The 57,671-nt window shown below is 35.9% G+C and carries 49 protein-coding genes and 4 pseudogenes (1 of these 53 running past the window's edge); 25 read left to right on the top strand and 28 right to left on the bottom strand.

Features of this window, described 5'->3' with window-relative positions:
- From BLS89_RS05280 to kdsA, 7 genes and pseudogenes are all read right to left on the bottom strand, one after another.
- Nucleotides 1-1,934, bottom strand: a pseudogene (locus BLS89_RS05280) (SusC/RagA family TonB-linked outer membrane protein); its annotated part reaches 772 nt to the left of the window's first position; the annotation flags it as partial.
- 15 nt (nucleotides 1,935-1,949) lie between these two features.
- The gene (locus BLS89_RS05275) at nucleotides 1,950-2,159 is read right to left on the bottom strand and encodes a hypothetical protein (protein ID WP_092736444.1); all 210 of its coding nucleotides are present in this window, start codon (nucleotides 2,157-2,159) and stop codon (nucleotides 1,950-1,952) included.
- A 179-nt stretch (nucleotides 2,160-2,338) separates the two neighbouring features.
- A complete protein-coding gene (locus tag BLS89_RS05270; RefSeq protein ID WP_092736443.1) occupies nucleotides 2,339-3,724 on the bottom strand; it encodes a RagB/SusD family nutrient uptake outer membrane protein in 1,386 nt (461 codons plus the stop codon).
- A 14-nt stretch (nucleotides 3,725-3,738) separates the two neighbouring features.
- Entirely contained in the window at nucleotides 3,739-6,537 is a 2,799-nt protein-coding gene (locus BLS89_RS05265; RefSeq protein WP_092736442.1) for a SusC/RagA family TonB-linked outer membrane protein, read from the bottom strand.
- A gap of 266 nt (nucleotides 6,538-6,803) precedes the next feature.
- Nucleotides 6,804-8,873, bottom strand: a complete 2,070-nt coding sequence (locus BLS89_RS05260; RefSeq protein WP_092736441.1) for an alpha-ketoacid dehydrogenase subunit alpha/beta — start codon at nucleotides 8,871-8,873, stop codon at nucleotides 6,804-6,806.
- 13 nt (nucleotides 8,874-8,886) lie between these two features.
- Nucleotides 8,887-11,064: a TonB-dependent receptor plug domain-containing protein gene (locus tag BLS89_RS05255; RefSeq protein WP_092736440.1), complete on the bottom strand. Its 2,178-nt coding sequence runs from the start codon at nucleotides 11,062-11,064 to the stop codon at nucleotides 8,887-8,889.
- Between the two features lie 21 nt (nucleotides 11,065-11,085).
- Nucleotides 11,086-11,895, bottom strand: a complete 810-nt coding sequence (kdsA, locus tag BLS89_RS05250) for a 3-deoxy-8-phosphooctulonate synthase (RefSeq protein ID WP_092736481.1) — start codon at nucleotides 11,893-11,895, stop codon at nucleotides 11,086-11,088.
- 178 nt (nucleotides 11,896-12,073) lie between these two features.
- On the opposite strand from kdsA, the gene BLS89_RS05245 reads away from it, so the two are divergent.
- Nucleotides 12,074-14,209: a S9 family peptidase gene (locus BLS89_RS05245; RefSeq protein ID WP_092736439.1), complete on the top strand. Its 2,136-nt coding sequence runs from the start codon at nucleotides 12,074-12,076 to the stop codon at nucleotides 14,207-14,209.
- A gap of 334 nt (nucleotides 14,210-14,543) precedes the next feature.
- Here the strand turns inward: BLS89_RS05245 and ftsY are convergent, their stop codons facing one another.
- From ftsY to greA, 7 genes are all read right to left on the bottom strand, one after another.
- Nucleotides 14,544-15,500, bottom strand: a complete 957-nt coding sequence (gene ftsY, locus BLS89_RS05235; RefSeq protein ID WP_092736438.1) for a signal recognition particle-docking protein FtsY — start codon at nucleotides 15,498-15,500, stop codon at nucleotides 14,544-14,546.
- Between the two features lie 112 nt (nucleotides 15,501-15,612).
- Nucleotides 15,613-15,762 (bottom strand): DUF4295 family protein, encoded by a 150-nt coding sequence (locus BLS89_RS05230; RefSeq protein ID WP_092736437.1) that lies wholly within the window; start codon nucleotides 15,760-15,762, stop codon nucleotides 15,613-15,615.
- 18 nt (nucleotides 15,763-15,780) lie between these two features.
- Nucleotides 15,781-15,963 (bottom strand): 50S ribosomal protein L33, encoded by a 183-nt coding sequence (gene rpmG / locus BLS89_RS05225; protein WP_092736436.1) that lies wholly within the window; start codon nucleotides 15,961-15,963, stop codon nucleotides 15,781-15,783.
- Between the two features lie 8 nt (nucleotides 15,964-15,971).
- The gene (gene rpmB / locus BLS89_RS05220; RefSeq protein ID WP_092736435.1) at nucleotides 15,972-16,208 is read right to left on the bottom strand and encodes a 50S ribosomal protein L28; all 237 of its coding nucleotides are present in this window, start codon (nucleotides 16,206-16,208) and stop codon (nucleotides 15,972-15,974) included.
- Nucleotides 16,209-16,362: 154 nt separating this feature from the next.
- Nucleotides 16,363-17,553: an ATP-dependent Clp protease ATP-binding subunit ClpX gene (gene clpX, locus BLS89_RS05215; protein ID WP_092736434.1), complete on the bottom strand. Its 1,191-nt coding sequence runs from the start codon at nucleotides 17,551-17,553 to the stop codon at nucleotides 16,363-16,365.
- A gap of 42 nt (nucleotides 17,554-17,595) precedes the next feature.
- Nucleotides 17,596-17,991, bottom strand: coding sequence for an HIT family protein (locus BLS89_RS05210; RefSeq protein ID WP_092736433.1), 396 nt, complete (start codon nucleotides 17,989-17,991; stop codon nucleotides 17,596-17,598).
- Between the two features lie 46 nt (nucleotides 17,992-18,037).
- Nucleotides 18,038-18,505: a transcription elongation factor GreA gene (gene greA / locus BLS89_RS05205; RefSeq protein ID WP_092736432.1), complete on the bottom strand. Its 468-nt coding sequence runs from the start codon at nucleotides 18,503-18,505 to the stop codon at nucleotides 18,038-18,040.
- Nucleotides 18,506-18,604: 99 nt separating this feature from the next.
- On the opposite strand from greA, the gene BLS89_RS05200 reads away from it, so the two are divergent.
- From BLS89_RS05200 to rnpA, 4 genes are read left to right on the top strand one after another with little or no spacing between them, the layout of a single operon-like run.
- Nucleotides 18,605-19,063 carry a Rieske (2Fe-2S) protein gene (locus BLS89_RS05200; RefSeq protein ID WP_245688881.1) on the top strand — a complete coding sequence of 153 codons (459 nt, stop codon included), beginning with the start codon at nucleotides 18,605-18,607 and terminating at the stop codon, nucleotides 19,061-19,063.
- Nucleotides 19,064-19,078: 15 nt separating this feature from the next.
- The gene (locus BLS89_RS05195; protein WP_092736431.1) at nucleotides 19,079-19,705 is read left to right on the top strand and encodes a TatD family hydrolase; all 627 of its coding nucleotides are present in this window, start codon (nucleotides 19,079-19,081) and stop codon (nucleotides 19,703-19,705) included.
- Entirely contained in the window at nucleotides 19,702-20,430 is a 729-nt protein-coding gene (locus BLS89_RS05190) for a tRNA threonylcarbamoyladenosine dehydratase (protein WP_092736430.1), read from the top strand. The genes BLS89_RS05195 and BLS89_RS05190 overlap by 4 nt, the downstream gene beginning before the upstream one ends.
- Nucleotides 20,427-20,783: a ribonuclease P protein component gene (gene rnpA / locus BLS89_RS05185; protein WP_092736429.1), complete on the top strand. Its 357-nt coding sequence runs from the start codon at nucleotides 20,427-20,429 to the stop codon at nucleotides 20,781-20,783. Before BLS89_RS05190 ends, rnpA begins: the two co-directional genes overlap by 4 nt.
- A gap of 27 nt (nucleotides 20,784-20,810) precedes the next feature.
- Here the strand turns inward: rnpA and BLS89_RS05180 are convergent, their stop codons facing one another.
- Both BLS89_RS05180 and BLS89_RS05175 read right to left on the bottom strand, forming a co-directional pair.
- Complete coding sequence (locus BLS89_RS05180) at nucleotides 20,811-21,284, bottom strand: hypothetical protein (protein ID WP_143017728.1); 474 nt, start codon at nucleotides 21,282-21,284, stop codon at nucleotides 20,811-20,813.
- 82 nt (nucleotides 21,285-21,366) lie between these two features.
- Entirely contained in the window at nucleotides 21,367-23,673 is a 2,307-nt protein-coding gene (locus tag BLS89_RS05175) for a TonB-dependent receptor plug domain-containing protein (RefSeq protein WP_092736427.1), read from the bottom strand.
- 340 nt (nucleotides 23,674-24,013) lie between these two features.
- On the opposite strand from BLS89_RS05175, the gene BLS89_RS05170 reads away from it, so the two are divergent.
- Nucleotides 24,014-25,789: an AMP-dependent synthetase/ligase gene (locus tag BLS89_RS05170; RefSeq protein ID WP_092736426.1), complete on the top strand. Its 1,776-nt coding sequence runs from the start codon at nucleotides 24,014-24,016 to the stop codon at nucleotides 25,787-25,789.
- A gap of 68 nt (nucleotides 25,790-25,857) precedes the next feature.
- Here BLS89_RS05170 and BLS89_RS05165 read toward each other — a convergent pair whose 3' ends face one another.
- The 4 genes from BLS89_RS05165 to BLS89_RS05150 all read right to left on the bottom strand — a co-directional run bounded on the left by BLS89_RS05165 (nucleotide 25,858) and on the right by BLS89_RS05150 (nucleotide 32,131).
- A complete protein-coding gene (locus BLS89_RS05165; RefSeq protein WP_092736425.1) occupies nucleotides 25,858-28,149 on the bottom strand; it encodes an NADP-dependent malic enzyme in 2,292 nt (763 codons plus the stop codon).
- A gap of 18 nt (nucleotides 28,150-28,167) precedes the next feature.
- Nucleotides 28,168-29,019 (bottom strand): BadF/BadG/BcrA/BcrD ATPase family protein, encoded by an 852-nt coding sequence (locus tag BLS89_RS05160; protein ID WP_092736424.1) that lies wholly within the window; start codon nucleotides 29,017-29,019, stop codon nucleotides 28,168-28,170.
- 220 nt (nucleotides 29,020-29,239) lie between these two features.
- A complete protein-coding gene (locus tag BLS89_RS05155; protein WP_092736423.1) occupies nucleotides 29,240-30,922 on the bottom strand; it encodes a DUF6909 family protein in 1,683 nt (560 codons plus the stop codon).
- Between the two features lie 399 nt (nucleotides 30,923-31,321).
- The gene (locus BLS89_RS05150; protein WP_176763252.1) at nucleotides 31,322-32,131 is read right to left on the bottom strand and encodes a hypothetical protein; all 810 of its coding nucleotides are present in this window, start codon (nucleotides 32,129-32,131) and stop codon (nucleotides 31,322-31,324) included.
- A gap of 1,067 nt (nucleotides 32,132-33,198) precedes the next feature.
- Here BLS89_RS05150 and BLS89_RS05145 point away from each other — a divergent pair.
- The gene (locus tag BLS89_RS05145) at nucleotides 33,199-33,912 is read left to right on the top strand and encodes a GLPGLI family protein (RefSeq protein WP_092736421.1); all 714 of its coding nucleotides are present in this window, start codon (nucleotides 33,199-33,201) and stop codon (nucleotides 33,910-33,912) included.
- 223 nt (nucleotides 33,913-34,135) lie between these two features.
- Here the strand turns inward: BLS89_RS05145 and BLS89_RS05140 are convergent, their stop codons facing one another.
- Nucleotides 34,136-34,678, bottom strand: a complete 543-nt coding sequence (locus BLS89_RS05140) for a DUF6759 domain-containing protein (protein WP_092736420.1) — start codon at nucleotides 34,676-34,678, stop codon at nucleotides 34,136-34,138.
- Between the two features lie 156 nt (nucleotides 34,679-34,834).
- Here BLS89_RS05140 and tsf point away from each other — a divergent pair, with 156 nt between their 5' ends.
- The 3 genes from tsf to BLS89_RS05125 all read left to right on the top strand — a co-directional run bounded on the left by tsf (nucleotide 34,835) and on the right by BLS89_RS05125 (nucleotide 38,673).
- Nucleotides 34,835-35,803 carry a translation elongation factor Ts gene (tsf, locus tag BLS89_RS05135; protein WP_092736419.1) on the top strand — a complete coding sequence of 323 codons (969 nt, stop codon included), beginning with the start codon at nucleotides 34,835-34,837 and terminating at the stop codon, nucleotides 35,801-35,803.
- Nucleotides 35,804-35,951: 148 nt separating this feature from the next.
- Nucleotides 35,952-37,457 carry an FMN-binding glutamate synthase family protein gene (locus tag BLS89_RS05130; protein ID WP_092736480.1) on the top strand — a complete coding sequence of 502 codons (1,506 nt, stop codon included), beginning with the start codon at nucleotides 35,952-35,954 and terminating at the stop codon, nucleotides 37,455-37,457.
- 196 nt (nucleotides 37,458-37,653) lie between these two features.
- Nucleotides 37,654-38,673 carry a hypothetical protein gene (locus BLS89_RS05125; RefSeq protein WP_143017727.1) on the top strand — a complete coding sequence of 340 codons (1,020 nt, stop codon included), beginning with the start codon at nucleotides 37,654-37,656 and terminating at the stop codon, nucleotides 38,671-38,673.
- Nucleotides 38,674-38,682: 9 nt separating this feature from the next.
- On the opposite strand, the gene rpsO is transcribed toward BLS89_RS05125, so the two are convergent.
- The 4 genes from rpsO to BLS89_RS10630 all read right to left on the bottom strand — a co-directional run bounded on the left by rpsO (nucleotide 38,683) and on the right by BLS89_RS10630 (nucleotide 41,477).
- Nucleotides 38,683-38,952, bottom strand: a complete 270-nt coding sequence (gene rpsO, locus BLS89_RS05120) for a 30S ribosomal protein S15 (protein WP_092736417.1) — start codon at nucleotides 38,950-38,952, stop codon at nucleotides 38,683-38,685.
- Nucleotides 38,953-40,275: 1,323 nt separating this feature from the next.
- A complete protein-coding gene (locus BLS89_RS05110; RefSeq protein ID WP_092736415.1) occupies nucleotides 40,276-40,542 on the bottom strand; it encodes a hypothetical protein in 267 nt (88 codons plus the stop codon).
- 121 nt (nucleotides 40,543-40,663) lie between these two features.
- Nucleotides 40,664-41,290, bottom strand: a complete 627-nt coding sequence (locus BLS89_RS05105) for a GLPGLI family protein (RefSeq protein ID WP_092736414.1) — start codon at nucleotides 41,288-41,290, stop codon at nucleotides 40,664-40,666.
- 16 nt (nucleotides 41,291-41,306) lie between these two features.
- Nucleotides 41,307-41,477, bottom strand: coding sequence for a hypothetical protein (locus tag BLS89_RS10630; RefSeq protein ID WP_176763251.1), 171 nt, complete (start codon nucleotides 41,475-41,477; stop codon nucleotides 41,307-41,309).
- Between the two features lie 187 nt (nucleotides 41,478-41,664).
- On the opposite strand from BLS89_RS10630, the pseudogene BLS89_RS10405 reads away from it, so the two are divergent.
- The 13 genes and pseudogenes from BLS89_RS10405 to sucC form a co-directional block, all read left to right on the top strand.
- Nucleotides 41,665-41,745, top strand: a pseudogene (locus tag BLS89_RS10405) (30S ribosomal protein S10); the annotation flags it as partial.
- A 373-nt stretch (nucleotides 41,746-42,118) separates the two neighbouring features.
- A complete protein-coding gene (locus BLS89_RS05100; RefSeq protein ID WP_092736413.1) occupies nucleotides 42,119-42,802 on the top strand; it encodes a transporter in 684 nt (227 codons plus the stop codon).
- Between the two features lie 14 nt (nucleotides 42,803-42,816).
- Complete coding sequence (locus BLS89_RS05095) at nucleotides 42,817-43,125, top strand: hypothetical protein (protein WP_092736412.1); 309 nt, start codon at nucleotides 42,817-42,819, stop codon at nucleotides 43,123-43,125.
- 82 nt (nucleotides 43,126-43,207) lie between these two features.
- Nucleotides 43,208-44,215, top strand: coding sequence for a hypothetical protein (locus tag BLS89_RS05090; RefSeq protein WP_092736411.1), 1,008 nt, complete (start codon nucleotides 43,208-43,210; stop codon nucleotides 44,213-44,215).
- A gap of 5 nt (nucleotides 44,216-44,220) precedes the next feature.
- The gene (locus BLS89_RS05085) at nucleotides 44,221-44,904 is read left to right on the top strand and encodes a hypothetical protein (protein WP_092736410.1); all 684 of its coding nucleotides are present in this window, start codon (nucleotides 44,221-44,223) and stop codon (nucleotides 44,902-44,904) included.
- A gap of 279 nt (nucleotides 44,905-45,183) precedes the next feature.
- Nucleotides 45,184-45,324 carry a hypothetical protein gene (locus BLS89_RS11335; RefSeq protein ID WP_394330514.1) on the top strand — a complete coding sequence of 47 codons (141 nt, stop codon included), beginning with the start codon at nucleotides 45,184-45,186 and terminating at the stop codon, nucleotides 45,322-45,324.
- Between the two features lie 35 nt (nucleotides 45,325-45,359).
- A pseudogene (locus BLS89_RS11330) lies at nucleotides 45,360-45,425 on the top strand (hypothetical protein); the annotation flags it as partial.
- Between the two features lie 60 nt (nucleotides 45,426-45,485).
- Nucleotides 45,486-45,629, top strand: a pseudogene (locus BLS89_RS11325) (transposase); the annotation flags it as partial.
- Nucleotides 45,630-46,121: 492 nt separating this feature from the next.
- Nucleotides 46,122-46,673: an RNA polymerase sigma factor gene (locus BLS89_RS05075; RefSeq protein WP_092736409.1), complete on the top strand. Its 552-nt coding sequence runs from the start codon at nucleotides 46,122-46,124 to the stop codon at nucleotides 46,671-46,673.
- Nucleotides 46,670-46,951, top strand: coding sequence for a hypothetical protein (locus BLS89_RS05070; RefSeq protein WP_092736408.1), 282 nt, complete (start codon nucleotides 46,670-46,672; stop codon nucleotides 46,949-46,951). The genes BLS89_RS05075 and BLS89_RS05070 overlap by 4 nt, the downstream gene beginning before the upstream one ends.
- A gap of 66 nt (nucleotides 46,952-47,017) precedes the next feature.
- Nucleotides 47,018-48,241, top strand: a complete 1,224-nt coding sequence (locus BLS89_RS05065) for a spondin domain-containing protein (RefSeq protein WP_092736479.1) — start codon at nucleotides 47,018-47,020, stop codon at nucleotides 48,239-48,241.
- A gap of 313 nt (nucleotides 48,242-48,554) precedes the next feature.
- Nucleotides 48,555-51,455, top strand: a complete 2,901-nt coding sequence (secD, locus tag BLS89_RS05060; RefSeq protein ID WP_092736407.1) for a protein translocase subunit SecD — start codon at nucleotides 48,555-48,557, stop codon at nucleotides 51,453-51,455.
- A 546-nt stretch (nucleotides 51,456-52,001) separates the two neighbouring features.
- Entirely contained in the window at nucleotides 52,002-53,192 is a 1,191-nt protein-coding gene (gene sucC / locus BLS89_RS05055) for an ADP-forming succinate--CoA ligase subunit beta (RefSeq protein WP_092736406.1), read from the top strand.
- 275 nt (nucleotides 53,193-53,467) lie between these two features.
- Here the strand turns inward: sucC and BLS89_RS05050 are convergent, their stop codons facing one another.
- Genes BLS89_RS05050 through BLS89_RS05040 form a run of 3 tightly spaced genes read right to left on the bottom strand, consistent with a single transcriptional unit; the run spans nucleotide 53,468 to nucleotide 55,545 of the window.
- Nucleotides 53,468-53,803: a GNAT family N-acetyltransferase gene (locus tag BLS89_RS05050; protein ID WP_092736405.1), complete on the bottom strand. Its 336-nt coding sequence runs from the start codon at nucleotides 53,801-53,803 to the stop codon at nucleotides 53,468-53,470.
- Between the two features lie 32 nt (nucleotides 53,804-53,835).
- On the bottom strand, nucleotides 53,836-55,026 hold the full coding sequence (locus tag BLS89_RS05045; RefSeq protein ID WP_092736404.1) for a pyridoxal phosphate-dependent aminotransferase: 1,191 nt from the start codon (nucleotides 55,024-55,026) through the stop codon (nucleotides 53,836-53,838).
- 45 nt (nucleotides 55,027-55,071) lie between these two features.
- Entirely contained in the window at nucleotides 55,072-55,545 is a 474-nt protein-coding gene (locus BLS89_RS05040; protein ID WP_092736403.1) for a 23S rRNA (pseudouridine(1915)-N(3))-methyltransferase RlmH, read from the bottom strand.
- 57 nt (nucleotides 55,546-55,602) lie between these two features.
- Between BLS89_RS05040 and BLS89_RS05035 the strand changes: the two genes are divergently transcribed.
- Complete coding sequence (locus BLS89_RS05035; RefSeq protein WP_092736402.1) at nucleotides 55,603-56,517, top strand: YihY/virulence factor BrkB family protein; 915 nt, start codon at nucleotides 55,603-55,605, stop codon at nucleotides 56,515-56,517.
- A gap of 723 nt (nucleotides 56,518-57,240) precedes the next feature.
- Complete coding sequence (locus tag BLS89_RS05020) at nucleotides 57,241-57,624, top strand: HU family DNA-binding protein (protein ID WP_092736399.1); 384 nt, start codon at nucleotides 57,241-57,243, stop codon at nucleotides 57,622-57,624.
- The last annotated feature ends 47 nt before the right edge of the window (nucleotides 57,625-57,671 follow it).

Here is a 57,671-nt window from a genome sequence, read left to right as displayed (position 1 = left end):
ATGTTCTTAGTATTTACAGTAAACTCTACACCATAGTTTTTGATGCTTCCTACATTAGTTGTAATAGAAGTATTCCCCGTAGATCCTGGTAATGGTTTGGAGTAAATTAGATCTACAGATTTTTTTACAAAATAATCTATATTTCCAGAAATACGATTATTGAAAAATCCAAAATCTAATCCAATATTAGAAGAAGCTGTTTTCTCCCATGTCAATAAATAATCAGATATCGAACCTAATAGAACTCCTGTATTATCTAACTGATTCCAACCAGTATCAAACAAACTCAAATAAGGGAAATAGCCGATACCCGAGTTATTCCCTAACTCCCCATAAGAAGCTCTTAATTTCAACTGGTTAAGAACTTTACTGCCTTTCAAAAAGTTTTCATTAGATATCATCCAAGAACCTCCGAAAGAATAAAAATTACCCCATCTGGTTTCCGGAGAAAATTTGGAAGACCCGTCCCTTCTAAATGAGCCTTCTATAAAATATTTATTATTATAATCATATGCTAAACGAGCAAGATATGAAACCATCCTTTCTCTATTGACATATCCTGCTACAGATTCTGGTTTTGTCGAACCATTAAGCTCATATACATTAGGAAGGAATCCTGTTCCTTGTGCACCTAGATAATCATATGTAAACTGATACACTTCAAATATTCCTTGTGCTGTCAATCCATGGTTTCCAAATTTAGCATTGTAATTTGCACTATTTGTAAAGTTAACTGTCTTTCCTAAATTTCTATACTGTGATACTCTTCCACTAACGCTAGACGCAGCACCAACTAAATAATTCGTATAACCATAATCATCTCTAGCATACTGTTCGTATCCCAATTGTGATTTTAGCGAAAAATCTTTTGTAATATGAGCTTCTGCATAACCATTAGCAAGGAAACTATAACGACGAATTCTAGATTGATTGTTATATAAAGCTCCTACTGCATTTTCATTTTCATAAAGAGGTCTACCTTGGTTAATCTTAATCCCATTATTTCCATAGTCGTATATTTTTCCACCAAAAGCATCATATACAAAGTTACCATTCTCATCTCTCCTATAAAGCGGATATATATTTGCAACGCTATTTATCCATTGTATGGCACTCGCATAAGTAGCTCCCGACTGTGTTGGATAAATTTGCTCTGAACTAGTATACGCAGATTTAAGCCCTACATCCAACCAATTATTAGCTTTAGAATCTAAATTCATCCTAACCCCTACTCTTTCAAAGTTAGATGTCTTTACCGAACCATTCATATTCAAATAATCTGCAGAGATAAAATATCTAGTATCAGAGCTACCTCCGCTAACATCAAATCTATGTTCTTGTTTGAAAGCTGCTTTATTTAAAATTGCTTTTTCCCAATCTGTATCCCATAATAATTTAGTTCCCGGCACCAGCTTTCCATCAATGCCCACTGGCATATCTTTATCCGTTGGGTTATATTTTAAATTATCAATTAATTCATTTGTTGCCTTTTGCCTAGCTTCTGCCTCTGTATTGTTATCTGTATATTGATACTTATTTTTTAACCCTTGCCAAGCATACTCTAAATATTCGGCGGCTCCTAGTTTTTTATAAAGTTCTACCGCAGGTGCAGAAACTCCTACCAGCGAAGTCATATTAACAGTTGGTTTAGAATTTCTCTTACCACTTTTCGTAGTTATTACAATAACCCCATTAGCCGCTCTCGATCCATATAAAGCCGTAGATGAAGCATCTTTTAACAAAGTCATCGATTCTACTTGATCCTGAGTAATATTATTGATATTACCACTATAAGGTACTCCGTCCAGAACTATCAACGGCTGGGTACTTGCATTAATCGAGCCTATCCCTCTAATATAGATTGAAGGATTATCTCCCGGCTGACCTCCGGAAGAAATAACACTAACCCCCGCAGCAGATCCTTGCAAGGAAGATAATACACTCGGAGCTTATTGATTTTTTAAGACTTTGGAATCTACTACAGAAATCGAACCTACGACAGCTTCTTTTTTTTGCTTTCCAAAAGCTACCATTACCACTTCATCAATCTGTTTTGTCTTGATAGAAGAAGAGTCTTTCTTTGTTTTCTGGGCCATCACCCCCTGAGTCCCTAAAAAGAAGAGTGCTCCGGCTGTAAACACGTATGATTTAACATTCATAAAAAAAAAATTAAAAAAAAAAAAAAAAAAAAAACACTACAATTCTTCCTAAAAGCCTAATAATAGTACAAATTAGACTAAATATACCTTATTAAACAAAATTTATTATTCTATACATAAAAAAAGGAATCTGTTTATAAACAGATTCCTTTAAAATTAGAAATTATTTAAACTAAATACTAGTTATCATATCCTGGATTAGCTACCATCGGAGTTCCTGCAATATCAGTCTCCGATCTTGGAATAGGGAACGCTAATAATCTTTTATCAATACCATTAGGTACAAAACTAGTATTTCCCCATCTTAGTAAATCCCATTCTCTGAAACCTTCTCCTAACAACTCTTTAGCTCTCTCCAATTTAAGTTGTTCCAATGTGACAGATGTAGCAGCAGATAAACCTCTATTTGTCAAAATATCATTATAATATTTCAAAGCTAATGCAGCATCTCCTCCTTGTAATTCTGCTTCTACTCCATCTAGAAGAATCTCTTCGTAACGAATAAATTTAATATTATCAGCTCCTGACGGATCTGTATATTTACCCGTTAAATAGTATTCATCTATATTATCATCATTTACATCTGCTGAGTTTATTACTTTTAATCTTACATCTTTAGGCTCATACTTAGAAACGAAACCATCTGCCAATATTGTATTAGCATATCCATTTGGAGAATATAAATTTTGTATTCCGGTGTATCCATAAGCCCCTTGAGTCCCTACAGCAAATTCAAAAATAGAGTTAGGACTTGAATTATTTTGAGTCCATGATCTCACATAATCATCTGCAGAAATTACAGAATATTTTCCATACAAGCTTTTTACTATATCTCTTACTTTGGCATAATCGCCTTTGTATAGAAAATATCTTGCCATTAGACCTTTTGCAGCATCTATAGATAACTCTTGTTTCCCTTCTTCATTATTGTATTCACCAATATTGGCTTCCATTAATGCTAATCCCTCAGTAAAATCTTTTTCTATCTGAACTTTATTTTCTTCTATAGTTCCTCTTGCTTGGAGAGCCTTAGGATCATTCACCAACGGAGTTACTACCCCAAGTGTACCTCCTGTATAGGTTTGTCCATAAAGTCTTAATAAATCAAAGAACATATAGCCTCTTAATACTTTAGCCTGTCCTTGTATATATTTTACCTGGGACTGTTGAGCAGCAGGTATAGCATTAACATCTGTATTTATAATGATATTAGTCTTATAAACACCGGCGTATATTTGGTTATAGGTTCCTCCAGCATAAGAATCACTAGAGAGCATATTTTTATATTGTGCAACAGTAGTGAATCTTCCTGTTCGACCCGTACCAGCCATTTCATCAGATCTAATCTCTGCATAAACTTCGTAATTTCTACCAAGGTAACTAGTATTTTCCATAGAAAAATACACCCCTCTTATGGCAGATCTAACTGCACTCAAATCTGTTAAAGGTCCTTGTTGTATATTTTGATAAAATTTTGTTTCGACAAAATCATTACTGCAAGATGTACCCACCAATGCCAGCCCAAAGACCAACGCTCCTATTTTTATATTTTTTATTTTTAACATTTTATTTTTTTTTATTAAAATCCTATATTAACACCTAATGAATAAGTTTTCATAATTGGAAGATCCAAATCAGCCGTACCTGCTAGACCAATCTCTGGATCCAGCTTCAATTTCTTATCAAATCTATAAGTCAGAATATTAGTTCCTGATAGATAAATCTGAAGAGATGACAATCCTGATTTTTCTATTAAAGAACGATCAAAAGTATAAGCTAATTTAGCCGTACTTAATCTAATATAATCAGACTTGAATAAGTAACGAGTAGAATGTTCATTAGACAATGATTCATTTCGATATACAGGTTTTGGATTTTGAGCATTTCGATTTTCAGGAGTCCAATAATCCATAGCATCTGAATATCCTGAATAAGGTGCATGTAAGAACGCACCATCACTCAAGAAATAACGTCCCCAAGCCCCATTATATATCTTACCTCCAAATCCATAAGTAGCCTGTGCATCTATAGAAAACCCTTTATAAGACAAAGTTGTATTGACCCCTCCAAAATATTTATTGAATCTAGCTCCTTGTACAGCTTGTTGTGCTTCTCCATAGTTTGAGGTAGTTTCTCCGTCTACACCATTTTTATACCAAAGAGGATTTCCATTATCTGGATCTACACCTGCCCATTTTCTAAGATAATAAGTTCCAACCGACTCTCCTTCTTTCAAGATGGTACTCGAGCCTCTAACAGCTCCTCCATAAAGCTGGGTTACTTTATTATCCAATGTATTGAAGTTACCTCCTATGCTCCAGTTAAATCCATCTCTACCATTCTTGAAAATATCCGCATTAAATGATATTTCAAAACCTTTATTAACTAAAGAGCCAATATTATTAAAATAACTTGTCAAACCTTGAGATGGTGATAATGGAATATTGTAGATTAAATTATCTGTTTTTTTATGATAATATTCTGCAGACAATGTAAATCTATTATCAAAGAAACCAAAATCCAGTCCTATATTGAATGGAGAAACTGTTTCCCATGTCAAGTTTGGATTGTATACCCCTGAATAAGTAATAGCCGGCTTACTATTATAACTATTCGTAAAACCATACAATGCATAAGGCAATGTACTCACCTCATTTCCTACCCTACCATAAGAAGAACGGAATTTAAGCATAGATACAGATCTGATATTCTTAAAGTACGGTAGCCTTGCCAAATCAATTCCCAATCCTGCAGACCAAAAGTTTCCGCCTTTCTTACCTGGTACAAAATTAGACAAGATATCTCTTCTATAAGATAAATCTAACAATACCAATCTATCATAATCATAATGTCCAGTCAGAGCGTACCCATTTCTTGAAGAAGTACTCTTAGTATTATCAATAGAAACCGGCTTTACAAAATTCGAAAGAGTTTCTAAACCTAAAGCTCCTACATTTTGAGCGAAACCTGATAAGTAATAATACTGCGACTGATACGCTTCCTGGATAGCTGTGATATCAAAATTATTAAGCCCAGCATTAGCACTATAACTCAAGATATTTTGAACATTATAATTAAAATATCTAGTGTATGCTGCTCTTGCTTGCCCTCTATTTGCAAAGCCATCACCATGTAATGGACTAGCATAATTATTTTCTTCTATATTAATATATTCCGGTGCAAAAACCAATTTATATCTCAAATTTTTAAGTATAGAATACTCTGCTGAAAAATTTGCAAAAACCTTTGCTGTACCCGTTTTGATACTATTATACTCCAATAATGCTGCTGGGTTATACAATCCATTACTTACCTGATTATCTTCCAAACCAAAGTAAGTACCATCCGGATTTCTCACAGGGTCTGTAGGTAATAGGAAATACTGTTGCAATATAGGATTCGAAAATGCAGCACCTCCAGCCAAAGAAGATTGCTTGCTGTAAGCCATCTGTGTAGAGGATGATAATTTTAATTTATCTGTAGCTTGATAATCTACTTTAGAATTAAAAGAAAATCTGCTGAAGCTAGAATTTTTAACTACTCCATCTTGATCAAAATAATTACCCGAAACATAATATTGAAGCCTATCAGTACCTCCAGAAGCACTTAAGTTTATATTGCTTACAGATGCTCCGGATGTACGCTCTGTTACAGCTCTCCAATCTGTGTTATAGGTATCATCAAATCTATTATTTATATAGTTGGTTGCTGTTGCTTCATTATATCCATTTTTAATAGCATCAAAAAGATATTGCTTATATTGCGGAGTAGTTAATGCTCTATAACCGTCTACAGCTCTAAAACTAACCCCACGGCTCATACCTAAGTTAAATTTAGCTTTACCTTTTTTACCCTGTTTTGTTGTAATTACGATAACACCAGCACCGGCATCAGCACCATACACGGCAGTAGAAACTGCATCTTTAAGTATAGTAATACTTTCAATAGAATCTGGATCTAATGACGACAAAATATTTGCTGTTGCTGTGTTAGATGTCAAATCTCCAGAAGAAACTCTAACTCCATCTACTACATATACAGGGGAAACTCTACCATTAATTGATGATAACCCTCTAACCCGTACAATAGTAGAGCTACCTGGCTGACCAGATGCAGATCCTACTTGCACACCACTCACTCTACCTTGCAACATTTTATCCACAGACGTTACCGGTACATCCTGAATAGATTTTGCTTTCATCACACTCGTTGCACCTGTAATTTCTTGGACAGCCTTTTTACGGCCAAACCCGACCATCACCACTTCATCAAGATCTTTTGTCTTGACAGAATCCTTTTTTGTTTTTTGTGCTAAAACGCTTTGAGCTCCCAGAAAGAATACTGTACCCACTGCTAGCACTCGCAATTTTACATTCATATAATAAATTTTAAGATTATTTTAAGATGCAAAAGTGTTAATAAAACTTAACACTACCAAACATTATTACATTTTTTTACAAAAAAATTTGTTTTTAACAAATATTATACAAAAACAAATTATAACAAAAAATATCAATACCAATAAAACACTAATACAAAAAATAATTTAAAACAAAACTTTTTTTTAACACAAAAAACTCTATTTATAAACGATATAAATAATAAAAGACTATAAAAAAATGCTAATAAAAAGCTCCTTTTAGACTAAAAAATTAAAATTTCTGCTATCTTATCTCTCACTTTAACCGCAGTAGGAAGCATTGCTTTTTCTAAATCAGAGTTCACCGGTATCGCAGGCAAATCCAACGCCCCCATAGTTTCCACCGGTGCATCTAACCAACGAAAACAAGCCTTAGATATCCTTGATGCAAAAGCTTCCGCAAAAGAATTATTAAGCTGCTCCTCTGTAAGAACAAGACATCTACCATGGCACTTCACGCTGTTGTAAACCAAATCTTCATCCAGAGGATTAAGAGTCCTTAAATCTATTACTTCTACCCTACCTTTATAATCTTTTACCGCTTCTTTAGCCCAATAAACACCCATTCCATAGGTAACAATTACCATCGTCCGTCCTTTTTTAATCTCTTCCTCGTCAGCTCTTATCATTATTCTTCCTTTTCCAAATGGTAAGATATAATCTTCTGCCGGTTCTATGGTTTTTGCATCTTCGGTGCCGGGAACTTTTGACCAATAAAGGCCTTTGTGCTCAAGCATCACACAAGGATTAGGGTCATAATACGCCGCTTTCAGAAGCCCCTTAAAATCAGCGGCATTACTTGGATAAGCCACCTTTATGCCTTTAACATTACAGAGTAAGCTTTCTACACTCCCACTATGATAAGGTCCACCACCGCCGTAAGCACCTATCGGTACACGGATGATATTACTCACAGGATATTTGCCGTGGCTGAGATAGCAAGATTTAGAAATCTCCGTGATCAGTTGATTAATCCCCGGATAAATATAGTCCGCAAACTGGACTTCCACAATCGGCTTTAACCCCACAGCACTCATCCCCACAGTAGAACCTATAATATAAGCCTCCTGAATAGCGGTATTGAAAACCCTTTTATTTCCGAATTTGTTTCCCAAAGTAACCGCCTCTCTAAACACGCCGCCTATTCTTGCGCCCACATCTTGACCATAGAGTACAGCCTCGGGGTGTTTGTTCATCAGTTCTTGTATGGCGTGTATGGCAGCATCTACCATTACGATTTTATCTTTTACCCCCTCGGGCTCGCGTGTTCCACTCTCCTCTGTTATCGGACAAGGTGCATAGACATAAGTGGCTACATCGTCCACAGACGGCTCCTTAGCATTCTTAGCCCTTTCAAAATCTGCTTCTACCTCTCGGCGTGCTTCCTTCTCTATCTCATTGAGGTCCTCCTCTGCCCAACCGCTTTCTATTAATTTTGCTCTAAGGATATTACCGGGGTCTTTTGCTCTATGTTTTTTCAAATCCGCCTCATCTCTGTAAAACTCTCGGCGCACCCCCGAAGTGTGATGCCCTATCAAAACTGTTTTAGCACAAACCAACAACGGCTGCCTTTCTCTCCGCACAAAGTCCACCGCCTCTTTCATCGCTTGGTAGCTTTGGATAAAATCCGTACCATCTACATGCATACGGTTCATCCCCTTAAAACCTTCTACAAACTCGTAAGCATCAGCGGTACGTGCTTCTTCTTTCGTTACGGAAATCCCCCATTCATTATCTTGAACCAAAAATATAATGGGCAATTCATGAAGTGCCGCAAACTGAAACGCCTCGCTTACCTCCCCCTCCGTCACAGAGTTATCCCCCAAACTACACAGTACTACGGGGTTATTCTTAAATTTCTTTAATCCAAAAGTTTCTATATAGCGGATACCTTGTGCCACACCGGTAGTCGGAATTGCCTGCATCCCCGTAGCAGAACTCTGATGGATGATCTTGGGTTTATCCTCTGCTCTGCTCGATGGATGAGAATAATACGAACGCCCTCCGGAAAAGGGATCGTCTGCTTTTGCTAAAAGTTGCAACATAAGCTCGTAAGGCGTGAATCCCATACCCAAAAGCATACTGTCATCTCGATAATACGGCGATATCCAATCTTCCGACTCCATCTGATAGGCAGCTGCTAGCTGTATGGCTTCGTGGCCGCGCGAAGTACTATGCACATATTTGCAAATACTCCTATTTTCTTCGTAAATGTCCGCCATTGCCTTAGCAAGCATCATTTGACGATATGCTTTTCTTAAAACTTCATTGCTTATATGATGAGTATTTGCCATTTTGATTATTTTTTTATAATTTGAAATTCAACTTAACATTGAAAAAACGCCCCGTAAGCCTTACCGGAACTGGATAAACATAGCCGGTATTAATATCGTTAATCCACTGATTGGAAATCGTATTGTTAATATTAAATGCGTTGAACACCTGTACCCCCAAAGACAACTCTCTGAAATGCCTCCAAAAATTTCCATAAGCCTTATTTTCATTTTGGTCTATAAAAATTTTGGAAAGCCCTATATCCACTCTGCGATAAGCCGGCAGCCTCTTCTGATATTGATATGGGTCAGCAAAAACTACCGCCCCGTTTGGCAACCCGGAAGCATACACTAAGGTAAGATTAACCCTCATACTTGGAAACTTCGGCATATAATCCTGATAAAACATTGCAAACCTAAATCTTTGGTCCGTAGGTCTTGGGATATACCCCCGCCCGTCTATGTTCTCAAAAGATCGGGCATAGCTCGCAGATATCCACGAATCCACACCGGGAACAAACTGCCCGTAGAGCCTTGTATCTACGCCGTACGCATAGCCCTTAGCACTATTATTGCCGGAATACCTCACCCTCACATTGTCTATATAGTAAGGGATAAGGTGGTTCATTCCCTTATAGTAAATTTCTGTCGTAAGTTTAAACGGTCTGCCTGCCATTTGGAATTCATAATCGTTACCGACGATAACCTGCATCGATTTCTGTGCCTTTATATTAGGGTCAAACTGCCCATCCAAATTCTTTATTTCTTTGTAATAAGGTGATTGATAATATATCCCTCCAGAAATTCTAAAGAGCATATCCTGCTCCCAATCTGGCTTTAGTGCAAACTGCAATCTCGGTGAGATCAAACTCTGCTTATTGTAACTCCAGTTTTGTGCCCTTACTCCCGCATTTATATAGGCTTTTGCTTCTCCTATATAGAATTTTTTGGACAATTGCGCATAACCGGATAATCTCACAGAACGAATTTCATTAACCCCATGAATATGATACCTAAGTTTCAAAGGGGCGGTATCCAATTGCCCCGGTGGCAAGAAAGCTCTCGGCTTGCTATACCCTAAAGAATCCACCAGCTGCCATTCATTGGTATTATCTTTTAGAAATTCTTTTTCGTATTTTAGCCCAACTTCTATATCGGAGTTTGCATTAGGAGAATAGCGTGCTTTCAGCTGGCTTCCTACGGTTTTTACCAGAAGGTCATTTCTTGCATGATCTATCTGTCCGCCCAAATCATAAGACGGCAAAGGCGCTCCCGTCTGAGGATCAAAAGACAGAATCTGATACGCAGAACCTATACTGAAATACTCTCGTTCTCTATTCTGATAAGCAAAATTATCTAATATAAACTGCCATTTTTTATTAGGCTTAAAGTTGAGAGACACCGTCCCCATCATATTTTTATAAGAATCCGCTTCTTGCCCTCCATAAAAAACATTAAGCGTAATAGGCTGCTGCAATGTTCCAAAGTTCACTGTTTTTTTCTTTGGAACCATACGGTAATCGTTTTTAGAATAATAGCCTAAAAAAGAAAGCGTCCATTTTGGGCTAAAATGATAATTGATATAAGACTGTACATCTAAGTACTGAGGATTGAAATCCGTATCTTCGTTAAGGGTATTGAGAACTAAATTGGTGTTTCTGTAACGCCCGGAAACCAATGCCGCCAGTTTTCTATCCTTTGATACAACACCCACCGAAAGCCTGCTACCGATAAGGCTACCCGCCCCGGAAAGCTCATTGCGTCTTGGCTCCCGATAATAGATATTCAGTGCCGAAGACATCTTATCGCCATACCTCGCTTCAAAACCGCCCGGCGAGAAACTAATGGCAGAAACCATATCAGGATTGATGACGCTCATTCCCTCCTGCTGAGCATTACGAATAAGAAAAGGACGATAGAGCTCTATATCATTAACATAGATAAGATTCTCATCGTAATTTCCGCCCCTTACCATATATTGCGAAGAGAGCTCGGTATTAGAATTTACAGAGGGCAGCGTTTTGATAATCCCCTCTATGCCGCCCGAAACCGTTGCTACTTGTCGAGCATCTTTAGTAGAGATAGCTGTATTGGTAAGGTCTGTAGATTTCTTTTTCTTTTGGAATACAATCCCCTTTATATCCTTGCTTTTTTCTACTTGCGAGAATGCAAAGAATGGTAACAGAGGTAGTATTAAATATAATTTTTTCAAAATAAAATGATTTAAATGGAATTATAAAATAGCTTCTCTTATTCTGACAAGTTTTGCCAAAAGCCCATCCAACTGATCAAGCGGCAGCATATTAGCACCATCTGATTTCGCAGACTTAGGCTCCGGATGGGTTTCTATAAAAAGTCCATCTGCTCCCGTAGCAATACCGGCTTTCGCAATGGTTTCTATCAGCTGTGGCTTACCACCTGTAACGCCGCTGTCTTGGTTGGGCTGCTGCAAAGAGTGCGTAACATCTAATATCACCGGCGAAAACTGCTGCATCATGGGAACCCCTCTGAAATCCACTACCAAATCCGTATAACCAAAGGTATTCCCGCGTTCTATAACCGCCACCTTATCATTACCGGAATCTAACACCTTTTGCACCGCAAACTTCATAGCCCCAGGTGAAAGAAATTGTCCTTTTTTCAGCGTAACGCACTTCCCTGTTTTTGCCGCCGCAACAACCAAATCCGTCTGCCTTACCAAAAATGCAGGAATCTGCAAAACATCTACAAACTGTGCCGCCAAAGCCGCATGTGCATTTTCGTGAATATCCGTAGTAGTAGGTACTCCAAACTTCTCACTTACTTTCCAAATAATTTCAAGAGCCTTTTCATCTCCTATCCCCGTAAAAGAATCTATCCGAGAACGATTGGCCTTCTTGAAACTCCCTTTGAATATGTACGGAATTTGGTACTTATCCGTTATCTCAATGATTTTTTCTGCAATATCCATTGCCATTTTTTCATTTTCTATGGCACAAGGGCCCGCTATCAGAAAAAAGTTTTTGGAATTTTTATGTTTAATGTTTTCTAAATGCTCTATCATAAGGGTAATTTTTGCAAACTTAACTATTTTTTTCAACCCCTAAATTTAATATTTTTTGAGAGAATAAAGAAAATTTTATCCAATAAATTATTATCTCTCCTCTATGCCCCCTGCTTCTTAACAATTCTTTTTTTCAATTCCTTAGAAATGTTTATATTTGATAAAATTTTATCTTGATATGAAAAAATCAATCATAGCAGCAATAGGAATCATGCTGATAGGTGTTAACGGTTTCACCGCACAAGAAGTTACTTTAGACAAAATCTACTCGGGAAAGTATTATCCGAAAGGCATCGAGGGGATTGCTTCCCTTAGAAACGGTGAAGAATATGCCGTAATAGACCAAAACGGTATCGCAAAATATTCTTACAAGGACCAAAAAAACGAAGGCTACATCGTACAAGGCTCTTTTGAGGACTATACTCTATCCGATGATGAAACCAAAATACTATTACTAACAGACAAACAACCCATTTACAGGTACTCCTTCTACGGCAAATTTGAGGTGAAAGATCTGAAAACGGGAAAAACCACAGCCCTAAACAACGGCAACTATGTACAGGAACCAGCTTTCTCTCCGGACGGCTCCAAAGTGGCTTTTATCGCGGATAACAATATTTTTTACCAAAACCTATCCGACGGCTCTATCGTACAAATCACAAACGACGGTGCTAAAAACAAAATCCTAAACGGACTTGCCGACTGGGTCTATGAAGAAGAATTTGGACACGCAAGACAATACGAATGGGATAAATCCGGAAATGAAATTGTTTTTGTAAAATCTGATGAATCTAATGTCCCGGAAATGACTATCCCTTCCTACAAAAATTATCTTTATCCAAAAGAATTTAAGTACAAATACCCAAAAGCTGGCGAGAACAACTCTGTGGTAAGCTTATTCGTCTACCATTTAGACTCTAAAAGCATTCAGCCCATAGACCTCTCTTCCTACGAAAACTATTATATCCCTAAAATTTTCAGAACAAATAAGGCTAATAATATCGTAGTGGCAACCTCTAACCGCCATCAAAACAAAGTAGATCTCATCAGTATCAATACCAATAATGCTTCATCAAAAAAACTGTTTAGCGAAACAGATAAGGCTTGGATAGAAACCGACAACTTGACTCTGGAATTCCTAAACGACAATTCTATGCTCTGGACTTCCGAACGAGACGGATATAGACATCTCTATTGGTATATGCCCGACGGCAAGCTGAAAAAGCAAGTAACAAAAGGAAAATGGGAAATTACAGACTACTACGGATACAACCCTAACACCAACAATGTCTATGTACAAACGACTCAAAATGGAAGCATAAACAGAGTAATTGCCAAAATCAATATCAAAAATGGAAAATCCGAAATCATTTCGGAGTCCAAAGGAATCAACAATGCTTCTTTCAGCCAAAATTTCAAATATTTTATAAATACTCATTCTAACGCCAATACTCCCCCCGTATATGAACTGAAAACCGATAACGGCAAGACCATTAAAGTATTGGAAAACAACGAAAGACTTCTCGAGAGAACAAAAGAAGACCTCTTCGTAACGAAAGAATTTTTTACCATTAAGAATAATGCCGGAGAAGATATGAATGCGTGGATACTTAAACCTAAAAACTTTGACCCGCATAAGAAATATCCGTTGTTTATATATCAATATTCGGGTCCAGGGTCTCAGCAAGTTAATAATTCGTGGGACAGCTGGAACGGACCTTGGTTCAATCTTTTGGTACAAAAAGGCTATATCGTAGCCTGTGTAGATGGCAGAGGAACAGGCTTCAAAGGGGCTAAATACAAAAAAGCAACCTACCTCAACCTTGGCAAATATGAAATAGAAGACCAAATTGCTGCTGCAAAATGGTTCGGACAACAGCCTTATATTGATGACAATAGGATTGGAATTTTCGGCTGGAGCTTTGGCGGATATATGAGCTGTCTCGCAATGACAAAAGGTGCCGATGTATTCAAAATGGGTATTGCCGTAGCACCCGTAACCAACTGGCGTTTCTATGACTCTATATACACGGAGCGTTTTCTAAGAACTCCACAAGAAAACCCCCAAGGCTATGACACTAACTCGCCTACTTCCTATGCAAATCTTATGAAAGGAAAATTCCTGCTTATACACGGTACTGCCGACGACAACGTCCATTTCGAGAACTCTATGGTTTTTGAAGAAGCTTTAATCCAAAATAAAAAGCAATTCCAATTTATGGCTTATCCCGACAAAAACCACGGAATATACGGCGGATATACCAGACACCACCTCTATGAGAAAATGACGGACTTTATCCTAAATAATTTATAAAAAGTCTAAGCCATTAACAAACAAAGCCATTTCGATTTTTGAAACGGCTTTACTTTTTATTGTAAATATCACTACTCCCTTCTAATAAAACTATATAGAGTTAAAAGCAATACGCCCCCTCCAATAGTCACTACAAAATTTTTGATATCAAACCCTGTAACATCTATTCTAAAAAGTCAAGTACCCATCCAGCCTCCTAACAAACTTCTTAAAACACCAATAACTATCATTACTATCTAGCCGTCCGAATCTTGTCCTGGATGTATAGCCTTAGTAATAGCTCCTACAATTAAACCAAAAATAATCCATGATAAAATTCCCCTAATAATTAATGCTAACCTCTTTTTCTAAAAAAAGAATCCACAAATTCGGTGCCGTTAAACAATTGCAAGTCTTCCATTCGTTCTCCTACTCCAATATACTTCACCGGAATCTGAAACTGATCCGAAATTCCTATCACAACTCCTCCCTTGGCCGTACCATCCAATTTAGTTATCGCTAAAGCGTTCACCTCCGTAGCCGCTGTAAATTGCTTGGCTTGTTCAAAAGCATTCTGCCCCGTAGAACCATCTAATACCAATAGAACCTCGTGCGGTGCATCGGGAATGACTTTCTGCATTACCCTTTTTATCTTTGACAGCTCATTCATTAGATTGACCTTATTGTGCAAACGCCCCGCTGTATCTATCAATACCACATCAGCCTGCTGGGCTACTGCACTCTGCACCGTATCAAATGCTACAGATGCGGGGTCGGAACCCATATTTTGCTTAACGATAGGAACTCCTACTCTCTCACTCCAAATGACCAATTGATCTACTGCTGCAGCACGGAAAGTATCTGCCGCCCCCAGTACGACTTTCTTCCCTTGGGACTTAAACTGATGTGCCAATTTCCCTATAGTCGTAGTTTTACCTACTCCGTTTACTCCGACCACCATAATGACATAAGGTTTTTTAGACGCATCTATATTTCCGGTAGCAGCGTGCGGATTTTCCAGCAGTAGTGCAGTAATCTCTTCTCGAAGGATATTATTGAGTTCCTCCACATTAAGATACTTATCTCGAGCAACTCTTTCCTCTATTCTTTCTATTATTTTTATAGTCGTCTGAACGCCCACATCTGATGCAATAAGCACCTCTTCCAAGTCATCAAGCACCTCATCATCTACCTTACTTTTCCCTACGACAACTTTAGAAATTTTCTCAAAAAAACCTCTGCTTGATTTTTCCAAGCCTTTATTGAGGGTTTCTTTTTCCTCTTTTTTGAATATTTTTTTAAACCAAGACATAATTATTTATACATTTTTCCAAAGATAATGATTTTCAATTATACTAAAATAATAAAAAAATAAAACTACCCCAATTTAGGATAGTTTTAAAATATTTCAATGATGATTTAGATTATTTTTTAAGATATGCATCTACTTCATCTGCATTCATTACTTTTTCTTCGAAAATGTAAGCACCTGTCTTAGGAGACTTTACCATTTTCACCACTTTAGTCATCTTTTTAGACGCTGTTTGCAGAGTTGCTACTACTTTCTTTGCCATTGTAAAATATCTTTATTATTACTTGATTTCTTTGTGAACGGTATATTTTTTAAGAACTGGATTGTACTTTTTAAGCTCCAATCTTTCTGTTGTATTCTTTTTATTTTTAGTAGTGATATATCTGCTCATTCCCGACATACCACTTTCTTTATGCTCCGTACACTCTAAGATAACTTGAACTCTATTTCCTTTCTTTGCCATAATTTCTATTATTTAATAAATCCATTATGAATAGCTCTTTCTACAGCTTCTTCAATTCCAATCTTGTTAATCACTCTCAATCCATGAGCAGAAACTTTCAGCGTAATGTATTTTTCTTGCTCAGGAAGGTAAAATTTCTTCTCCAATAAGTTAATTTCAAAGCGTCTCTTTGTTTTATTATTAGCATGAGAAACATTATTTCCCACCATCGCACGCTTTCCTGTTATTTGGCAAATTTTTGACATATCTCGATGTTCTTTTTACTAAAATTATTTGAGAGTGCAAAATAAAGAATATTTTTTGATATAGACAAATTTTATCAAATTTATTTTTTAGTTCTTGGTCAATCCTTTTTCTAAACATAATAACCACCCTTTTATACCTCTCCTATATTTTAATTTATAGTTTTTTTATATCTTTTTCATCAATGCTTAAATCTCCGCCCAGCTCATCAATATCAAACATATAATGCTCAAGAACTTTCTCGGTAGTACCTCTAAGCCCTCTCGCTCCCAAACCTTTTTCCATTGTTTCATCTACTATTTTCTCCAATGCTTTGTCGGTAAATTTCAAATCTATGCCATCCATTTTGAAAAGCTCCGTAAATTGATTGACAATAGAATTTTTAGGTTCTTTCATTATACGTATCATCGTTTCTTTAGTCAATTTATCCAGATAAGTAATCACCGGAAAACGACCAAGCAACTCCGGTATCAGTCCAAATTTCCTTAAGTCTATGGCATTAAGCTGATGTAGGATATACTCTTCATCTTCTTCTTTTTTTAGTTTATCTTTGCTAAATCCTATCGCTTGTTTATTAAGACGACTGGCAATAATATCCTTGATCCCATCAAAAGCACCTCCCGCAATAAACAATATATTCTGTGTATTTACCTGAATATATTTTTGGTCAGGATGCTTTCGTCCACCTTGTGGAGGTACATTTACGATACTTCCTTCAAGCAACTTCAGAAGCCCTTGCTGCACGCCCTCTCCGGATACATCTCTGGTAATACTCGGATTATCGGATTTTCGAGCTATTTTATCTATTTCATCAATGAAGACGATACCTTTTTCCGCTTTTTCTACATCGTAATCAGCAACCATCAATAACCTCGACAAAATACTCTCCACATCTTCTCCCACATAGCCTGCTTCAGTAAGTATGGTCGCATCTACAATACAAAACGGTACATTAAGCTCCTTAGCAATGGTTTTCGCCAAAAGCGTTTTACCCGTTCCCGTCTCGCCTATCATAATGATATTGGACTTTTCTATTTCCACCTCTCGGCTTTCATCTTGGGCATGGAGTAATCTTTTATAATGATTATAAACCGCTATGGAAAGTTGTTTTTTAGCTTGATCTTGACCAATTACATACTCGTCAAGCATTTTTTTTATTTCGCGTGGTTTTTTCAGCTCGGCTATACTTTCTGCCGGCTGAAAACCTCCGCTATGCGAAATTTTATCTTTTATGATGGCGTGTGCCTGCTCTATACAATTTTCGCAGATAAAGCCTTTCTGTCCAGAAACAAGCATTTGCACTTCGTTGCGGTGTCTCCCGCAAAAGGAACATTGGTTAGAATTCATTTAATATAATAGATAATTTGTATAAAATAATATTTGTAAAGTCTATACTTCCGCTTGGATAATGCGTTTCTGTATATCCTGATACTGCTCTGCAGACAATTTCAGCCTCTCATTCTGAAAATTAAGATCAGACATTTTACAGATAGGCACCAGATGGATATGAGCATGAGGCACTTCCAGCCCCACTACTGCCACAGCTACTCTCTCGCAAGGCATTGCTGCACCTACTTTTTTTGCTATCTGCTGGGCAAACGCCCAAAGATCTTTGAATGCCTCGGAATCCAAATCAAAAATCAGATCTACTTCTTTTTTAGGAATAACCAATGTATGCCCTTCTACCAAGGGCATTACATCTAAAAAAGCCAAATGATTTTCGTCCTCTGCTATTTTGTAAGCAGGAATCTCCCCGTTAATAATTTTTGTGAAAACAGAAGCCATTTTGTATTTATTTCAATAAACAAAGTTAATACTTTTTTAATTAGCCCTACAAGCTGATTTCTAAAACTTCAAACGAGAGCTTGTTCCCATTCGGGAGCGTAATATCCGCAAGTTCTCCTACTTTTTTACCCAAAAGTCCTTTTGCTATAGGGGTATTCACAGAGATTTTTCCGGCTTTAAGATCACTTTCGTTATCCGGTACTAAGGTAAATACCTGTTCTTTTTTTGTTGCCTTGTTCATTAGCCTCACTGTAGTAAGGATAGAAACTTTGGAGATATCCAGCTGGCTTTCATCAATCACTTTGGAGGTTGCTATAAGATCTTTAAGTTTAGAAATTTTCATTTCTAAAAGCCCTTGTGCTTCTTTTGCTGCATCGTATTCTGCGTTTTCAGAAAGATCACCTTTGTCTCTCGCATCTGCAATCTGCTGCGTTACTTTTGGGCGCTCTACAGTTTCTAATTGCTCTAGTTCAGCTTTCATTTTTTCTAAACCTTCTTTTGTTACATATGCCATAATTTACTTAATTTAGCGTTAGTATAAAAAAATAATCCGACATTTGCCGGACAGGATTTTATATGTTCATTATCATGCAAAGATATAAACTTATTTATTATGTTGTATAATATTATCCAAAAAATATCAAAATTTCTATTGGCAATCAGTCTACTGACAATGCTTACCCAGTGTAGCACAGAAAGACAGGAGACGGTAAGCTGCTTCCCTCAATCTCTGATTAATGTTCAAATCAACATCAATCTTCCGGCGTATAGAAACCTATGGTATGCCAATGGGTGGATATATCTCGACCAACAAGGTGCCGGCACACGGGGACTTATCATCGTAAGGATAGATGATACGCATTTCAAAGCTTATGATAGAAATGCTCCACACCTCTGCCCAGACACAGACACCACACTGGAAGTAAAAGACGGCATAAAAATAATATGTCCCAAAGATGGTGCCGAATGGATTTTAAGGACAGGCGAACCCTCCAAAGTCGCAAAAGTACCTCCAAAAACTTACTATACGATATACGAGGCGTCATCCGGCACTTTGATTATTAAAAATTAGGCTTAAGATAATATCATGATTTTCAATTTCCATCATCACAACAAAAGCGTAGGCAGGCAGGGCATCTACAACTTAGCCCTTCACGAAAAGCCTATGTCATTTTACTTTTCTGCAGGACTTCACCCTATGGATATTGATGAAAATGCCGGTTCAAATTTTCTGAACATCGTAGAACTTTGTAAGGACAAAAACTGTTTGGTCATAGGCGAATGCGGGCTGGATAGACTGGTGGATGCAGAAATGAAACGCCAAGAGGAAGTCTTCCGCTGGCATATAAAATTGGCAGAGGAAATAGGCAAGCCCCTCATTATTCATTCCGTAAAAACGCATTACGAGGTAGCAAAACTTTGTGGGGAAACGAATATCCCCGTTGTTTTTCACGGGTTTAATAAGAAAAAAGACATTGCAGAGATGCTCATTGGCAAAGGTTTTTATCTTTCATTTGGAGCGGCACTGCTTAATCAGCTATCTTTGCAGAAAACTTTTCGGGAAATGCCATTATCTCATTGTTTTTTAGAAACCGATGTCGCAGATGAGGCGATTGACAAAATCTATGCTAAGGCTTCTGAAATAAAGGGAAAACCTTTATCCGAAATAGAAAAAGAAATAGACCATAATCTTAATACCATTTTCAACAAATGACCGATTGGCTGGAACGCGCAGAATTGTTAGTAAAAAAAGAAGGATTGGAAAAACTGCTAAATGCCAAAATCCTCGTAGTGGGATTGGGCGGTGTAGGCTCCTTTGCCGCGGAATTTTTGGTGCGTGCAGGCGTAGGGGCAATGACCATTATAGACGGTGATACCGTAGATATTACCAATATCAATAGACAGCTGCCCGCCACATGGTCCTCTATCGGAAAAGATAAAGTGGAAGTAATGAAACAAAGACTTCTGGATATCAACCCGAGTCTAAAACTTACGCCCATCAATGAATTTCTGAATCCCGATAGAATGGCAGACATCATTGCCTTAGAAAAATTTGATTACATATTAGACTGTATCGACAGCCTTTCGCCCAAAATATCCCTCATCAAAACAGCTAAAAGAAACAAAGCAAAAATCATCTCTGCAATGGGCGCCGGAGGCAAAACAGACCCCAAACAGGTAACAGTAGCCGATATCAGCAAAACCAGAAATTGTTTTCTGGCAAAGCATATCCGTAAAAGACTCCGCAAAGACGGTATAAACAAAGGCTTTAAGTGTGTATTTTCCACAGAAATCCAAAAAGAAGACAGCCTGAAAATGACAGACGGCACCCACTACAAAAGGTCTTTCTATGGTACCATTAGCTATATGCCGGCGTTATTTGGGCTGTATGCCGCGGCAGAAGTGGTTAATTATATCGTTAATAAAAAAAAAGAATGACTGATTACACTCTTCCAAAGACTGAAAAACTAAAACGAAAATCAGAAATTTCTCTGCTATTCGAGAAAGGCAAGTGGCATTCTTATGGCAGTGTGAAAATTATCGTACTGCAAAACGATGGCGGCACCCAGGTGGGGGTATCTGTCTCCAAGCGTTTTTTCAAAAGAGCCGTCCACCGAAACCGCACCAAACGGCTGATGAGAGAGGTTTACCGTCTTAATAAAGATATGTTTCATAGTACTTTTGGCAAAGATACTCTTATGATGCTTTTTTGGGTTTCTCCGCAGCTGCCCCAAAGCTACCGAGAAGTAGAAAAGCATTTTGTAAGCCTCTGCCGAAAATATCAAAAATAGGAGACTTTTACTACATACCGAAAAATATTATTTTTCATTCTCTTGACGGAGCAAGACTTCCACCATTTCCATAATAGATTTATTGGGTAACAATCCGAAATAGTGATAAATAAAGTTGTAGTTTTTATCAAATACAAACCAAAGAGGATAGCCTATTTCGCCTTTTACCTCCTGTAAATACACATCGATAAACTTTTCACCGGGATAGCGTCCGGCACTTTTATTTTTACTGAAAAGCCTTCCTCCAAAACTAAAATCAGGCTGAGCCTCTAATTCCCATTCTACAAAATAGACATTTTCATTCAACTGTCTCATAAGGTCTTTATCCTTATTCAAGCGTTTCATCTGCATAAGACAATAGACACAGTTCTTACTCCGGATATTCATCAGAATATATCTCGGCTCTCTTTTCATTATTCCGTCTAAAGAATCCAAAGGCACTTGCGTACAGCACCATTGAAACATTAAGAGTGTAAAAAGTATCGTTCCGTATTTTAGCATCCTTATCAATTCAACCTTATTAAAAGAGAAGCGGCAGCATTGGAATATCCGCCGCTTCAAACTGAAAAAAAACTATTTAATTCTAAAACTTAAATCTAAATCCAATATAGGCTGTACGCCCCTGCTGAGCGGTATAGTTGTACTCTGTATCAAACTGTAGGCCTCCTACACCACCTGAATCAGAGTTATGAACATCTCCAAAAGGGTCGTTTGTAGCTACCAACAAATGTTTTGGTACATAGTTAAATAAATTCTGAACACCGCCATACAGCTCCAGCCCGTCACTAAATCTTTTCGTAAGCTGTAAATTTACTTTAGTAAATAATGGCGAACGCTCCGGACGGAGATCGGTCTCTTTCCCTATTTTATTACCTTGCCCATCGAGTATATCTACTGTTCCCTGGGTAGGCAAGAGCATAGATTCCCTCCAATTTCCGGTGAGATCTAAGGTTAAGTTTTTTATAAAGTCGTAGCTTGCAGAGTAGGTACCCATCCATCTTGGTGAAAATTCAAAGTCTTGAGCTTCTACTTTATCCCCCACCTTATTACCATCATCATCTCGCTCAAATTCAAACAATTGCGCTTGATTGTAAGACACACCTACCGTTATTCTTAGGGGGAAAGAAAAATTCAGAGCCAAATCTAATGACGCTCCAATGTTTCTTGCGTATTCATCGCCATCTACATTGTAATAAACGAGAGTTCTTTTCGCATCATTTCTTACAGGATATATTTTATTGGAAAATCTGGTATAGTAAGCTCCGAAATCATACGTAAGCCCAAAATCTTCGGTAGCCCACCGTCCTTCGTAATCTAAATTTCCGCTAACGGATTTTTCCGGTTTTAATTTTTCTCCAAACTCAGATTTGTACTGTCCGCTCAAAGCCCGATGGTCTTCACTGAATATATTGACGATTCTATATCCTGTCCCGAGACTTGCTCTGAAATTGGCATTCCACGGCGTACGATACTTAAAAGCTATACGAGGCGAACTTACGACATTCGAGTGGCTGCTGTTCGCTGATTTTGTATCGTCAAAATCCAAACGGTAGCCTAACAGTAATGAAGCATTATCGTTTAAATGCCAAAGATCTTGGAGGAATATACCCGGCATTTTCGTTACAAAAGGAATTTTGCCATTATCGGAAGCAATGGTATTATCACTAAACCAAACATAGCGGTAGGTAGTCCCTAAGATTAAGTCATGATTACCCAAAGTTTTATTCCAATAAGCTTGTCCGAAAAATGTTTTTTGGTGAGCCATAAACAATTCTACACCGTAGGCAGAGTTTTGATCGTGCTGATTATAGGAACCTTGCAGGGTGATATTTTCCTCTATCGGAAGCTTATATTTCCCTACGATTTCCAGTCTTTTAGTAAAGATAGATTCTTGGTATTTCATATCATCGGCAAACTTGGCTCCGGAGTTCACACGCCTTACCATAGCTTTCCATTCTTCTATTTCTTTAGGGGTAAGCCCTCTCGGTACACGAAAACCTTTGGCATACTTTTCATTATAAATGGTATAGCCGTTAGGCAAAACAGCATCTGCATTGTAATCTGCAGAATTTTTATCGTCATTATAATCTTGAAAATCCACAAAAAGCCTGTCGTTAGGATTCCAGTTTAGCTCTCCTCCGTGGCGGTTTTCCAAATAATACCGTGCATAGATGCTGGAATGCCTGTCATATTTTTGTTTAAAATCCCATTTGTTGAACAAAGACATCCTTTTCTGTAAAGTTTTGTCCATAAAACCGTCGTGGTCTTGATCTTTCTCCGTATTGAAATAATACCCGTCTCCGGTAAACAGAGTAGAGATATTGTCATTTATTTTTCTGGTAAAGCCTATGCTTCCGGTAAATTCTCCCCAAGTAGAGTTTCTAACATCGGCAAAAAACTTTGGTGCTTTATCTGCATTTTTTGTAATAATGTTAATGACCCCTCCTATTGCCTCCGAACCATAAAGAGAAGATGCTGGACCTTTCACCAACTCTATGCGGTCTATAATAGTGTTGGGAATACCACTAAACCCATACACTGTAGAGAGCGAGCTTACAATAGGCATTCCGTCTATCAATACCATTGTATAAGGACCGGGCATACCATTCACGCCAATGTCCGAAGTATTGCACATATTACAGTTTACCTGCGGATTGATGCCGTTTACCTGGTATAGGGCGTCAAGAACATTGGAGGTCGAATTTTTTTGTAAAACCTGAGCAGGTATGATGGTTACAGGCACAGGGCTTTGAGATTTTTTTACAGACTTAAGCGTACCGGTCATTACAATTTCATCAATACTACTTCCCTTAATACTCGTAGAATCTTTTTTCTGGGCGGCTGCCACTGCAGTACACAACACGGCTGCCAATAGTAACTTTTGCTTCATTATAATGTTATTTTCTTAGACAAATAAAAAACTTAGGCAAATCTAACAATTTATTTTTAATTATAAAACTAAAAGAGAAAAAGTTTAATAACTTAGAAACATAAAACCAAAACACAATTATAAAAACCTGATTTATAGACACTAAAAACAAAATAAGAATTTCATTATTTTAGTTATTTTATTTTAATTCGGCTAGCTTTATTCAGGTCAAATGATTGTTTACCCACGATAAAAAAACTTTACGCCTATGCCTTAATCCACAAAATTTATTTATCAAAAGTTCTGAATTAAAAAATAAATATTATTTTTACAGAGTTTAATATATTATATCGTTTACAATATGTCTATATCAAGATTATTCGACTTTTTAGATCAGGCGCTTATAAAGTATCCTAAAAACGATATTTTAGCGACTAAATACGATGGGGATTGGAAGAAAACTTCTACGCTGGAGATGGTAAACATGGCTAATAAAATATCCAGAGGTTTACTCAAAATGGGAATAAAACCCGGAGATAAAATAGGTTTAATCTCTACAAACAACCGTACCGAATGGGGAATAATGGATATAGGAATGCAGCAGCTAGGCGTAATAGATGTACCCGTCTACCCTACCATATCTATAGAGGATTTTATCTATATATTCAATAATGCTGAAATCAAATATTGTTTTGTTTCGGATGAAAAACTCTACAAAAAAATCGTAAAAGTAAAAGAAAGCGTGCCGTCTCTCGTAGGCATTTTCACCTTTGACAAGGTAAATGGTGCAGGAAATTGGAACGAAATTTTAGACCTTGGCGAAGATGATACAACACAATCCGAAGTAGATGACATAAAAAAAGGCATTAAAGAAGATGACATTGCCACTATCATATACACTTCCGGAACCACAGGAAAACCTAAAGGTGTAATGCTTTCCCACAAAAACATCGTTTCTAATGTGATAGAATGTAATGACAGGATACCTCATAAAAAAGGATTGGATTATAAAGAAATCCGAAGCCTCAGTTTTCTCCCGATATGCCATGTTTTTGAGAGAATGCTTTTTTACTTTTATATTCATAACGGAATATCCATTTACTTCGCAGAGAGCATTGATAAAATGGGAGACAATATGAAAGAGGTAAAACCTCACTATATGACAGTAGTCCCGAGACTTATAGAAAAAGTATATGCTAAAATCTATGAAAAAGGCATAAACTCGGGAGGACTAAAATCCAAAATTTTTCTGTGGGCACTAAGTGTAGCCGAATCAAAGGAAAACATTAACAATCCTAACAGTATAAAAGAATTTATCGCTGACAGACTTGTTTTCAAAAAATGGAGAGAAGCTATGGGAGGGAATATAACCACTCTAATATCCGGTGCGGCAGCCCTCTCTCCTCGGCTTAACAAGATATTCCAGAATGCAGGCATCAGAATAATAGAAGGGTACGGATTGACAGAAACCTCTCCAGTAATTGCCGTTAATAGCTTCAAAAAAATGAAAATAGGAAGTGTAGGAACTCCCATAAACAACCTTAGTGTTAAAATTCAAGAAGATGGAGAAATCACAGTAAAAGGACCATCCATCACACAAGGGTATTATAATGACGAAGAGAAGACCAAAGAAGCCTTTACAGAAGATGGCTATTTCAAAACAGGAGACATAGGATACATAGACGAAGACGGCTTTTTGCATATCACTGATAGAAAAAAAGAAATGTTCAAAACTTCCGGCGGCAAATACATAGCTCCTCAAATTATAGAAAACCAAGCCAAAACATCTAAGTTTATCGAACAAATAATGGTCGTAGGAGAAGGAGAAAAAATGCCTTGTGCCTTAGTCCAGCCGGATTTTGATTTTGTCAAGAGATGGGCGGAGATCCACCACATCAATATAGGAAGTACCCCACAAGAAATGGCTGGCAGTGTAGAGCTGAAAACAAGGATAGAAAAAGAAATCAGTAAACTCAATGAAAACTTGGGTAATTGGGAAAAAATAAAAAAAATAGAACTCACTCCTTGTATTTGGAGCATAGAAAACGGCCTGCTTACACCTACATTAAAATTAAAAAGAAAAAAAATAAAAGAAAAATTTATAGACCTATACGACAAGCTCTATATAGATAAATAACTAAGATTCAAAATATAAAAAAGGGAACTTATAAATTAAGCTCCCTTTTATCATTAAATATATTACCTTTATTCTTTTCTTGTGTCCTTACGCTGAGCATCAAGGACGGCTATAGTTGCAAGGTTTACAATCTCATCTACGCTGGAACGCATTTGTAGTACATGTACCGGCTGTTTTAGTCCCATAAGGATAGGTCCTATGGTCTGTGCCACCCTCATTCCTCTGATAATCTTATAAGAGATATTCGCAGATTCCAAATTAGGGAAAATAAACACATTGGCAGGTGTTGTACCTAATTTAGAAAATGGATAGTCGGATAAACTCTCGGCACTCATAGCAAAATCCGGCTGTATCTCGCCGTCAACAATCATATTAGGATATTTTTTATGAAGTATGCCTACGGCATCTGCTACCTTTTTAGAAGTCTCTGAGTACGAAGAGAAATTTTCATAAGAAAGCATTGCAATCCGTGGTTCTATCGCAAAAGATTTTACCGTAAATTCAGACATTTTAGCTATCTCTACCAAATCTTGTGGCGAAGGGTCTTTGTTAATAGAAGTATCCGCAAAGAACAACGGCTTTTTGTCTGACATTACCATCATCATAGAGGCTACTTTATTAACACCGTTTTCCTTTTCTATAATTTCCAAAACAGGTTTCAGCACAGATGAATAATTTTTTGAAAATCCAACAATCAGAGCATCTACATCACCATGCTTCAGCATAAGTGGACCGAAGTAATCTCTGTGTCTTACGAATCGTTTTGCTTTATACTCGTTGATACCTTTTCTATTGCGAAGTTTCCATAGTGTTTCACGGTATTTTCTTCTGTTTTCCTCTTGTTCATCACTATTAGGGTCCACGATTTCCACATCTATTTCGATGCCGAATTTTTTCATCTGTTCCTTAATGTACTTTTTCTCTCCAAGAAGAATAGGAATAGCAATTCCTTCTTCATACAGAATCTGTGCTGCTTTCAGTACATTGTACTCCTCTGCATTTCCTAGTGCTACTTTTTTAGGATTGGATCTTGCACGGTTCTGCATCATACGGATGAGCTTTTCATCTCGTCCCATTCTATCCAAAAGATGAGTTTCGTATTCCTCAAAATTGTCTATCGTTTTACCGGCAATTCCGCTCTCCATAGCAGCTTTTGCCACTGCGATAGACACGCGGGTAATCAGTCTGTTGTCAAAAGGTTTTGGGATAAAATAATCTTTGCCAAAACTAAGCCCCTTCAAATTATAGGCTAATATAACAGCTTCAGGAACAGGCTCTTTTGCCAAATCTGCGATAGCACGAACGGCAGCCTTTTTCATCTCTTCGTTTATTCCCTTCGCCTGAACATCCAAAGCACCTCGGAAGATATACGGAAACCCGAGTACATTATTTACCTGATTAGGAAAATCGCTTCTCCCCGTTGCCATTATCACATCATCGCGAGTACTCATTGCCAGATTGTAGTCAATCTCCGGAATAGGATTAGCCAGCCCGAATACCACCGGATTTTCAGCCATTGTTTTTAGCATCTCTGCTGTCATCACATTTCCTTTGGATAAGCCCACAAATACATCGGCACCTTTAAGTGCGTCGGCTAAGGTTTCTAAATCTGTATGAGCTACAAATTCTAATTTCTCTGGTGTAAGATTTTCTCTTTTATGGTTAATGACCCCTTTTGAATCACACATTAGGATGTTCTCTTTTTTCAGTCCAAATGCAATATAGAGTTTCGTACAAGCGATTGCAGCTGCTCCGGCACCATTTACCACCATCTTCACATCTTCTATTTTTTTTCCTGCCAGCTCTAAAGCGTTGAGCAATGCCGCCGCAGAGATAATGGCAGTACCGTGCTGGTCGTCGTGCATCAGAGGAATGTCCAGCTCTTCTTTTAATCTCTTCTCTATATAGAAGGCTTCCGGTGCTTTAATGTCTTCTAAGTTTATCCCCCCGAAAGTAGGTGCAATAGCCTTAACGATTTCCACAAATTTTTCAGGGTCTTTTTCGTTAATCTCAATATCAAAGACATTGATATCTGCAAAAATCTTAAACAAAAGACCTTTACCCTCCATAACAGGCTTGGAAGCTGTAGCACCGATATCTCCCAACCCTAGCACCGCCGTCCCGTTGGATATTACAGCCACCAAATTTCCTTTCCCTGTATAATCATAGGCTTTATCGTGATCTGTATAAATTTCCATACACGGCTCCGCCACTCCAGGAGAATAAGCCAAACTCAAATCCCTTTGAGATGAGTGAGGTTTGCATGGTATAACTTCTATTTTACCCTTAGGCTCTGCTTTATGATAATCTAACGCAGCCTTTTTGAATTTTTTTTCATCTCTGTTTGTCTTTCTTGGCATAAAATTCAATCATTATAGTTAAAAAATATATTTTCTATGGTATTCCAATAAGCTTTCTATTGGCTTTTGGACAATAGTTCCTACAGTTAGATTAAGCTCTGCTGCTGCTGCTATCACGATATCTTTGTAAAAATAGCTGACAGAACCTATAAAATTGATCTCTACACTCCGGGCTTCCTCGTAGGGAAGGACATGATAGTCTAAAAAGTTTTTAATCTCGTCAAACACCATATTCTGGAAATATGGGTGTTTTTTTCTCTCAACAATAAATTCATTGAAACTTGCTAAATAAGCATTAGCACGAGAATCATGATAGCACTTTTTAATTGTATCGGATAATATGGGGTGATAGGTTTCTTCAAACTCCTGATGCAAGTCCGACGGCAGTTTTTTCATAAAAAATCTTCTGAGCAGATGCTTGCCCATCGCACATCCGCTTCCTTCATCTCCTAAAAGAAATCCGAGCGACGGCAATTCTTTTTTAATATTTTTTCCGTCAAAATAACAAGAATTAGACCCTGTTCCCAATATGCACACAATAGTAGGATTGCCTCTATATGCGGCATATACTGCTGCTGTAAGATCGTCCTCTACCTGTACTTCGGCATTTCCGAAAGTATTTCTGAGCTGCTGTGCCACTATCGCGGCATTCTCCGGCATACCACACCCGGCACCATAAAAAAACAATCGCCTGATATCATCTTGATGTTTAGACAACCATTGATTCTTGGCTATTTCCGAGGCAATAATGCGGACATCCATAGAATTAGGATTAAACCCTATAGTTTCCGTTTGCAGTATCATACGATGACTTTCATCTAAAATTTTCCAATCACATTTTGTAGAGCCACCATCTACTATTGCTATCATAGAGCCGTATTTATAATTGGCTAAGTTAATAAAAATAATCGTATCACATTATCCTTTTCCGAAGAAAGAAAAAATTAACCTGTGAAAAGTAACGAGTATTTTGTAGATTTTATTATCTCTGAAAACAATATCTCTATAGTTTATTCCCAAATTTTATTCCACGACTAATTAAATCTAAAGAAAACTGGTAAATTAAAAATTAAACAATTATCTATTATATTCAATTGGTCGTATTAGAACTATCAGTAAATATTTTCTCTAAAATCCTGCGGGTAATAAGGTAAGTGGGTTTCACCCCCGTAAGCCCCAGTCCTCCGGAGGATAGAGTACTTCCTGTTTCAAGAGGATTATCAGACGCATAATAGGCATAGCACAAGAATAGATCAGGATTGATATGGTGGCGGATTTTAGAAGCTACCTGAATGGCTTTTTGGTAGTGAGCTCCTTCCATCTCTAAACCAATCGCTTTCCACGAAGTAGTCATAAAATATGAGAGAATATCCTTATTTTGCAAAGAAGTTCCCAAAACCGTAATCATACTCCCCTCAAAAGATTTGAGTTCGTCGTCTTGGAAATCCTCTAATGAAAGAGCATTCTCAAAAGGATAATTGTCCGCCATCCCCTCGAAAATATGAGAAGAAGGAATCATTATATCACCTTTCTGCCCTGTAAGGATTCCTGCTTTTCCCATAATGGAAATGGAGCGTACCATCATATTAAACTTTTCTTCATTGACTTCAAAAGGCTTCAATAGCTCATCCATTATTTCAAACGCTTGTTCTCCAAAGGCATAATCAAAGACAATGATAACCTCTTCGCGTTTAATTTTCTTTTCACAGAAAGGAGTGTTTTTAGAATCAAAATTTTTCAAGTCAATAATCTGAACATCTATATTACTTCCACTTTGATCCTTTATGTATATCATTCCTTGTTCTATGGCATAGGCAGATATTTTTTCTCTAAGAGAAGCATCGTTACTTATTTTTTCATAAAGTTTGTAATCTGCCTCTTTTTTACATTTTAGTCCTAATGCATCATTAGCATAGAGCATATTTTTCACGCTGTGCATATTGGCACTGATAATATTGAGCGGTCTGGTGTGCAGATTGTTTTCTACTAAGACTTGTTTTACTTTATTTGCCCATTTTTCGCCAAAGAAATGATGTCCTACCCTCTCTTTTAGGATAGCACTAAAGAATATCTCTCGCTCTCGTTCTGCCTTCCAATCACTTAGACTCACCATCCCCAGATGGTAAATGATTTTGAATAAACGGTCTGGATTTTTCTCATCTCCGAATTTTTTGTAGGCGTCGAGCGTTTCCTCAAAAGTCCTTCCCAGCAAAGCAGAAAGCTGTATAATAGCAACTTCTTTTTCTTTGCGTGTAAATTTTTTCTCGCCTTTTGCCACCTCTTCTATAATCGTCCATGTTCTGCGTGGAGTACAATCTTTGGAAAGGTCAAAACCGATATTACGGATCTTATCTGCCTCCAAGTATAAAAAAGTAAGGTGGGTAAGAATGTCATAAATTTCAGAACGCCCCAGCAGCACCTCAATATTCATCTGGTGCTGGTCTATCCGATAGCAGTTTCTTCTTCTTTTTTTAGGGACAATAGGTTCAAAGCTTGCTTTGCTAAAACCTTCGTCGGAAGTAAGGTGTACAAAGGCACATTCTTCTATCCCCTCCGGAAGGCGATCCAGAACATAGAGCAACCCGTTTAGTTCTACTTTATTCGGGATAGACATAGAGCCATATATCTCCGGCTGTATCACCATAAGCAAGCTTCTAAGAGACTTTCCAGACACCCCCCCCGGTTTGAAAAACCCTCTATAAAAAAGGTGTCTCATCGTGATATATAGCCTTTCGATAGCTTCGGTTGTTTCTCTTGCTCTTGATTTTGCCATAATAAAAAATTTGTGCAAAGATAGAGCAAAATTTAATTTGCTCTATTTTATTGTTTGATTTGAGGAAATGTTTTTTGGAAAAAAAATCTAATGTCCCCAAAAAATCATACCACGAGTTAAGTTGAAAAAAGTCTGAATTTCAACTCGTAAAAAAATAAAAAAGACAAGAAGAAAATTCAGGGCAGCATTCAAGGATTTGAGCAAGTGTGTGAGGTATCACCTCTATGGTAAAATTACTAATTCTATAGTATTAGTTTTTATCTTAAAACAATCCAACCTAAATTACTCCTTACATATCTATAGAATGTTAGTCCCTATAATTCATCTACATTAAAATTTAATTCTACCAATTGGGGTGAAATAGAAAATTATTTTCTAATAAAATCCCAATTATTTATTTTATAATCTAAACTTTTTCACCTCGTTCAATATTTTTTGTTCACTAAGCATATCTCTTGGAATAAGATATTTATCCCTACTATTCATCATTGAAATGTACTCTTGTACAGAAATTATTTCGGGAAAAATACGCCTATAAGACTTCAAAAATGGGAAATGCCAACAGATAACATTAGTATCCATTAGATTGTGGTTTTGATACCCACTCAGCCACTCCCATGCAATATCATCTCCTTTATTTTTGTAGTCCGGATTATGTTTTATAATAAATTTCAATTCCTCTGTCTTTTTCAGAATCCAATGATCACGGTGCTGTTTAAGAGGTATTTGTTTGAGTAATGCCAAAAACTTTCCTTCTCTTCTTTTTTCGTAATGAAAATTCAAATATGGCAGACAAATCACATCGTTGTCATTAGCAGGAAGATACATCAACTTGCTCAATTTTTTAGTATCATAAATATGATCGCAATCTATTTTGATAAACCATTCGCCATTGGGAATTTTATCAAACACTGCGTTATAATAAGTATCTAATCTTTGTTCTATGGGAACAGATTCAAGATGCAGGTATCGCTTGTCTTTCGGTTGCAAAACTTCGTGGTCGTACTTAAAAGGAATAAAACCGGGATTTTTCTTGCAAAAATCCTCAATAAACTCTTCCGTTCCGTCATCCGAAGGATTGTAGCCAATTACACCTTTTGTAATAACTGGTAAAATACTATTTAAACAGGCTTCGATAGTTATAATTTCATTTTTTACTCTGATGAAAGCCCAAGGCTCAACAGGTTGTTTGCGGTACTTTTTGCCCAAAGGGCGGAATCCTAAAGCCCTCGCTTGATACCAACGCCTTACGAAACCTATTCTTAGTAGTAAGGATTTTATAAGTTTTCTACCCCCCCTTTATTTTGTATATAGCTAATTTTCAATGTTTTATAGTATTTTTCAGATAATAATAGTTAGCAATATAGATCATCAAATCAAGCTTACGGAAGCTAAGGTAGTAAAAAAAAGGAATTATTATACAAAAGAGTTGCAAAAGTTATACTAAACACATTAAAAATTCATTACTTGTTCGAGATAGTTTAGTTATATACAGCTCTATTTTTCTCATCCTTTTAATACTTATTCTTCTATTTTTCTTTTGTTTCTCTTGCTCTTGATTTTGCCATAATAAAAAATTTGTGCAAAGATAGAGCAAAATTTAATTGGCCCTATTTTATTGTTTGATTTGAAGAAATGTTTTTGGAAAAAATCTACCCACTTTTTATTTCTTATAAAAAATTTTGGCTACAGTTTTTTCTTTTTAATTATAGTCTGAAATAAATGTTTCAATAAAAGGAAAAGGATTAATTTACTGTTAATCAGTGTTTTTTATTTTTTTTGATAAAAAATAAAAAACACTTGCACAATTAAAATTTAATTATAATTTTGTGGCATCAAAATTAACTAACCAAACCTTTTTGATTGAATTTATTATGAAAAAACTTTTATTATCGGCTTCTTTAAGTCTTGTTGGATTAGTTGGAGCTAAATAAAGGTTTCCATTTGCTATCAATGGTGAAAAATGTCAAAAAGATAATTTTGAAGTGAGTGTTCCTTCCATTTCAAATTATCCTCAGTCTGTATCTTATGCAAATTGGGCGTGGCCTTCCACTAAATGTATTAATCAAACTGTTGCACGGATGAAAAGTATGGTAAGCGATGAAGTAACTTTACTTATTAATAATGTAAGCGGTTCCGAAACTCAATTAACGATTATTGCAGCAGCTTATTGTGCTCATAATAATAATCATGCCCTGCAATAAAAGTTAAAGAATATTAAAAGGTATATGTTTTGATGCGTATGCCTTTTATTTAATTTTTTTTAATATCCAATTATGCTAAAAAAAACACCTAATTTTATATTGCTGATTTTCTTAATGTTTTTTTGCTTTGTAAATGCTCAGCATTTTGAGATAAAATATAATGTTTTGTTTAAAGATTCTAAAGCTCGATATAACTATATATTAGATATTAAAGATTCAAATTCAGATTTTTATTTGCTTAAAAAGAATAATTTTATACCAGATAGTTTGAGTGCACAGATTCATAAAATAAACTGCGTTTTAAAAAGAAACGAAAAATTATTTTTGTACTCCAATCAAAAGCAGTTTTATTTAATATCTCCGTTTAAATCTATAAAATCTTGGGATATAGTGAATAATACTATCACAGAAAACAACTTTCAGCTTGGAGAAGCTCATACAAAATACAAAGACCTTTTTGCGAAAGCACTTTATATTAAGGATATTCCTTTGAGTGATGGTCCTTTTATTTTTAAAAATCTTCCGGGATTAATTTATAAAATAGACACGCCTCTATATACTATCACATTATCGGAAATTAAAAAAGATGATAAAACTTTGATAAATGTAGAGGATACAAAACATAGAAAAGAAGTTTCCGAAGAAAAATTTATAAAGTTTCAAAAAGAATCAAAAGAAAAAGAAGACCTCCTTTTTGGGAAGCTTAGAAAAGTAATGAAAGAAGATGCGAATTTCGAAGGCTTTGAGGCGGCATCCTTTGTAGATCCCCTTATGTTAACTCTTTAAAATCGAATATTATGAAATATAGAAATCCTAAAGAAATGTCATTATTAGTACTATTTACAGCAATGTTTTTTCCTTTGCTTTTTGGTATTATGTCTTTAATAGGAAGTCGAAATCCTATGCTCAATAAAAGATATCGGAGAATAAGAAAGTTTTAATTGAATATTTAGAGTTTGTTTGAAATTTCAAACAAACTCTAAATTTATAAAAATCCTAGTTATTATAATTAATTCTCAGAAATGGTAATCTGAATATCTCTCGTTAGACTTTTCTTAGATAGATATTTGGAGTGGCATAGCTTTGAAACGAGCGTATAATCCCCTTTATCCAAGAGTAGTGAATTGTTTCCCATTGCAGGGATTTGCAGCGTGTAGGTTTTTATTCCCGATATTTTTACTGCGATAGGGCATTGGGATTGGTTGATGATTTTAAGATATACCTCTTTCGTATGAGGATCGTTACTAAACAAGTGGTTGAGCAGTGCCACTGTTTTTTGATCTGTTTTATCCTTTCGGAAGAGGATATTTTTAGTGGTACTATTTTTTTCTTTCACCTCTTTCGTTTCTTTGTTTGAAGCAGCAGCAGGATTAAGGAGGTAATATAGTCGCGCTTTCAATTGGTCTATTTTAGGACTATTCGAATTAAATTTTATATAATTGGCCACAACCCTGATATCATTACTCCCAAGAGCTTGCTCCAAAGTATATTTTGATTGAGAAAAGCCAAACAAAAAAGCCGATAAAAAGCATATACCGAGAACTCTTTTCATTATTTATAAATATTAAAATGATTGATAAATAAACCACTATTTATGGAATAACGACAAAACTTGCTTTTTAGTTTGTCTTAAAATTATTATCTTTGCCGAGGCAAAATTTCAAGCCGTGTAAGGTATTAAATTTCAATAACAACAAAAAAGAAAATTATGTATACACCAGTTGCCGCAGATGTTGCGAAGCTAAGAAACACTACAGGTGCAGGAATGATGGACTGCAAAAAAGCTTTAGTAGAAGCAGAAGGAGATTTCGATAAAGCTATTGAAATCCTTAGAAAAAAAGGACAAAAAATTGCAGCAAAAAGAGCTGATAGAGACTCTTCGGAAGGAGCTGTAATTGCAAAAGTAAGTGATGACCATACTAAGGGAGCTATCATCGCTCTAAACTGCGAAACAGATTTCGTAGCAAAAAATGATGCTTTCGTAGAATTGGCTCACGAGTTTGCTGCACATGCACTTAACTATGCCACTAAAGAAGAATTTTTAGCTTCTGACTTCAAAGGAATGAGCGTAGCGGATAAGCTTATCGAGCAGACCGGAGTTATCGGAGAAAAAATTGAAATCGGTGCATTTGAAAGAATCGACGGACCTTACCTTGGCGGGTATATCCATGTAGGAAACAAAATTGCGTCTATCACGGCATTGTCCAAAGATTTTGACAAAGCTGCCGAATTAACCAAAGACATCTCTATGCAGGTGGCTTCTATGGGTGCAGAAACGCTTTCTTACAAAGATTTTGACCCTGCCTATATTGCAAGCGAAACAGAAGCGCGTATTGCTGTGATTCAAAAAGAAAACGAAGAGCTTGTGCGTCTTGGTAAAACCTTGAAAAATGTACCTAAATATATCTCTATGGCACAGATTACCAACGAGGTTCTGAAACAAGCAGAAGAAGATGCAAAAGCAGAACTAAAAGCAGAAGGTAAGCCGGAGCAGATTTGGGATAAAATTATTCCCGGTAAAATCCAAAGATTCATCAGCGACAATACGACTCTGGACCAAGAAAAAGCACTTCTTGACCAAAAATTCATCAAAGATGACAGCAAGACTGTAGCAGAATATGTAAAATCTTTCGGTGATGGCGTTGAGATTGTAGGATTCAAGAGAGTGAGCTTATAGAAAAATTATTATATATACAATGAAGACTGTCCTTTTGGGCGGTCTTTTTTTATGATTTTTACATACAGCTAAATAAATGATAAAAGCTCTTGCAAACAACTGGTCTGAAATATATTTACTAAATTTGCCTGAAGAAATTGAAAAAAAAATGAGAAGACAATTTTTATGGATAGGCGGAGCCATAGTTGCCGCATTTTGGCTCATTGCTTATTTTTGGTCAAAAACCTATGTACTGAGTATTTTGATGACTGCTATCTATGCAGTGGGAATTTACAATTGTTTCCAGAAGAAACACGCTATTCTCCGAAACTTCCCTCTACTCGGATATTTTCGTTATTTCTTTGAGACCATATCTCCCGAGATTCAGCAATATTTTATAGAAAGAGAAACAGACGGGAAACCGTTCCCAAGAAACCAGCGTTCGGCAGTATATAGAAGGGCAAAAAATATTAGTGATACAGTAGCCTTTGGAACGCAGCTAGAAATTAACAATAGAAAATATGAAGGGATAAAGCATTCCATCTATGCCAAAAAACCATCGGAAGAATTACCGAGAGTCTGGGTAGGCGGCAAAGATTGTAAGCAGCCCTACAATGCTTCGAGGCTGAATATTTCGGCAATGAGTTTCGGAGCGCTGAGCAATAGAGCTCAGATTGCACTAAATATAGGTGCAAAAAAAGGTAACTTCTATCACAATACGGGAGAGGGAGGCATATCCCCTTACCACCTTCAGGGCGGAGACCTCTGCTGGCAAATAGGGACAGGATACTTCGGTTGTAGAGATGAAGAAGGAAATTTTAACCCTGAATTATTCAAAAAATATGCAAATTTGCCTAATGTAAAAATGGTGGAGATAAAAATCTCTCAAGGGGCAAAACCGGGACACGGCGGGGTACTTCCGGCAGCTAAAAATACCCCTGAAATCGCAGCCATCAGACATGTAAAACCGGGGACTACGGTACTTTCGCCCCAAGGACACACTGCGTTCTCGGATGCCAAAGGGCTTTTACATTTCGTGAAACAATTAAGAGATTTGTCAGGAGGCAAGCCGGTAGGGTTTAAGCTTTGCATTGGTAATACCAAAGAATTTGAAGAGATTTGCGAAAAAATGAATGAATTGGACATCTATCCGGATTTCATTACCGTAGATGGTGCAGAAGGAGGAACAGGAGCGGCACCGCCGGAGTTTTCAGATGGTGTGGGAATGCCTTTGGAGCCAGCTTTGATTTTTGTCAATAAGACTCTAAAAAACTACGGATTAAGAGATAAACTCCGAGTGATAGCCAGCGGAAAAGTCCTTACCGCATTGGATATCCTTAGGGCGATTGCTATGGGAGCGGATATGTGTAATAATGCAAGAGGGTTTATGTTCTCATTGGGATGTATTCAAGCTCTTAGGTGTAATACTAATGAATGCCCTACAGGGGTCGCTACACAGAATAAGATGCTCATCAAAGGACTTGATGTAAGGGATAAGAGTGAGCGAGTTTATTACTTCCACAGAAATACTTTGCATACTTGCAACGAACTGATTGCAGCAGCAGGACGGAGCTCTTACGAAGAAGTAGATGCCTCTATGTTTATGAGAGGAGATAAGTTTGAGCGTCTGTCCGACAGTTATTTCCCTAATGATTTTGAAAAAATGGAAGGATAGAAAATTTCGTAAAAAAAACAAAAACTTGGTATAGATAGTTATGTTTATAATATCTGAAACAGTACTGAAAAAAAAAGAATACATCTTAATGTTTTTGATGGTTAATCTGTTGATTTTATTGCCATCATTAAGGTTTTTTATAAAATTTTCTATATACCACTTGTTTTTCATATATCTGGTTTTAGCAAACATTTCTATGTATTATTTACTTAAAAATATAAAGAAATATTATAATATATTCAATTACCCTTTTTGGATTATTTTTATAGGAGGATTGTCTATACTCAATTTTTATATTTATCCAATAATAGATGCTAGAAGAAACATAGGCAAAGGTTCCACAGGAGATGATGCAATGATTTTGGCTTCAAAATCACTAATGTCCACAGGGAAGTTATATGATTTAATGATAGATGCCAAAACCCCCATCAGCCCAGGACCAGCGTGGGTTATTTTTAATGCTCCTTTTTCTATTTTTGATTTATATTTTTTACTCTCCCCCTTCTATTTGCTTATTATTCTTTTGGTTATCAGAAAATTTTTTGGGAATTTGAAAACAAATCTATTTACTTATTATTTATTCTGTTCAGTTATTGCTTTTGAACTTTTTTTCAATGGTCATGATATGTTACCATTTTCTTTAGCTTTCACTTCTTTATCTATTTTAATCAATAAAGTATTAACAGAAAAAACGAACATTTCAATTAGTATAATTTTAGGCTTATTATTGGGAATTTGTAGTACATCTAGAATAGTTTTCTTTTTTATTCCTTTAATATTTTTTATTCTTCTAAAACCTTATAATTATAAAAATGCTATAGTTTTGTTCGTAGTCAGTTTTTTAATCTGTTTATTTTTTAATATTTATTATTTTTTGATTAATGATTTTTACCAACCAATACACCTGCTATTCAAAGGAAAGCATTTACTATCAGATTATGGATTTTTATTAGGAATAACAGGATTTTGTTTATTTAATTATTTTTTATTCAAGAAGCTAATAACCACCAATGTTAACTGGTATTTTATCATTGCTATTACTTTTTCTATAGTAACAATTCCTTTTTCTATCGGAGATTTAATTCATCAAAATTTTAATTTCACCGAGTGGGAAGGTGCAAACTATTTAGTTATTACCATTCCACATTTTATTATATATTTTATAGACAAATTAAATATTAAAAAAAGACCCTCTCGATTGGGAAGGTCCTTTTGATGTAGATTATTATTTTCTTATTCCTAATTCAGCGATAATCGCTCTATATCTTTCGATATCTTTATTTTTAAGATAATCTAACAATCTTTTTCTTTTACCTACTAATTTCACCAAAGATTTCTCTGTGACAAAGTCCTTGTGGTTAGACTTCAAGTGAGTAGATAGATGGTTGATTCTGTAAGTGAACAAGGCTATTTGCCCTTCTGCACTTCCTGTGTCTTGCGCAGATTTTCCGTGTTTAGCGAAGATTTCTGCTTTCTTTTCTTTTGATAAATACATTCCAATATTATTTTAATGATTATTATGTATGATTTTGCAAATATACAAATTTAATCCTATTTACCCAAAATATTTCTAAGATACATTCAACCAACCAATGTGACTATTGATAAAAAAGGTTTTTCGGAGTTTTAAAGTTTAATTTTTTTCTTGGTCTTTGGTTAATTTTATATTAAACTTTTTTGATATATTCATCATCAAAAGCACTAAATCCTGATGATTTCGAAATGTATTATCTGACTCATTTATTACTGTATTCACTAAGGTTCCTTTCTCAAGAATAATATGAATGAGCAAAGTAAAATTCTTGCAATCTTTTGATGAGGGTAAACTCAGCTTCCAAATAAGCATTTAATGCGTATCTTTATGCTAAAGTTAATGACCCATTGTTATTTTTGTTTGGAAAATAAAGATTGAACATTTTACTTTACAAGAGAAAGATTTTTTTTGTTTTTCTCTCTTTTTTTTAAGAATCTTCTTAATAGAAATAAAGCTTCTGTCTCATTTGCTGCTTTTTATATTTGAACTTAGGTATTGGAAATTACTAAAATTATTCTGGACAAACCATTTTTTATGTTTTGCCACTTCTATCATATGTCTTACAGTTATAATTAGTATATTTTTGTTTATTTTTCGGAAAATTAAAAATTATCCAACTCCACAAACACCCTACAAAAAAAGGCAAGAAATTAAAATACTTATCTACTTCTAAATAGTCTGATTTTATATCAAATTTTAAAAAAAATCTTCAAGTAGCAAAGTATCTCATTGCCTAAATAGTTTGGATTATTTATTATGGTAATATTCATCATTTAAAAAAAATTATTTCTAAAATAAATAAGAACATCATTTTTATACTTATAATATTATTTTTCATAGATGAAATTATACCCTCCATAAGCTGTAAAACCAGCACCAATCAATGCCAAAATATTCCTAAATTATTAGTTAGTTTTCCTATTATTGTAAGAAGTTTCATTCCCATTGATCTGTTTAACGGAGTTCTCGAAAATAAGTATGAAGATTTTAGTATTATTTTAGAACCTCTTAATCCAACTTTAACCCCATATACAGATTTATAAAGTCTAGTTAATCCAAACTTAGCTAAGGTAATCCCACCTGATAATGGAATATTATTTCAAAACTTGGGTTATATGCCCTCCTACCTTAAAGCCTATTTCTGCCTTATATCCAAAACCTCTTGCCTTTCCAACAATGTGATAACCACTTCCTAATCGACTATATTTTACAGTTGCTACAACTATTGGATTCCTACTTCCTACTGTTTGTGCATAAGTAAACTCATCATAAAGATAATCTGTTTTATCTCCTTTTTATTATCCTTCCGTCTTTGGTAAGCATCCATTCATCATCATTATCATCTATTGAGTACATCGCATAGTTAAGCCCTACCACAACACTACCTGCTACAGCCCCTTCACAGAAATTACCACCACTTTCTGCACCTACACCGCCAGATAAAGCTCCCAAAAAGGTTTGTCCACCTGCTTTTCCTGCCCAGTCTCCTGCTATAGCTCCAAATACACTCGCACCTAAACTTCCTAAAGCTCTTTCTTGTATTAAGCCCATTTTGCCTTATGATATAGCATAGGTAACCAATTATAACACCACTAATTATTGTATATGTTCCTTTGTGAATACGCAGACAAGGAGGAAATGAAACAAAATTCTAAAAACACAAATCTATCAACTATCTTATCCATATGTCGTCTTTTTCTATGGGGTTATTATGTATTTTCATAAACTTCCAAACAAACTCATTGAACAGCTTATATTTTTCGGTATCGCTTACTACCTTACCGTTGATGGTTGTCGTATACTTGAAATCACCGTTTGATAAGTCTGCTTGTTGATATTTATAGCTTGGATTTTCGGCAAACTTCTTTACTTCTTCCAAATACCTCACCCTATTTTTTAGCAATAGACTTGGCGGATTCTCTATTTTATTATCCGCTTTTTTTATCCCTTCTAACACAAAATGATAATCCCCATCTGTAGAATATACCTCCAAAACAAGACCGGGAAGATTTTTGAATTTATAAGGACCTTCGGGGATGGGAATGCTCTCGGTAAAATAGGCAACATAATCCCTCCCTCTGTAATGGGTTGTCGCCTTTTGACAACGCATAGAGTCTATAGTCTTATACTCATTTAGAATACTCCACTTTGGCAAATCTATTTCCTTGTACTTTACCATATCACGTTCTATCCTAAGGTGATGAAACACACCTTCTTTATCTTTGGTAATGATATAATTAGAGGAAATTTTATCTATATCTATTTTTTGAAGTTCTGGATTAGACAAATTTGCCATCATATCGTGATAAGCCTTACTATAAAATATAGAGCCCCCCCCCTCTTATACTAAGCACAAATAGATCTTTCTCCACATAAGTGCGGTCTTTGGCATTCGGTTTCATAGTCAATTGATAATAGACATCAAGATTCTGAGCATTTGCAAAACCAAACAAAAGACAAATAAAAATAAAAGCTATTTTTTTCATAGATTAAAATAAAAAAATCGAATTTATAACTACGACAAATATATAAAATTATTTAATAATACCAAATAAAAAAAACAAGAGTTAATTTTTTCATATCATTTTAAGTATTAAGGTTGTTGGTTGTAATACTTATCCCCATTTTAGCACCATCGTGGCAGACAAATTCCTCAAAAAGCAGTTTCATGTCTACTCGGTTTCTTGTAAAATAGTGGATGCCCTAATGAAATTGGAACTTCCAAGTGGCGTAGATGTAGAAATCAAAGTATAATTATATTATCTATAATACTACTAAAACCATTGTTTTAAGAGCGTTTTTTATATTCAAAGTATATGAAGATCTAACAAAAGTCTCATTTTATTAGCTCCCCTTATAAATCATTTATTTCAAAGATTCATTTTGTTGTTCAGCCAAGATGACTTTGCAAAGTAATATTAAATGTGAATGAAATGAAAAAATCAGCTTGCGTGATATGTTGTTTTATTTTTTTCTTATCTTTGTCAAAAATAAATTTATGGGAGATGTTCTCTCTCAATCCATTGGAACACATTTCAGTTAAATGAAAACATGCTTAAAATTACATAAGTACCTCATTATGAGCCTTTTATGAGGGGGGGGTAATTACCTTGCTCAATCGGTAAACATTAACACAGACCGCCCTGGCCAAAGCGATGGAGTGGATGTCATTCCCAAAAACACATTCCAAATAGAAAATGGGATAACACTATCAAAAGAAACTTTCTTAAATAATTTGATGCTACGCTATGCTCTTAATAGGACAGTAGAATTACGCATATTGATTGATGCAGAAAAGCAAGAAAACAGTCGTGGATTAAAACCTATTGCATTCAGTTTCAAACAAAAAATAATAGACAAAAATAAAATTGTTCCTGCCATTACATTGGTGGGCTATGCTTCGATGGGTAGTTTATCGAGTAAGGATTTTAGAACAAACAATGTAAACACCGAATGGAAGCTGGCTTTTGAAAACACACTTTCCAATATGATAACTCTCGGATATAATATTGGAACTTCCGAAAATTTTAAGAATTTCAATTTGTCTGTTTCGAACGGATACGCATTGTCAGGGAAATTATCTGCATTCGTAGAGTATTTTTCAACCATTAACAAAAAAGAACATAACATAGATATAGGAGTCTTGTATCTTTTAAATCCAAATTTACAATTGGATTTAGCAGTGGGAAGCCCTGTTTTCACACACAGCAACGACTTTTTCGGCACATTGGGCGTTTCATATAAATTTAAAAAAAATAAATATATAGGCGGAATTCCGAAAAGCCTTAAACAGAGTAGGAACTTTAATTAAAAATTTTATACATTATGGCAATTTCAATCATTAATGCAAAAGGGTCTTGGTACGATTTGTATGACGAAAATGGTAAAAAGTACAAATCATTACAAATCTCTTTGACAGGAGACTTAGTAGGTTTTAGTTCTACTTTTTTTATCATGGCAAAAGGGTCTTGGTACGACTTATATGACCAAAACGGAAGGAAATATAAATCATTGCAGATTTCTCTGACAGGAGATTTTGTCTCAATTTCGGGGGATACTTTCGTGATGAAAAAAGGTTCCTATTTAGAGACCTATGAAAAAACAGGTAAAAAAATAAGCAGCAGACACGTCTAAATTTTAAAGCTGTCTTTTTTACACTTTGGTAGGAAAGACAGCTTTTTTAATAAATAAATGTTAAAATTAAAAACTACTAAAAATGATAAGAAGAAACAATCTTTGGGTTTACGGCATAGTTATTTTTTCTATTTTCGGATTAGGCGCCGCCATTGCTTTCGGTATCATTCCATTGGGAGAGTTACCGTCCCAGTTCTACGGGGCATTGGTGGGAACCGTGATTACAGCAATTATTACCATTCTCCTATTACAAGGGCAAACGCAAACAGAGGAAAACAAAGAGCGGAATGTAAAGGTTTTTGAAAAAAAATCGGAAGTATTCAATAATTTTATTGAAAAACTTTGGGAAATTTGGGAAGACAGAAGCGTATCTCTTGAAGAATTAAATGAATTGCTAAAATTGGTGGCTAAAGACATTATCCCCTATGCCAATAGCGAGAATTCTGAAGCAATATTAAAGGAGCTTAACCTAATTGCAGAAAAGGCAAGTCCCTTAGAGACAGACAGCTCAAATCCAGAGCATACAAACAAAATACAAGAGAGTATCTTTAACATTATTAACATCTTATCCAAAGAAATCGGTCTTGGCGGAGAGATAAAACCTAATTTAAGAGAAGACTTGGGCAAATTGGAGAAAAAAATATTGCCTTTCCTTAATAAGAAAGGTAATATTAGCTCACTGGTTGAACAAGTAAAAATTCAATCAAAAGGAGAATTAAGCGAATTTCAAAAAGACGAGCAAGACATCCTCTGGTGGAAAATAGGCAACGGAACAGGTGTGTGGATTCGTGTGGGAGACATACCAGACGGCAGATTTTACATCACATTTTGGTCAGATTTTTATTCCAATAGGCAGTATCAAGATTACCGCCATTCTCTAAGAGGTGAATGGAAAGACTGGTTTGCTGGCTCTGAAGAAATTAAGAAAGAAAATTTCAATTATAATAATTTAAAAAATGGAGAGGTTATTCCGCAAGAAAAAATCAAAGAGCTTGCCAAAACAATTGTTGACTTTTACAATGACCAGAAAATTAAAGGTAAAAAAACCATTTCAGAAATAATAGAAGAGGTTAATAATAATCTAATTTAATAACAATGAATAAATTAGGGGAGTTAATAAAAATACAAGAAGAAATCACTCAAGACATTGAAAAAATACGAGAAACCCCAGCCAAATATAGCGTGGTTGATGGTGTCATTGACCCAGAAAAATACCTTAATGCAAAATACCGCATACTTTGGATTTTGAAAGAAGCTAATTCTGAAAGTTTGTCTTGGAGCTATCTTACAAACTTTAAAAGAAAAGATTGGTTGGAAATGCACGGCAGAAGCAACCCTACACTCAGACGCGTGATTTATACCACTTACGGAATTTTGAAAGATTGCAATTATGATGATATGCCATGGGCTAATGAGGAAGAAGCCTACTCTCCTTTACAAGAAATTGCTTTCATAAACATCAAAAAAGAACCAGGAGACAGCATTGCGGAAGCAGACCAAATACAACAAGCATATTATGATTACAGGGATTTGCTCAAAAAACAAATCGATGCATACGATGCGGATATTGTAATTTTCGGAAACACTTTAGGTTATTTTTATCGTGAAGATTTCAAGGGGCTTCCCAATACCGAAAAACAAGTTACCGAAATGGGAAATCATTTTTACAACACAGGAGAAAAGCTATATATCCACACTTGGCATCCTGCTTATCGAGGTAGCAGTAACAAGGATTATGTTGATGACATTGTGAACATCGTAAGAAATTGGAAAAAGTAAAGTTTTAGTATTTTCCACCAAAGCAGTCTCTCACCAACTGTGTAAACTAAAAAGTTATTTTGAAAATTTTTGAGCCACCAGAGCTCAATAAAATTTCGGAAATAACTTTTTTGATGATTAAAAATACTTTAATTAAATTTACATAGTTATGAACAAAGAAGAACTATTAAACAACAAGGATTTTTACAAGTTCTTTAAAAAATAATTCTTTCTACAAAGAACTGCACAAAAAAGCAGTAGAATACATGTTTTCAGCCGAGCTAGATGCACATCTATACAATGAAAAATACGAAAGGTAATTATCGCAATGGAACAATACTAAAACTATTAAAATCTCTCAGTGATTTGTATGATTTTGAGGTTTTAGCCTCCAATATTTCGTGCATCACTAATGCGGGGGTCTCCGAGATGGTTGCCTAGCAAAATCGCCCGTTGGAGGATTTATATTTAATCGTTTGGAAGGGCTCTCTTTTAAAGTCAGAGAAAATTCAAAAATCATTCATAAAACCATTTATCTTGCCGTAGGCTTAAACCGTTCAGGTAAGAAAGAGGTGCTCGGCATGTGGCTTGGAAAGGCTGAATTTTTTGATTTTCCTATTGAAATTAGAAAAATTATTTATACCACCAATTTAATTGAAAATCTAAACGGAAAAATTAGAAAATACACTAAAAATAAAATGTCATTCCCTACAGATGAAGCAGTTACAAAGTTGGTGTATTTAAGCCATACGAGAGGCTATTAGAAAATAGTCGATGCCGATCAGAAACTGGGGCTTGATTTTGAATCAATTTATGCTTATTTTTAAACAAAGGCTTAGATTATATATAAATCTTTATTAATTTACACACTTTAGGGGACGATGCCAATTTCTTGAAACTCGCTCCCCTTTTGAAGCCACACTTAAATCCTTCAAGGTGTTGATTATGGTTTTTTAATTAATGCCGTAATACTACTTGTTGTGCCATAATAAAAAATCTGAGTACAAATTATACCCAGATTTCTATTTTTAGAAGTATATCCTCATATACAATATAGAACGCTAGAAAAACAAGGAATGCAATCCAAAAATAAATTATTATAGTTGCAAATGTCAGCATTACTCAGACTTACCTCTCAAGGTAGTCTTAAAAATTTAATATTCGATCATATAAAGTATTTACCATTATACATAATTGATAATATTTTCATTATCTTTGTAGAGCTATTTCTATATAAGATGAAAACAAAAAATGAAGTTCTAAGTATTTGGATTGAACAATATTCTGAACCTCTTCTTAATAGAGCTTTGTATCTTCTTTCGGACAAGGAAGAGGCTATGGATATGGTTCAGGAGGTTTTTGTGGCAGCGTTAGACGCCTACGAAAATTTCAAAACCGAGAGCAGTCCGCTCACTTGGCTGTACGGAATTTTAAATCATAAATGTTCCGATTTTTATCGAAAAAAATATCGGACACCGTCATCCGTCAGTCTATCTCATTTCTTTGATGAAAATGGTTCTTGGATTGACCACAGCGTATTGAATGACTGGGAATCCTCTTCCGAAGTGCTGGCAAATGACTCTGCTTTCAATGACACCTTTGACGACTGTATGGAAAAACTCCCCAAAAAATGGAAAATTCCTCTTCGCTTATATTATATCCAAGAGAAAAAAAACAAAGAGGTTTGTCAGGAATTGGGGCTTACAGCTACTAATTTATGGAAGATTCTACAACGAGGCAGATTACAGTTGAGAGAGTGTTTAGAATTCAATTGGTTTAATAATTTATGAAAAAGATTCTACCCAAAATTATTTATTTCTTCATTATGCCGTGCAGCAAGGCTACTCTTAGAATGGAGCGAGACCATGCAGGTGAATTATCTTGGATAAAAAAGCTTCGTCTGAAGCTCCATTTGAGTGTCTGTGATTTTTGTGTACGCTACTATAAAAAATTAGAAACATTAGACCGATTGATGACAGAATCACAAAAAAATGAAAAAATACAAAAATTTAAACCAACTGAAATACAGCTGTTTATAGAGAAAATAAAAAATAAAATAAAAAAATAAGCTATTTTTTTGTCAGGATTTTCATCATTGAACGACTATGTAGATGAATTTAAAATTTTGACAAATATGAAAAAATTAAACATCAAAAGCTTAGCGCTTTTTGCAGGAATTGTATCATCTGCATTATTGACTTCTTGCGACAGATCAGACGATATGATGCAGGAAGAGAAAACTTTAACTAAAACGATTACCGTTGAAAATGTTGTAACGCCTAAAAAATTTGTACAAAGTGGCTCTTTTAGAGGACAGGACAATCCACCAATTATGCCGGGAGAATCTACAACTTTCAAATTCCACGCAGCTAAAAACCAAAGACTAATGTTCATTACAATGTATGGGGCTTCTGCTGATTGGTTCTTTGCACCAGACCATGGCGGAATCCAACTTTACGATGAACAAGGGCGTGCCATTACGGGCGATGTTTCAAACCAAATAAAACTTTGGGATAATGGTTCTAAGCTTACAAAAACAGAAACAGAAGACGCAAACATTTCTGAAGTTCAAGAAGTTACCGCTTCTTCATTACTTAAAGTTAGTTTAGCTTACGACGAAGCTACATCAGAATTTACCGCTACAATAACAAACACCTCGAATACCGATGCTCAGCACACAACAGGATTCTCTCCGGGGGTATTTGCAGTGTCAAACTTTAACGGAGCAGAGCTTATCGAAAAAATGCCTTTCTTTACGCCAAACCAAAAATCTAATCCAGAGGTAACCGCTATTGCAGAAGGAGGTAATATTGATCCACTATTATCAATGGTACAAGAAAACACTGGTATAATCACAGGAATTTCGCCTGTATTGGTGGTTCTATATTCGGGAGATCACAATCCTATCTTTATGCCAGGACAAAAAGACAACGGAATAGGATTGAAGGAAGTAGCACAAAGCGGAAATTCTACAAAATTAATGGAGTCATTGAAAAAAATGTCTAATGTTCAGGATGTATTTGTTTTAGGGACAGCACCTGTGGGACCTGGGCAAAAAGTAATGAAAACATTCACTGCAAAAGAAGGATGCAAAATAGCTTATGTTACAATGTTCGGATTCTCCAACGACTGGTTCTATGCAAATGAGACAGGAATACCTGTAACGCTCAGAGGAAATATTACCTCATTGACAGGTTTATACGATGATGGTACGGCTGCTGATCAATATCCTGGAGCAGGGAACAAACAGGCTGTATTCATGGGTACTTCAGCACCTGAAAGCAAAGCAATTGAAATGGTCGGAAATATGTATCCAGTTCCTGCCGTGAGCGAAGTACTAAAAATAACTTTACAATAATCTGAATTCATTCAGATATCAAGGCGGTAAAAACCGCCTTTTTTTATGAAGCTTAATAGCCTGAGTTCTTTTTAACCGTTTGAAAAAAGTATGAAAACAACACGCCCATTTCACTTCCGAATAAAGCTCTACAACTGGGGTTATGATCTATCAATATATTAGTCCCAATATATTCTGCTCAAAGTGATTCTTTGTTTCAAATAATAGCTGCATATCTTATTTAAAGAAATTCTTTGCCAATAAGTGCTTATTATGTAACTAAATTATTTATATTTGCAAATTCTAAATTTTATAATGTTGTAAATTACTTAAAATGCAAGGAAAAGGACTTATTCTAATAGTGGCATTTGTACTAGGACTAATCTGTATCAGCGAGCTAGTCCCAACAATCTATTCAAACAGAATAGAGAGTGAAGCCAAAGCTATTGCAGGAGACAATCCTGCCAAATACCAAAGAGAAATTGACCGTCTTTCTAAAGATACGCTCAATCTGGGTATTTACAAACTCTCTTACACCGAAGCCAAAGAAAAACAAATAAAACTAGGGCTTGACTTGAAAGGAGGGGTCAATGTGCTCTTGGAAATTAACCAAGCAGATTTGGTTAAGGATTTGACAAATTACTCTACAAATCCTGTTGTCTTAGAAGCACTGAAAAATACAAATGAAGAGCAAAAGCATTCTACAAGACCTTATATAGACGATTTCTTTACGCAGTTTGATAAACTAAATAAAGAAAAAGGAGCAAACCTAAAATTATCAAACCCTGATGTTTTTGGAACCCAAAAACTTAGCAGCGAGATAAAATTCAATACTTCAGACGATGAGGTCAAAAAAATTATCAAAAGAAAAATAGATGATGCATTAGGTTCTGCTTACGAAGTGATCAGAACCCGTATAGACAAGATGGGAGTTACCCAGCCTAATGTGCAGCGTGTGCCTGGTACAGGTAGAATTTCTGTAGAAATGCCAGGGGTAACAGATGTGGATAGAATTAAAAAAATGCTGCAAACTTCCGCAAAACTTGAATTCTGGGAAGTACAGCAGTTTCCTGAGATTGCTCCTTATTTCGAGCAATTGAATAAACTTGTTTTAGCAAAACCCGACTCTTTGGGTGTACCAAAAAACACCAATTTTGCTGCTTTGCTTAACTTAAACAGCCTAAGGGCTAATGGTGTAGCAAATGTAAAACTAAGTGATACCGCTTTAATAAATAAAATATTAAATAGTAAAATAGCAGAATCCGCACGCCCTGCTAATATTAGATACACTAAGTTTATGTGGGGGTACAAACCGGAAAACGAGTCGCCAAACCAGTTGGTGCTTTATGCTATTCGTTCTAATATTTCGGGCAAAGCCCCTGTAGACGGAGCGGTGGACAATGCGAATATCAACTTCGACCAATTAGGCAGAGTCGTGGTAGATATGCAGATGGACAGCCAAGGGACTAAAGACTGGAAAATCCTTACCGAGAAAAATGTAGGCAAACCGGTAGCAGTAACATTAGACGACCGTGTTTATACCGCTCCGAATGTAGTGAATGCCATTCCGAACGGAAGAACGCAAATCTCCGGTAATTTCTCTCAAGAAGAAGCAAAAGACTTGGTAAATGTGCTAAGTACAGGTAAGCTGCCAGCTACAGCTAAGATTGTACAGGCCGATGTAGTGGGGCCTTCTTTGGGACAAGCCTCCATAGATGCTGGTATTTGGTCGTTTATTATCGCATTTATATTTATCGTCGTGTATATTATCTTCTACTATGGCGGTGCGGGTATCTATGCGGTAATTGCAATGATTATCAACTTGTTCTATATATTTGGAATAATGGATTCCATTGGTGCTACGCTTACCTTACCGGGTATTGCAGGTATCGTGCTTACGATGGCAATGGCGGTGGATACCAATGTGATTATTTATGAAAGAACAAAAGAAGAATTATTCTTAGGTAAAAATATAAAAGAAGCTTACAAAGACGGATTTAAACATGCATTGTCAGCGATTATAGACGGACACTTGACGACTTTACTTACCGCGGTAGTACTTTATATTTTTGGTACGGGACCTATTCAAGGGTTTGCAGTAACATTGATTATCGGTCTTCTAATGACATTCTTTACTTCTGTACTACTATCAAGAGTAATGATATTCAGCAGATTAAATAAAGGTAAAGAAATTTCTGTATGGACTCCTATGACCAAAAATATTTTTAGAAATGTATGGTTAGATTTCATCGGGAAAAGGAAAATAGCTTATGTATTTTCTGCAGTATTGATGATCATAAGTATAGCTTCCATTGCTATTAACGGATTCAAATACGGTGTTGATTTCGAGGGAGGGAGAAACTATGTTGTGAAATTTGACAAGAGTGTGGATGCGACAAAAGCACAAGAGCAATTGGCTAAATTATTCCAAACTAAGAGTGGTAAAAATAACTCTGTAGACGTTAAAACTTTCGGAAACACAAACCAATTGAAAATCACTACCGATTATAAGATTGATGATGAGTCTCTGTCTGCAGACCAAGAGATTGAAAGTAAATTGTATCAAGGTTTGAAATCTGACTTGCCTAACGGCTTAACTTTACAACAGTTTAAAACTTCAAACAATAAGCAAGGTTTGGGAATTGTGTCTTCCGTTAAGGTAGGCCCTTCCGTAGCAGATGATATCAAGACAGGAGGTACATTTGCTGTACTGGCTGCTTTGGGAGGAATCTTTATTTATATTTTATTTAGATTTAGAAAATGGCAGTTTTCGCTCGGTGCAGTAGCGGCATTGTTCCACGACGCAGTAATTATCTTAGGAGCATACTCTCTGCTATATAGAGTAATGCCATTTAATATGGAGATCAACCAAGATTTTATAGCGGCAATACTTACAGTGCTAGGATATTCCATCAATGACACCGTTATTGTATTTGACCGTATTAGAGAATATTTGAGGGAGAAAAAAGCGAAAACTTTAGCCGCATTGTTTGATGATTCTATTAGTAGTACTTTGGGTAGAACATTCAATACTTCTTTCACTATATTGATGGTGATTTTAGCTATCTTTATCTTCGGAGGAGAAAACCTTAGAGGGTTTATGTTTGCCTTACTTTTGGGTATAGGCTTCGGTACCTATTCTTCTATTTTCGTAGCTTCGGCTACGGCTTATGACTTTTTGAAAGGAAAGGGTAAAGAAGAAACGCCGCACGAAAGAACTTCAACTAAAAAATAATTGAATTTTAAGGGATGTTAATTTTAGCATCCCTTAATTATTGTTTCTTTTTCTCTTACACAATAGTTCTTTTTGGGTACTTTTCAGTAACCTTTTTTATACATTGAATGTAGCTTTAGGCTTACATCTGTATTTTATTATGATAAATTACTTCAGGTTTTGCTTAGCCCTATATACCACATAATTTTTTTTACACATATCTTATATAAAAGATACAAGAGGGCATCGTAATAAAAGTAATTGATGGTATTTGCTATTTCGGAAATACAGTAAGTCATATGATGACAGATATCCTTTTAAGATAATATTTGATATTTAAGTTATTTTATTAAATTTTGATCATTTTTGTTTTTGTATGCGACATAATTCGTGATATTATGAAAACAAATTCAAAATAAAATATCGTAAAAGTCGTATTCGCGATGTTTTAGTTCGTACTTGGAGATGATATAGCCCGAAAAAAAATAAGATTATAGAGTTTATCTTCCAAAGTTTTACTAAATTTGTAGAGTTTTAGAAAATTAAAATTTAAACTTAAATAATATTATGAATCTTCACGAGTATCAATCTAAAGAAATTCTATCAAAATACGGTGTAAGAGTACAACGCGGAATCGTTGCAAACACTGTGGAAGAAGCTAAAGAGGCAGCTAAAAAACTTTCAGAAGAAACAGGTACTAAAGCCTGGGTAGTAAAAGCTCAGGTACACGCCGGAGGAAGAGGTAAAGGCGGCGGCGTAAAATTTTCGCCTACAATGGAAAAGTTAGAGGAAAATGCTAAAAATATCATCGGAATGCAGCTGGTAACCCCTCAAACTTCTGCAGAAGGGAAAAAAGTAAATTCCGTACTTATTGCAGAAGATATGTACTACCCTGGTGATAGCGAACCAAAAGAATACTATGTTTCGGTACTTTTAGACAGAGCAAAAGGCAAAAATATGATTGTTTATTCTACTGAAGGAGGTATGGATATCGAGCATGTAGCAGAAGTTACACCGCACCTTATCCACCACGAAGAGATAGATCCTGCTCTTGGGCTATTGCCGTTCCAAGCAAGAAAAATAGCATTCAATCTTGGTTTGCAAGGCGAAGCATTCAAAGAAATGGTAAAATTCATCTCTTCCCTATACAAAGCTTATGTGGGTATAGATGCATCGTTATTTGAAATCAACCCTGTACTTAAAACTTCTGATAACAAAATAGCAGCAGTAGATGCTAAGGTAACTCTTGACAACAATGCTCTATTCCGCCACAAAGATTTGGCTGAATTGAGAGACAAAAGAGAAGAAGACCCTACCGAAGTAGAAGCCGGAGAAGCTGGTCTCAACTTTGTAAAACTTGATGGAAATGTAGGCTGTATGGTAAATGGTGCCGGGCTGGCAATGGCAACGATGGATATCATTAAACTATCCGGTGGTAACCCTGCAAACTTCCTCGATGTAGGTGGTACTGCTGATGCTGAAAGAGTAGAAAAAGCATTCAACATCATACTGAAAGATCCTAATGTAAAAGCAATTCTCATCAACATATTCGGAGGTATCGTGCGTTGCGACAGAGTAGCTCAAGGTGTGGTAGATGCTTACAAAAACTTCGGAAAACTTCCAGTTCCGCTTATAGTAAGGCTTCAAGGTACGAATGCTGAAGAAGCTAAAAAACTCATCGATGAATCCGGACTGCCGGTACATTCTGCTATCACATTAGAAGAAGCCGCAAACAAAGTGAAAGAAGTTTTGGCTTAATTAAATTAAGACTTAAAACAACTCTAAAATAGAGAGGGATATTTCGTTTTGAATATCTCTCTTTTTTGTTCAATAAATTTTAGATTATCCCTAAAAATCGTTGCCCATTTATTTTAGTGATAAAATATAGACATCTATATCGTGATAGGTACCGTGTAAATTCTCTGCTTGGGATAACCTCTTATAAAACTGAAAACCACATTTTACGCACCCCTACGGCTTGCTCTATTTTCTTTTGCACAAAAAATGATAACCGATTTACATCTGCTCTTTTTTTATCCTTCTACTAATTGCAGAACTGCCCAAGCGGTGATATCCGTCCCTCGGTGGCTCTCACTCAGCCAATAACCAATTTCAGGAGTATTTGTGTCAAGCCGGCGAAGAGCACAGGTTCCAATAATATTATCGTATTCACAAACAAAGAAATACTGCTCCAAACCTTGTTGGGGATTAGCCATTGCAGATTGAATAAAGGAAAGGCTGTCTTCTACACTATTTGTGTTATCGAGCCAAGACAGCCACTCTCTTAGATAGAGTCGGTTACTCCCCGTTAATGTAAAAAGCTCTTGTGCATCTTTAAGGGTAAAAGAGCGTAAAGTTAAATTATCCATAAATCCAGTATCAAGAAATACCTTTTACAAATTTAGTATTTCTCCAAAACTGTTTTTATTCTCCGCATCGCTTCTTTTATTTGTGCCTCTGAAGTGGCATAGGAAAACCTTATGCAGTTCGGTGCCCCGAAAGATACGCCCCCTACGGTCGCTACCTTAGCCTCTTCCAAAAGGAATATTGCAAAGTCATCGGAATTTCGGATAATTTTTCCATCTAATGTTTTACCAAAATAATACGATACATCTGGAAATAGATAAAAAGCACCTTTAGGCTTGTTGCACTGAAAATGAGGTATTTCAGACACCAAATTATAAGCCAATTCCCGCCTTTGTTCAAAGGAATCTATCATCGGTTGGAGTTCAGACGGCAACATTTCCAAAGCTGTAATGGCAGCTCTCTGAGCTACGGTATTGGTTCCAGAAGTTACTTGTCCTTGTATTTTTTCTATGGCAGGAGCCAGCCACTGTGGTGCTGCGGAATACCCTATACGCCATCCCATCATCGCGTAGGCTTTAGACATTCCGTTAATCACGACCGTCTGCTCATAAACTTGTGGAAATTGCGCAATAGAAGTATGCTCTCCCTCATAATTAAGAAACTCATAAATTTCATCTGAAATAATGAGCACATCAGGGTATTGAGAAAAAACCTCTGCAATTTTCTGCAATTCTTCGTGTGTATAAAAACTTCCCGAAGGATTACACGGAGAGCTAAACAGAAATGCCTTTGTTTTCTCGGTAATGGCATTTTTCACTTGTTCAGGCGTTACCTTAAAGTCTGTTTCTATTGTTGTACCCAGGACAACTGGAGTTCCGCCCATCATTTTGATCATCTCAATATAGCTTACCCAATATGGAGCTGGAAGAACCACCTCGTCTCCATCATCAAGCACCGCAGCCAAAACATTGGAAATAGATTGTTTTGCCCCTGTAGAAACGCATATCTGAGAAGGCTCGTAGTTTAATTCGTTATCTCTTTTCAGTTTTTTAGAAATCGCTTGTCTTAACTCTAAAAAACCTGGCACGGGAGAATAATGGCTATAGTTTTCATCTATTGCTCTCTTTGCAGCTTCTTTTATTTTATTGGGGACATCAAAGTCCGGTTCGCCAAGGGTAAGGCTGATGACATCTACCCCTTCGGCTTTCATAGCACGAGCTTTATTAGACATTACGAAAGTCTGGGAATAGCCGAGTCTCTCTACTCTTTCGGATAATTTTTTCATTATAAATTATTTAACGGGGTCAAATATAAAAAATAATATACAAGCTTAATCATTATGATAAGGTTTCCCTTGCAGGATTTGATCTGCACGGTAGATTTGCTCCACGAAAAAAAGCCGTATCATCTGGTGGGTAAAAGTCATTTCCGAAAGTGCCATTTTTTGATTTCCCCGCTTGTATATTTCTTCTGAAAACCCATAGGCACCTCCTACGAGGAAGCAGACTCGCTTCACAGAATTGTTCATCCAGTGGTGGATTTGCTCGGAAAATTCTCTACTCGTTTGCTGTTTGCCTTTTTCATCAAGAACGACTACCCAATCACCGTTTTCCAAATGATTAAAAAACAATTTTCCCTCTTCTTTCTTTAGTAAATCAGGAGTGAGATTTTTTGCATTTTTGACCTCGGAAATTTCTAAAATCTCAAAATTAAAGTGTTTTGAAATTCTCTGTTTATAGTATTCTATGAGTGTTTTTATTTCTTTGCTGTCGGTTTTTCCTATACATAATAATCGTAGTTGCATTGGTAGAAAATCTTAAAGTTTTATTTTTGGTATATTTGCCATTACAAATATAAAGGAATGAAGTATAAAAACCCTCTTTTTTTTATAAATATTAAAAGTCATTTAAGACGTATTAAACTTCCTTTTCTAAAGATTTCTCTATGGGAGCTTTTTGAAATTTACTTTGAGAGGATTACCAAAAGTGATATTATTAAACTTGCCGCAAGTATTTCGTGGAGCTTCTTTTTGAGCTTGTTTCCTTTTCTGCTGTTTCTGCTTTCCATCCTGCCGTATATGCCGCATTATGACAGATTGCAATACTATATTTTTGATGTATTGATGAGCAATGTGTTACCTGCCCGTATGCAAGATGATGTAATAGGATATATACAAGGAAACATTATCCCTAATATGAAAAGCATCAGTAAGATGACCATCGTGTTTGCTTTATTTTTTGCAACTAACGGCACCAATTCTATTATTACGGGATTCAACGAAAACACGGATAAACAAAGAAATATTATTAAAAGCTATCTTATTGCACTCTGTATTACATTAGCATTTATTAGTTTGATTCTTATTTCTTTATTCGGTGTATATTATTCCGAAGTAGTGATAAAACTTTTTAAGCCATCTTATGAAATTCCTTGGCTCGCACAAAATTTTTCTAAAATCATAGGATTTATATCATTTCCTTTATTTTATATGTTGCTTATTAGTCTATTATATTGGTTTGGCTGTCTTACAATAACCAAATGGACGCACGCACTACCAGGGGCAATTTTCACTATGTTGCTTTTTATGATTAGCACTATATTATTTGTATTCTATGTTAAAAACATTGCAACCTACAATGTTCTTTATGGTTCTATCGGATCTATTCTGCTGGTAATGGTATGGGTAAATCTCAATATTATTCTTATTCTTCTTGGGAACGAGCTAAACTTAGCCATACAGAGAATAAAAAAAAGGCATCATTTTAATATATTATAATCCGCAAAACAAAATGTGCATTTTTTTAGAGGTATAGTTGTAGCTTTTTTCCTTACAATAAGTCGTAAAAAAGCCCTCACTTAGAGGGCCTTTTTTATACATTTAGCTCAGACAAAAAAATAGCAAATCACATCCAAGTCTTTATTTAAACCGGTTTCATTGTTTTTTTTATTGCTCTGTTTTGTGTGTTTTGTTGTATGTTTATAGAAGTGTATGAAATTTTAACACAAAAAAATTTGCTGTTTCTAACAACTTTTATACCTTTACGGCGTGCTATGATACAGATAACAAACAATATACAAGAAATAAAAAAGTTTTTACATAATTATTTGGCTATCCCAGATTTTTGTGTAAACACACACACACACACACACACACACACACACACACACAAGGGCGACCGCTAAATACTGATAAGTGGTTTTATTCATGGGCCACCTACAAAAATAATTTAAAAAAAGCAAGTAAGGAATACTTTAATATTTTGACACTGCAAGAGAATGTATCATTGATTCTTTGCAGTGTTTTTTTATGTCTTGTTAATATGACACTGCAAGGGAATTTGTTATTGATCTCTTGCAGTGTTTTTTTATGCTTTGTTATGAATGCCTTAGGCAGTGCCGAAATACTTGCAACACAAAGAATAAAATTAGGTTTCTTTTGGGGGGATAAAAACGGTAGTCTCCCAAACAATACAAAACATCAATATAAAAACTCAATATTATGCCAGTAAAATTTAAAATTATTCAAAAAGGACAGCCCGGTGTAGTGGGCGGAGGTAGCAAAAAATACTATGCCTCCCCAGTGTACAGAGGCGAAAAATCTTTGGAAGATCTTACCAAAGATATCGAAAAAATCTCAACCGTAAGCGGTGCCGACATCCGTGCGGTGCTCTATGCACTGGTGGATGTGATGCAGGACTCCCTAAGCGATGGGCAGATTGTGCGGCTGGGCGAGCTGGGCAGTATGCGTGCAAGCCTAAGCAGTGAGGGGAAAGCCAAAGAAGAGGAAGTAACGGCAGCAGCCATAAAGTCTGCAAAGGTGATTTTCACCCCTGGGACAGGCATTAAAAATAGATTGAAAACCTTGAAGTATGAAAAGGCATAGCCAGCCGATGAAAATTTCCTGCCGTGAAAAAAAAATTTCCACACTAG

Source organism: Riemerella columbipharyngis, from assembly GCF_900101995.1.
Classification (GTDB): domain Bacteria; phylum Bacteroidota; class Bacteroidia; order Flavobacteriales; family Weeksellaceae; genus Riemerella; species Riemerella columbipharyngis.
Note: the sequence above shows the minus strand (reverse complement) of the source record. Positions and strands in the feature narration are given on the sequence as shown.

Excerpts from the sequence above, each read along its gene's own strand:
- BLS89_RS05275 (WP_092736444.1), bottom strand. The coding sequence starts at position 2,159 with ATGAATGTTAAATCATACGTGTTTACAGCCGGAGCACTCTTCTTTTTA.
- BLS89_RS05270 (WP_092736443.1), bottom strand. The coding sequence starts at position 3,724 with ATGTTAAAAATAAAAAATATAAAAATAGGAGCGTTGGTCTTTGGGCTG.
- BLS89_RS05265 (WP_092736442.1), bottom strand. The coding sequence starts at position 6,537 with ATGAATGTAAAATTGCGAGTGCTAGCAGTGGGTACAGTATTCTTTCTG.
- BLS89_RS05260 (WP_092736441.1), bottom strand. The coding sequence starts at position 8,873 with ATGGCAAATACTCATCATATAAGCAATGAAGTTTTAAGAAAAGCATAT.
- kdsA (WP_092736481.1), bottom strand. The coding sequence starts at position 11,895 with ATGATAGAGCATTTAGAAAACATTAAACATAAAAATTCCAAAAACTTT.
- BLS89_RS05245 (WP_092736439.1), top strand. The coding sequence starts at position 12,074 with ATGAAAAAATCAATCATAGCAGCAATAGGAATCATGCTGATAGGTGTT.
- ftsY (WP_092736438.1), bottom strand. The coding sequence starts at position 15,500 with ATGTCTTGGTTTAAAAAAATATTCAAAAAAGAGGAAAAAGAAACCCTC.
- BLS89_RS05230 (WP_092736437.1), bottom strand. The coding sequence starts at position 15,762 with ATGGCAAAGAAAGTAGTAGCAACTCTGCAAACAGCGTCTAAAAAGATG.
- rpmG (WP_092736436.1), bottom strand. The coding sequence starts at position 15,963 with ATGGCAAAGAAAGGAAATAGAGTTCAAGTTATCTTAGAGTGTACGGAG.
- rpmB (WP_092736435.1), bottom strand. The coding sequence starts at position 16,208 with ATGTCAAAAATTTGCCAAATAACAGGAAAGCGTGCGATGGTGGGAAAT.
- clpX (WP_092736434.1), bottom strand. The coding sequence starts at position 17,553 with ATGAATTCTAACCAATGTTCCTTTTGCGGGAGACACCGCAACGAAGTG.
- BLS89_RS05210 (WP_092736433.1), bottom strand. The coding sequence starts at position 17,991 with ATGGCTTCTGTTTTCACAAAAATTATTAACGGGGAGATTCCTGCTTAC.
- greA (WP_092736432.1), bottom strand. The coding sequence starts at position 18,505 with ATGGCATATGTAACAAAAGAAGGTTTAGAAAAAATGAAAGCTGAACTA.
- BLS89_RS05200 (WP_245688881.1), top strand. The coding sequence starts at position 18,605 with ATGTTGTATAATATTATCCAAAAAATATCAAAATTTCTATTGGCAATC.
- BLS89_RS05195 (WP_092736431.1), top strand. The coding sequence starts at position 19,079 with ATGATTTTCAATTTCCATCATCACAACAAAAGCGTAGGCAGGCAGGGC.
- BLS89_RS05190 (WP_092736430.1), top strand. The coding sequence starts at position 19,702 with ATGACCGATTGGCTGGAACGCGCAGAATTGTTAGTAAAAAAAGAAGGA.
- rnpA (WP_092736429.1), top strand. The coding sequence starts at position 20,427 with ATGACTGATTACACTCTTCCAAAGACTGAAAAACTAAAACGAAAATCA.
- BLS89_RS05180 (WP_143017728.1), bottom strand. The coding sequence starts at position 21,284 with ATGCTAAAATACGGAACGATACTTTTTACACTCTTAATGTTTCAATGG.
- BLS89_RS05175 (WP_092736427.1), bottom strand. The coding sequence starts at position 23,673 with ATGAAGCAAAAGTTACTATTGGCAGCCGTGTTGTGTACTGCAGTGGCA.
- BLS89_RS05170 (WP_092736426.1), top strand. The coding sequence starts at position 24,014 with ATGTCTATATCAAGATTATTCGACTTTTTAGATCAGGCGCTTATAAAG.
- BLS89_RS05165 (WP_092736425.1), bottom strand. The coding sequence starts at position 28,149 with ATGCCAAGAAAGACAAACAGAGATGAAAAAAAATTCAAAAAGGCTGCG.
- BLS89_RS05160 (WP_092736424.1), bottom strand. The coding sequence starts at position 29,019 with ATGATAGCAATAGTAGATGGTGGCTCTACAAAATGTGATTGGAAAATT.
- BLS89_RS05155 (WP_092736423.1), bottom strand. The coding sequence starts at position 30,922 with ATGGCAAAATCAAGAGCAAGAGAAACAACCGAAGCTATCGAAAGGCTA.
- BLS89_RS05145 (WP_092736421.1), top strand. The coding sequence starts at position 33,199 with ATGCTAAAAAAAACACCTAATTTTATATTGCTGATTTTCTTAATGTTT.
- BLS89_RS05140 (WP_092736420.1), bottom strand. The coding sequence starts at position 34,678 with ATGAAAAGAGTTCTCGGTATATGCTTTTTATCGGCTTTTTTGTTTGGC.
- tsf (WP_092736419.1), top strand. The coding sequence starts at position 34,835 with ATGTATACACCAGTTGCCGCAGATGTTGCGAAGCTAAGAAACACTACA.
- BLS89_RS05130 (WP_092736480.1), top strand. The coding sequence starts at position 35,952 with ATGAGAAGACAATTTTTATGGATAGGCGGAGCCATAGTTGCCGCATTT.
- BLS89_RS05125 (WP_143017727.1), top strand. The coding sequence starts at position 37,654 with ATGTATTATTTACTTAAAAATATAAAGAAATATTATAATATATTCAAT.
- rpsO (WP_092736417.1), bottom strand. The coding sequence starts at position 38,952 with ATGTATTTATCAAAAGAAAAGAAAGCAGAAATCTTCGCTAAACACGGA.
- BLS89_RS05110 (WP_092736415.1), bottom strand. The coding sequence starts at position 40,542 with ATGGGCTTAATACAAGAAAGAGCTTTAGGAAGTTTAGGTGCGAGTGTA.
- BLS89_RS05105 (WP_092736414.1), bottom strand. The coding sequence starts at position 41,290 with ATGATGGCAAATTTGTCTAATCCAGAACTTCAAAAAATAGATATAGAT.
- BLS89_RS10630 (WP_176763251.1), bottom strand. The coding sequence starts at position 41,477 with ATGAAAAAAATAGCTTTTATTTTTATTTGTCTTTTGTTTGGTTTTGCA.
- BLS89_RS05095 (WP_092736412.1), top strand. The coding sequence starts at position 42,817 with ATGGCAATTTCAATCATTAATGCAAAAGGGTCTTGGTACGATTTGTAT.
- BLS89_RS05090 (WP_092736411.1), top strand. The coding sequence starts at position 43,208 with ATGATAAGAAGAAACAATCTTTGGGTTTACGGCATAGTTATTTTTTCT.
- BLS89_RS05085 (WP_092736410.1), top strand. The coding sequence starts at position 44,221 with ATGAATAAATTAGGGGAGTTAATAAAAATACAAGAAGAAATCACTCAA.
- BLS89_RS11335 (WP_394330514.1), top strand. The coding sequence starts at position 45,184 with ATGAAAAATACGAAAGGTAATTATCGCAATGGAACAATACTAAAACTA.
- BLS89_RS05075 (WP_092736409.1), top strand. The coding sequence starts at position 46,122 with ATGAAAACAAAAAATGAAGTTCTAAGTATTTGGATTGAACAATATTCT.
- BLS89_RS05070 (WP_092736408.1), top strand. The coding sequence starts at position 46,670 with ATGAAAAAGATTCTACCCAAAATTATTTATTTCTTCATTATGCCGTGC.
- BLS89_RS05065 (WP_092736479.1), top strand. The coding sequence starts at position 47,018 with ATGAAAAAATTAAACATCAAAAGCTTAGCGCTTTTTGCAGGAATTGTA.
- secD (WP_092736407.1), top strand. The coding sequence starts at position 48,555 with ATGCAAGGAAAAGGACTTATTCTAATAGTGGCATTTGTACTAGGACTA.
- sucC (WP_092736406.1), top strand. The coding sequence starts at position 52,002 with ATGAATCTTCACGAGTATCAATCTAAAGAAATTCTATCAAAATACGGT.
- BLS89_RS05050 (WP_092736405.1), bottom strand. The coding sequence starts at position 53,803 with ATGGATAATTTAACTTTACGCTCTTTTACCCTTAAAGATGCACAAGAG.
- BLS89_RS05045 (WP_092736404.1), bottom strand. The coding sequence starts at position 55,026 with ATGAAAAAATTATCCGAAAGAGTAGAGAGACTCGGCTATTCCCAGACT.
- BLS89_RS05040 (WP_092736403.1), bottom strand. The coding sequence starts at position 55,545 with ATGCAACTACGATTATTATGTATAGGAAAAACCGACAGCAAAGAAATA.
- BLS89_RS05035 (WP_092736402.1), top strand. The coding sequence starts at position 55,603 with ATGAAGTATAAAAACCCTCTTTTTTTTATAAATATTAAAAGTCATTTA.
- BLS89_RS05020 (WP_092736399.1), top strand. The coding sequence starts at position 57,241 with ATGCCAGTAAAATTTAAAATTATTCAAAAAGGACAGCCCGGTGTAGTG.